Annotated in this window: 56 protein-coding genes (2 of these 56 running past the window's edge); 41 read left to right on the top strand and 15 right to left on the bottom strand. The window is 54.7% G+C overall.

Going from position 1 to position 57,354, the window contains the following annotated elements; all coding sequences use genetic code 11:
- A protein-coding gene (gene queG / locus CTZ24_RS18025; RefSeq protein ID WP_208724268.1) for a tRNA epoxyqueuosine(34) reductase QueG crosses the window boundary here: on the bottom strand, positions 1–989 show its 5' portion. The gene continues 151 nt to the left of window position 1, outside the view; 989 of the gene's 1,140 nt are visible here — the first part of the coding sequence; its start codon is at positions 987–989; the stop codon falls past the left edge of the window.
- Between queG and nnr the strand changes: the two genes are divergently transcribed.
- The 15 genes from nnr (at position 988) to CTZ24_RS17950 (ending at position 18,937) form a co-directional block, all read left to right on the top strand.
- On the top strand, positions 988–2,505 hold the full coding sequence (gene nnr / locus CTZ24_RS18020; protein WP_208724267.1) for a bifunctional ADP-dependent NAD(P)H-hydrate dehydratase/NAD(P)H-hydrate epimerase: 1,518 nt from the start codon (positions 988–990) through the stop codon (positions 2,503–2,505). The genes queG and nnr overlap by 2 nt on opposite strands.
- Positions 2,506–2,508: 3 nt before the next feature.
- Positions 2,509–2,985 carry a tRNA (adenosine(37)-N6)-threonylcarbamoyltransferase complex ATPase subunit type 1 TsaE gene (tsaE, locus tag CTZ24_RS18015; RefSeq protein ID WP_208724266.1) on the top strand — a complete coding sequence of 159 codons (477 nt, stop codon included), beginning with the start codon at positions 2,509–2,511 and terminating at the stop codon, positions 2,983–2,985.
- Entirely contained in the window at positions 2,982–4,631 is a 1,650-nt protein-coding gene (gene amiB / locus CTZ24_RS18010) for an N-acetylmuramoyl-L-alanine amidase AmiB (RefSeq protein WP_208724265.1), read from the top strand. Before tsaE ends, amiB begins: the two co-directional genes overlap by 4 nt.
- Before the next feature lie 43 nt (positions 4,632–4,674).
- The gene (mutL, locus tag CTZ24_RS18005) at positions 4,675–6,516 is read left to right on the top strand and encodes a DNA mismatch repair endonuclease MutL (RefSeq protein WP_208724264.1); all 1,842 of its coding nucleotides are present in this window, start codon (positions 4,675–4,677) and stop codon (positions 6,514–6,516) included.
- Complete coding sequence (gene miaA / locus CTZ24_RS18000; RefSeq protein WP_208724263.1) at positions 6,509–7,459, top strand: tRNA (adenosine(37)-N6)-dimethylallyltransferase MiaA; 951 nt, start codon at positions 6,509–6,511, stop codon at positions 7,457–7,459. Before mutL ends, miaA begins: the two co-directional genes overlap by 8 nt.
- Before the next feature lie 102 nt (positions 7,460–7,561).
- Positions 7,562–7,873: an RNA chaperone Hfq gene (hfq, locus tag CTZ24_RS17995; RefSeq protein WP_021183576.1), complete on the top strand. Its 312-nt coding sequence runs from the start codon at positions 7,562–7,564 to the stop codon at positions 7,871–7,873.
- Positions 7,874–7,953: 80 nt separating this feature from the next.
- Complete coding sequence (hflX, locus tag CTZ24_RS17990) at positions 7,954–9,234, top strand: ribosome rescue GTPase HflX (protein WP_021183575.1); 1,281 nt, start codon at positions 7,954–7,956, stop codon at positions 9,232–9,234.
- Between the two features lie 80 nt (positions 9,235–9,314).
- Positions 9,315–10,556: an FtsH protease activity modulator HflK gene (gene hflK / locus CTZ24_RS17985; RefSeq protein WP_021183574.1), complete on the top strand. Its 1,242-nt coding sequence runs from the start codon at positions 9,315–9,317 to the stop codon at positions 10,554–10,556.
- 3 nt (positions 10,557–10,559) lie between these two features.
- On the top strand, positions 10,560–11,564 hold the full coding sequence (gene hflC, locus CTZ24_RS17980; RefSeq protein WP_021183573.1) for a protease modulator HflC: 1,005 nt from the start codon (positions 10,560–10,562) through the stop codon (positions 11,562–11,564).
- 58 nt (positions 11,565–11,622) lie between these two features.
- Positions 11,623–11,820, top strand: coding sequence for a DUF2065 domain-containing protein (locus CTZ24_RS17975; RefSeq protein ID WP_013510694.1), 198 nt, complete (start codon positions 11,623–11,625; stop codon positions 11,818–11,820).
- Between the two features lie 169 nt (positions 11,821–11,989).
- Positions 11,990–13,288, top strand: coding sequence for an adenylosuccinate synthase (locus tag CTZ24_RS17970; protein ID WP_208724262.1), 1,299 nt, complete (start codon positions 11,990–11,992; stop codon positions 13,286–13,288).
- 191 nt (positions 13,289–13,479) lie between these two features.
- On the top strand, positions 13,480–13,923 hold the full coding sequence (gene nsrR / locus CTZ24_RS17965; protein WP_021183570.1) for a nitric oxide-sensing transcriptional repressor NsrR: 444 nt from the start codon (positions 13,480–13,482) through the stop codon (positions 13,921–13,923).
- Positions 13,924–13,939: 16 nt separating this feature from the next.
- The gene (gene rnr, locus CTZ24_RS17960; RefSeq protein ID WP_021183569.1) at positions 13,940–16,378 is read left to right on the top strand and encodes a ribonuclease R; all 2,439 of its coding nucleotides are present in this window, start codon (positions 13,940–13,942) and stop codon (positions 16,376–16,378) included.
- Between the two features lie 110 nt (positions 16,379–16,488).
- Positions 16,489–17,223, top strand: coding sequence for a 23S rRNA (guanosine(2251)-2'-O)-methyltransferase RlmB (rlmB, locus tag CTZ24_RS17955; RefSeq protein WP_208724261.1), 735 nt, complete (start codon positions 16,489–16,491; stop codon positions 17,221–17,223).
- 85 nt (positions 17,224–17,308) lie between these two features.
- Entirely contained in the window at positions 17,309–18,937 is a 1,629-nt protein-coding gene (locus CTZ24_RS17950; protein WP_208724260.1) for an isovaleryl-CoA dehydrogenase, read from the top strand.
- Here CTZ24_RS17950 and bsmA read toward each other — a convergent pair.
- Both bsmA and CTZ24_RS17940 read right to left on the bottom strand, forming a co-directional pair.
- The gene (bsmA, locus tag CTZ24_RS17945; RefSeq protein ID WP_021183566.1) at positions 18,911–19,237 is read right to left on the bottom strand and encodes a biofilm peroxide resistance protein BsmA; all 327 of its coding nucleotides are present in this window, start codon (positions 19,235–19,237) and stop codon (positions 18,911–18,913) included. The genes CTZ24_RS17950 and bsmA overlap by 27 nt on opposite strands.
- A 55-nt stretch (positions 19,238–19,292) precedes the next feature.
- Positions 19,293–21,224 carry a methyl-accepting chemotaxis protein gene (locus CTZ24_RS17940; RefSeq protein ID WP_208724259.1) on the bottom strand — a complete coding sequence of 644 codons (1,932 nt, stop codon included), beginning with the start codon at positions 21,222–21,224 and terminating at the stop codon, positions 19,293–19,295.
- A 161-nt stretch (positions 21,225–21,385) separates the two neighbouring features.
- Between CTZ24_RS17940 and yjfP the strand changes: the two genes are divergently transcribed.
- Positions 21,386–22,135, top strand: coding sequence for an esterase (gene yjfP / locus CTZ24_RS17935; protein WP_208724258.1), 750 nt, complete (start codon positions 21,386–21,388; stop codon positions 22,133–22,135).
- A gap of 49 nt (positions 22,136–22,184) precedes the next feature.
- Here the strand turns inward: yjfP and CTZ24_RS17930 are convergent, their stop codons facing one another.
- Entirely contained in the window at positions 22,185–22,391 is a 207-nt protein-coding gene (locus CTZ24_RS17930; protein WP_021183563.1) for a hypothetical protein, read from the bottom strand.
- 388 nt (positions 22,392–22,779) lie between these two features.
- On the opposite strand from CTZ24_RS17930, the gene rpsF reads away from it, so the two are divergent.
- Genes rpsF through rplI form a run of 4 tightly spaced genes read left to right on the top strand, consistent with a single transcriptional unit; the run spans position 22,780 to position 24,219 of the window.
- Positions 22,780–23,175: a 30S ribosomal protein S6 gene (gene rpsF / locus CTZ24_RS17925; protein ID WP_013510684.1), complete on the top strand. Its 396-nt coding sequence runs from the start codon at positions 22,780–22,782 to the stop codon at positions 23,173–23,175.
- 48 nt (positions 23,176–23,223) lie between these two features.
- Complete coding sequence (gene priB, locus CTZ24_RS17920; protein WP_051337944.1) at positions 23,224–23,499, top strand: primosomal replication protein N; 276 nt, start codon at positions 23,224–23,226, stop codon at positions 23,497–23,499.
- Positions 23,500–23,503: 4 nt separating this feature from the next.
- Complete coding sequence (rpsR, locus tag CTZ24_RS17915; RefSeq protein WP_000135199.1) at positions 23,504–23,731, top strand: 30S ribosomal protein S18; 228 nt, start codon at positions 23,504–23,506, stop codon at positions 23,729–23,731.
- Positions 23,732–23,769: 38 nt separating this feature from the next.
- Positions 23,770–24,219: a 50S ribosomal protein L9 gene (rplI, locus tag CTZ24_RS17910; RefSeq protein WP_021183561.1), complete on the top strand. Its 450-nt coding sequence runs from the start codon at positions 23,770–23,772 to the stop codon at positions 24,217–24,219.
- A 46-nt stretch (positions 24,220–24,265) separates the two neighbouring features.
- On the opposite strand, the gene CTZ24_RS17905 is transcribed toward rplI, so the two are convergent.
- A complete protein-coding gene (locus tag CTZ24_RS17905; protein ID WP_302474898.1) occupies positions 24,266–24,910 on the bottom strand; it encodes an OapA family protein in 645 nt (214 codons plus the stop codon).
- A gap of 216 nt (positions 24,911–25,126) precedes the next feature.
- Here CTZ24_RS17905 and bamJ point away from each other — a divergent pair, with 216 nt between their 5' ends.
- A complete protein-coding gene (gene bamJ, locus CTZ24_RS17900; protein ID WP_021183558.1) occupies positions 25,127–25,747 on the top strand; it encodes a BamJ family beta-barrel-assembly machinery protein in 621 nt (206 codons plus the stop codon).
- Positions 25,748–25,784: 37 nt separating this feature from the next.
- Here the strand turns inward: bamJ and CTZ24_RS17895 are convergent, their stop codons facing one another.
- Positions 25,785–27,731, bottom strand: a complete 1,947-nt coding sequence (locus CTZ24_RS17895; protein WP_437180262.1) for a bifunctional 2',3'-cyclic-nucleotide 2'-phosphodiesterase/3'-nucleotidase — start codon at positions 27,729–27,731, stop codon at positions 25,785–25,787.
- Positions 27,732–28,015: 284 nt separating this feature from the next.
- Between CTZ24_RS17895 and cysQ the strand changes: the two genes are divergently transcribed.
- Positions 28,016–28,762: a 3'(2'),5'-bisphosphate nucleotidase CysQ gene (cysQ, locus tag CTZ24_RS17890; RefSeq protein ID WP_021183556.1), complete on the top strand. Its 747-nt coding sequence runs from the start codon at positions 28,016–28,018 to the stop codon at positions 28,760–28,762.
- A 105-nt stretch (positions 28,763–28,867) separates the two neighbouring features.
- Here the strand turns inward: cysQ and CTZ24_RS17885 are convergent, their stop codons facing one another.
- Positions 28,868–29,422, bottom strand: coding sequence for a YtfJ family protein (locus CTZ24_RS17885; protein ID WP_021183555.1), 555 nt, complete (start codon positions 29,420–29,422; stop codon positions 28,868–28,870).
- Between the two features lie 318 nt (positions 29,423–29,740).
- Here CTZ24_RS17885 and CTZ24_RS17880 point away from each other — a divergent pair, with 318 nt between their 5' ends.
- The gene (locus CTZ24_RS17880; protein ID WP_208724257.1) at positions 29,741–29,947 is read left to right on the top strand and encodes a DUF1107 domain-containing protein; all 207 of its coding nucleotides are present in this window, start codon (positions 29,741–29,743) and stop codon (positions 29,945–29,947) included.
- 46 nt (positions 29,948–29,993) lie between these two features.
- On the opposite strand, the gene paeA is transcribed toward CTZ24_RS17880, so the two are convergent.
- Positions 29,994–31,337: a polyamine export protein PaeA gene (gene paeA, locus CTZ24_RS17875; protein ID WP_021183553.1), complete on the bottom strand. Its 1,344-nt coding sequence runs from the start codon at positions 31,335–31,337 to the stop codon at positions 29,994–29,996.
- Between the two features lie 451 nt (positions 31,338–31,788).
- On the opposite strand from paeA, the gene tamA reads away from it, so the two are divergent.
- The 4 genes from tamA to CTZ24_RS17855 all read left to right on the top strand — a co-directional run bounded on the left by tamA (position 31,789) and on the right by CTZ24_RS17855 (position 39,277).
- The gene (gene tamA, locus CTZ24_RS17870; protein ID WP_437180261.1) at positions 31,789–33,528 is read left to right on the top strand and encodes an autotransporter assembly complex protein TamA; all 1,740 of its coding nucleotides are present in this window, start codon (positions 31,789–31,791) and stop codon (positions 33,526–33,528) included.
- Entirely contained in the window at positions 33,525–37,295 is a 3,771-nt protein-coding gene (gene tamB / locus CTZ24_RS17865) for an autotransporter assembly complex protein TamB (protein ID WP_208724256.1), read from the top strand. Before tamA ends, tamB begins: the two co-directional genes overlap by 4 nt.
- Positions 37,296–37,297: 2 nt before the next feature.
- Positions 37,298–37,654, top strand: coding sequence for a gamma-glutamylcyclotransferase family protein (locus tag CTZ24_RS17860; protein ID WP_036625570.1), 357 nt, complete (start codon positions 37,298–37,300; stop codon positions 37,652–37,654).
- A 141-nt stretch (positions 37,655–37,795) separates the two neighbouring features.
- Positions 37,796–39,277 (top strand): glucosyltransferase domain-containing protein, encoded by a 1,482-nt coding sequence (locus tag CTZ24_RS17855; protein WP_208724255.1) that lies wholly within the window; start codon positions 37,796–37,798, stop codon positions 39,275–39,277.
- A gap of 71 nt (positions 39,278–39,348) precedes the next feature.
- On the opposite strand, the gene ppa is transcribed toward CTZ24_RS17855, so the two are convergent.
- The 3 genes from ppa to CTZ24_RS17840 all read right to left on the bottom strand — a co-directional run bounded on the left by ppa (position 39,349) and on the right by CTZ24_RS17840 (position 40,913).
- Positions 39,349–39,879 (bottom strand): inorganic diphosphatase, encoded by a 531-nt coding sequence (gene ppa, locus CTZ24_RS17850; RefSeq protein WP_021183548.1) that lies wholly within the window; start codon positions 39,877–39,879, stop codon positions 39,349–39,351.
- A gap of 100 nt (positions 39,880–39,979) precedes the next feature.
- The gene (locus CTZ24_RS17845) at positions 39,980–40,429 is read right to left on the bottom strand and encodes a DUF441 domain-containing protein (protein WP_021183547.1); all 450 of its coding nucleotides are present in this window, start codon (positions 40,427–40,429) and stop codon (positions 39,980–39,982) included.
- Positions 40,430–40,499: 70 nt separating this feature from the next.
- On the bottom strand, positions 40,500–40,913 hold the full coding sequence (locus tag CTZ24_RS17840; protein WP_208724254.1) for a lysozyme inhibitor LprI family protein: 414 nt from the start codon (positions 40,911–40,913) through the stop codon (positions 40,500–40,502).
- A 173-nt stretch (positions 40,914–41,086) separates the two neighbouring features.
- Between CTZ24_RS17840 and CTZ24_RS17835 the strand changes: the two genes are divergently transcribed.
- Positions 41,087–42,646 (top strand): methyl-accepting chemotaxis protein, encoded by a 1,560-nt coding sequence (locus CTZ24_RS17835; RefSeq protein WP_208725587.1) that lies wholly within the window; start codon positions 41,087–41,089, stop codon positions 42,644–42,646.
- 45 nt (positions 42,647–42,691) lie between these two features.
- Here CTZ24_RS17835 and fbp read toward each other — a convergent pair whose 3' ends face one another.
- A complete protein-coding gene (gene fbp / locus CTZ24_RS17830) occupies positions 42,692–43,699 on the bottom strand; it encodes a class 1 fructose-bisphosphatase (protein ID WP_021183544.1) in 1,008 nt (335 codons plus the stop codon).
- A 169-nt stretch (positions 43,700–43,868) separates the two neighbouring features.
- On the opposite strand from fbp, the gene mpl reads away from it, so the two are divergent.
- A complete protein-coding gene (gene mpl / locus CTZ24_RS17825) occupies positions 43,869–45,224 on the top strand; it encodes a UDP-N-acetylmuramate:L-alanyl-gamma-D-glutamyl-meso-diaminopimelate ligase (protein WP_208724253.1) in 1,356 nt (451 codons plus the stop codon).
- Between the two features lie 49 nt (positions 45,225–45,273).
- Here mpl and yjgA read toward each other — a convergent pair whose 3' ends face one another.
- A complete protein-coding gene (gene yjgA / locus CTZ24_RS17820) occupies positions 45,274–45,819 on the bottom strand; it encodes a ribosome biogenesis factor YjgA (protein ID WP_021183542.1) in 546 nt (181 codons plus the stop codon).
- A 116-nt stretch (positions 45,820–45,935) separates the two neighbouring features.
- Here yjgA and pmbA point away from each other — a divergent pair, with 116 nt between their 5' ends.
- The 11 genes from pmbA to CTZ24_RS17765 all read left to right on the top strand — a co-directional run bounded on the left by pmbA (position 45,936) and on the right by CTZ24_RS17765 (position 55,377).
- Positions 45,936–47,276 carry a metalloprotease PmbA gene (gene pmbA / locus CTZ24_RS17815; protein ID WP_021183541.1) on the top strand — a complete coding sequence of 447 codons (1,341 nt, stop codon included), beginning with the start codon at positions 45,936–45,938 and terminating at the stop codon, positions 47,274–47,276.
- Positions 47,277–47,345: 69 nt separating this feature from the next.
- Positions 47,346–47,732, top strand: a complete 387-nt coding sequence (gene cybC / locus CTZ24_RS17810; RefSeq protein ID WP_021183540.1) for a cytochrome b562 — start codon at positions 47,346–47,348, stop codon at positions 47,730–47,732.
- A gap of 254 nt (positions 47,733–47,986) precedes the next feature.
- The gene (locus tag CTZ24_RS17805) at positions 47,987–48,319 is read left to right on the top strand and encodes a hypothetical protein (protein WP_021183539.1); all 333 of its coding nucleotides are present in this window, start codon (positions 47,987–47,989) and stop codon (positions 48,317–48,319) included.
- A 19-nt stretch (positions 48,320–48,338) separates the two neighbouring features.
- Complete coding sequence (locus CTZ24_RS17800; RefSeq protein WP_152521872.1) at positions 48,339–48,701, top strand: SFCGS family glycine-rich protein; 363 nt, start codon at positions 48,339–48,341, stop codon at positions 48,699–48,701.
- Positions 48,702–48,703: 2 nt separating this feature from the next.
- Entirely contained in the window at positions 48,704–49,003 is a 300-nt protein-coding gene (locus tag CTZ24_RS17795; RefSeq protein ID WP_013510658.1) for a DUF4312 family protein, read from the top strand.
- A gap of 27 nt (positions 49,004–49,030) precedes the next feature.
- Positions 49,031–49,807 (top strand): DUF4311 domain-containing protein, encoded by a 777-nt coding sequence (locus CTZ24_RS17790; protein WP_021183537.1) that lies wholly within the window; start codon positions 49,031–49,033, stop codon positions 49,805–49,807.
- 12 nt (positions 49,808–49,819) lie between these two features.
- The gene (locus CTZ24_RS17785) at positions 49,820–50,461 is read left to right on the top strand and encodes a DUF4310 family protein (protein ID WP_021183536.1); all 642 of its coding nucleotides are present in this window, start codon (positions 49,820–49,822) and stop codon (positions 50,459–50,461) included.
- A gap of 9 nt (positions 50,462–50,470) precedes the next feature.
- Positions 50,471–51,604, top strand: coding sequence for an amidohydrolase/deacetylase family metallohydrolase (locus CTZ24_RS17780; protein WP_208724252.1), 1,134 nt, complete (start codon positions 50,471–50,473; stop codon positions 51,602–51,604).
- Positions 51,588–52,709 carry a DgaE family pyridoxal phosphate-dependent ammonia lyase gene (locus CTZ24_RS17775; protein WP_208724251.1) on the top strand — a complete coding sequence of 374 codons (1,122 nt, stop codon included), beginning with the start codon at positions 51,588–51,590 and terminating at the stop codon, positions 52,707–52,709. Before CTZ24_RS17780 ends, CTZ24_RS17775 begins: the two co-directional genes overlap by 17 nt.
- Positions 52,706–53,443, top strand: a complete 738-nt coding sequence (gene dagF, locus CTZ24_RS17770) for a 2-dehydro-3-deoxy-phosphogluconate aldolase (RefSeq protein WP_021183533.1) — start codon at positions 52,706–52,708, stop codon at positions 53,441–53,443. Before CTZ24_RS17775 ends, dagF begins: the two co-directional genes overlap by 4 nt.
- A gap of 23 nt (positions 53,444–53,466) precedes the next feature.
- Positions 53,467–55,377 carry a BglG family transcription antiterminator gene (locus CTZ24_RS17765; protein ID WP_208724250.1) on the top strand — a complete coding sequence of 637 codons (1,911 nt, stop codon included), beginning with the start codon at positions 53,467–53,469 and terminating at the stop codon, positions 55,375–55,377.
- 125 nt (positions 55,378–55,502) lie between these two features.
- Here CTZ24_RS17765 and CTZ24_RS17760 read toward each other — a convergent pair whose 3' ends face one another.
- Positions 55,503–56,402 carry a LysR family transcriptional regulator gene (locus tag CTZ24_RS17760; protein WP_013510651.1) on the bottom strand — a complete coding sequence of 300 codons (900 nt, stop codon included), beginning with the start codon at positions 56,400–56,402 and terminating at the stop codon, positions 55,503–55,505.
- A gap of 128 nt (positions 56,403–56,530) precedes the next feature.
- Between CTZ24_RS17760 and CTZ24_RS17755 the strand changes: the two genes are divergently transcribed.
- Positions 56,531–57,232, top strand: a complete 702-nt coding sequence (locus CTZ24_RS17755; RefSeq protein WP_208724249.1) for a pirin family protein — start codon at positions 56,531–56,533, stop codon at positions 57,230–57,232.
- A 29-nt stretch (positions 57,233–57,261) separates the two neighbouring features.
- On the opposite strand, the gene dolP is transcribed toward CTZ24_RS17755, so the two are convergent.
- A protein-coding gene (dolP, locus tag CTZ24_RS17750) for a division/outer membrane stress-associated lipid-binding lipoprotein (protein ID WP_021183530.1) crosses the window boundary here: on the bottom strand, positions 57,262–57,354 show its 3' portion. 480 nt of this gene lie beyond the right edge of the window; only the last 93 of its 573 coding nucleotides appear in the window; its start codon lies off the right edge, out of view; its stop codon occupies positions 57,262–57,264.

The following is a 57,354-nucleotide window of genomic DNA, read 5'->3' as shown; positions in this document are numbered from 1 at the left end:
CGCTGTTGCAACACGGCGATATTTTCTTCTGACCAGGGCGCATTGCCCAATGCCACCGCTACGTTACGCAACCAACGCAGATGTCCAATACGGCGAATGGCCGACCCTTCAGTCACGCGCAAAAATTTTGCTTCATCCCACATAAACAGCGTGGTGAGCGGTGGTGCATGCAGCACGGCACGCGGTGAAAAATCGTCTTCGTCGGTGAGTTGCCCATAGCGGTTCCACGGACAAATCAACTGGCAATCGTCGCAACCATAGATACGGTTGCCAATCAGCGGGCGAAACTCTTCCGGGATGGCACCTTCCAGTTCAATGGTCAGGTAAGAGATACAACGTCGCGCATCTACGGTGTACGGCTCGACAATCGCTGATGTCGGGCAGATGGTCATACAGGCGACACAACGGCCACACTGTTCTTCCTGCGGGGTATCTACTGGCAACGGCAAGTCGATCAGCAACTCGCCGAGGAAAAACCACGAACCCGCTTCACGGTTGAGAATCAGTGAATGTTTGCCGGTCCAGCCCAGGCCTGCTTTGGCTGCCAGTGGACGTTCCAGCAGCGGGGCGGAATCAACAAATGGGCGGAAATTCAGTTCGCCACACTGCTCCTGAATCTTTTCCCCGAGCTTTTTCAGTCGATTGCGTAATACTTTGTGATAATCGCGGCCCAGCGCATAGCGGCTGACATAACCCAGTTGCGGATTTTTCAGCGTGCTGGCGAAGGCCGCTTTGGCCGGCAGGTAATTCATACGAACGCTGATCACCCGCAATGTGCCGGGTAGTAACTCATGGGGACGCGCGCGCATCATGCCATGACGCGCCATCCACTCCATCTCACCGTGGTATTGTTTATCCAGCCACGCCTGCAACCTGGGTTCTTCAAGGCTGAGATCGGTATCGCAAATACCGACTTGCTGGAAGCCGAGTTCGCGCCCCCAGAGTTTAATCTGTTGAGCAAGCTGTTGAAGATCGAGAGGGTATGACATGAGAAACCAGGAATTGAACGCTAACACGCGCAGTTTATCACACTCTGTCTGGCCTGCGCAGGCGATAGGAAAACTGGAGCGCGATGCCGCCGACAGCCTGGGACTGACCCTGTATGAACTGATGCAGCGCGCCGGGCAGGCCAGCTATGAACTGGCACGTCGCTTATGGCCTGAAGCCAGTCACTGGTTGGTTCTCTGCGGGCACGGCAACAACGGCGGCGATGGATATGTGGTGGCGCGACTGGCGCAAGCGGCAGGCATCACGGTCACGCTGCTGGCGTGTGAAGGCAGCAAACCGCTACCGGAAGAAGCGCAGCAAGCGCGTGAAGCATGGCTGGCGGCAGGCGGAGTGATTCATGCAGCCGATGCCTGCTGGCCGGAACAGGTTGAGGTGATCATTGATGCTCTGCTCGGCACCGGGCTGAACCGTGCGCCTGCTGCACCTTATGACCATCTGATTACGCTCGCCAATGCTCATGCGGCACCGGTGCTGGCAATCGACATGCCTTCAGGGCTGGCGGCAGCCAACGGTACGGCGCCGGGGGCGACTATGCTGGCCGCGCATACCTTAAGCATGATTGTGTTGAAACCCGGACAACTTACCGGCAAAGCGCGTGATTATATCGGGCAATTGCATGTCGATGAGCTGGGGCTGTCGGTCTTTCTTGCGGGTAACCCGGCACCGATGCAGCGTGTTGATGCTCAGGACCTCTCTCGTTGGCTGAAGCCGCGTAAAGCCACCTCGCATAAGGGCGATCATGGTCGTTTACTGGTGGTTGGCGGGGATCGGGGAACGGCGGGCGCGATTCGCATGACGGCAGAAGCAGCATTGCGTGCCGGGGCAGGGCTTGTGCGCGTGCTGACGCATGAAGATAATATCGCGCCAATCCTGACCGCCCGACCGGAACTGATGGTGGATGCGCTGGTCGAAGAACGGCTACAGCAGGCGTTGGAATGGGCGGATGTGATTGCCATTGGCCCAGGCTTGGGCCAGCGCGATTGGGGTAAACAGGCGCTGAAAACGGTTGTAGCCTGCGAAAAGCCGATGCTTTGGGATGCGGATGCGCTCAACCTGCTGGCAATCAATGCGGATTACCGTCAGAATCGCATCATTACGCCACATCCCGGCGAAGCGGCGCGTCTGCTGGGCGTCAAGACCAGCGAAATTGAGAGCGACCGCATCCATGCCGCCCAGACATTGGTCAAACGCTACGGTGGCGTCGTGGTGTTGAAAGGGGCGGGTACGGTGATCGCTGATGACCAGGGAAACCTGGTCATCAGCGATGTTGGCAATGCCGGTATGGCCTCTGGCGGTATGGGCGATATATTAAGCGGCATTATTGCCGCGCTGATGGGCCAAAAACTGGCCCTGTTTGATGCGGCCTGTGCAGGCTGCGTGGCGCATGGTGCAGCAGCGGACGCCGTTGCCCGCCAGCGCGGTACACGCGGTATGCTGGCCACTGATTTGTTCGAGCTGCTGTGGCAGTTTGTTAATCCAGAGATGATCCAACAATAAAGAATGAAGACCTGTGTTATTTCTTTGCCTGATGAAGCGGCAACTCTTGAACTTGGCGCGCAGCTGGCTCGCGTATGCAACAGCGCGCTGGTGATTTATTTATATGGCGATTTGGGCGCGGGTAAAACGACATTCAGTCGTGGTTTTTTGCAGGCGCTGGGCCATCAGGGCAATGTTAAAAGCCCGACTTATACGCTGGTCGAACCCTATACGCTGGATAGCCGTACGTTATACCACTTCGACCTGTATCGTTTAGCCGATCCGGAAGAACTGGAGTTTATGGGAATTCGCGACTATTTCAGCGGCGATGCCATTTGCCTGGTTGAATGGCCACAGCAGGGTGCGTGTGTCTTACCTGAACCGGACCTGGCGCTGACATTGCGTTACGTTGACAATGCGCGTGAAGCAGAACTCCAGGCGGTTTCAGCGCAGGGCGAAACCCTGCTACAACAGTTCCAGCAGTGCAGGGATCAGGCATGATGTCACGGATGAAAATGGCGTTGCTGGCGCTGCTCTGCCTGTTCTCCACCTCGGCGCTGGCCGCCACATTAGCAGATATCAAAGTCGATAATGGTGACAGTCAGGCGACGGTCACCCTGAGCTTTAACGGTCAGCCTGTGTACGGTTTTTTTCCGTTGCACAACCCCGATCGCGTGGTACTGGATATCCGCCAGAGCGGCAATATTCAGGGATTGCCGTTGACGTTCAGCGGCGAAAATATCGTTAAGCGTATCCGCAACAGTAAGCCACAAGATAAGCAGAGTATTCGTCTGGTATTTGAATTAACCCAGGCTGCGCGTACCCGCGCAACGACTCAGCGTGATGGCAATCAGTATCGCGTGGTGTTCACCATTCGCGGTACGCAAACGGCGAAGCGCAATGCGGCACCGGTCAGCTCGGTGCGCGAAACCACGAGCAGCAATCAGGGAAATCCGTTTAACGCTAACCCGGTAACCACGGTCAGCAGGAGTAATACCACCATCCGTCCCGGTGGCGCGGTGAGTCGTAACGAACCGGTGATTGTCGCGATTGATGCCGGTCACGGCGGCCAGGACCCCGGTGCGACCGGGCAGCGTGGTTTGCATGAGAAAAATGTCACCATCGCCATCGCACGTAAATTGAAAGCATTGATGGATCAGGACCCGATGTTTAAACCGGTCCTGACGCGTACCGGAGACTACTTTATCTCGGTGATGGGCCGCTCTGACGTTGCGCGCAAAGAAAACGCCAACCTGCTGGTATCCATTCACGCCGATGCGGCACCCAGCCACTCAGCAACCGGCGCCTCGGTGTGGGTGCTATCCAACCGTCGCGCGAACAGCGAAATGGCAAACTGGCTGGAACAGAAAGAGAAACAATCAGAACTGCTGGGCGGCGCAGGTGATCTGCTGGCGAATACCCAGGCCGATCCCTATCTGAGCCAGGCGGTATTGGATCTGCAATTCGGCCATTCGCAGCGTGTTGGCTATGATGTGGCGGTGAAGGTGTTGCAGCAGTTGCGTGGCATTACGCCGTTGCATAAACGTCTGCCTGAGCATGCCAGCCTCGGTGTATTACGTTCACCGGATATCCCCTCTTTATTGGTCGAAACCGGCTTTATCAGTAATTTGACTGAGGAGCGGCTGCTGGGCAGCAGCGCTTATCAGCAGAAGATTGCACAGTCGATTTATAAAGGGTTACGTAATTACTTCCTGGCGCACCCGTTGCAATCGGTCCCAAGGGAAGAAAACCGCCCGCTGGATAACGCACCAGTGGTAAGCGTCGCCAGTAATCCGGCGACAGGCACGGTGCAATATACGGGTGCGACACAACGCCATACCGTGACGCGTGGTGAAACCTTGTCAGGTATCGCCGCAAAATACGGTGTCAGTATGGCAACGCTGCGCGAGATGAACAGCCTGAAACGTGATGTGGTTTGGGTTGGGCAACGCCTGAAGGTGCCGGCGAAATCGACCGTCACCGCAAGTACCTCGCGTGGTCCGGTTCGCCATAAGGTAGTGCGCGGTGACTCATTAACCGCAATTGCCGCCCATTATGGCGTCAGCCCCAATGCCATCATGCAGGCCAATAATATGAAGTCCTCTAACGTGATGTTGGGGCAAACTCTGAAAATCCCGCAATCCTGATTGCTGGCCCCTGGTGGGCCAGCCAGCTACAAGGATCACCACCATGCCTATACAGATTTTACCGCCACAGCTGGCAAACCAGATCGCCGCAGGCGAAGTGGTGGAGCGTCCGGCATCGGTGGTGAAAGAGCTGGTGGAAAACAGCCTCGATGCCGGGGCCACGCGTATCGATGTGGACATCGAAAAGGGCGGCGCAAAGTTAATCCGCATTCGTGATAACGGTTGTGGGATAGCTAAAGATGAACTGGCGATGGCACTGGCGCGACATGCAACCAGCAAAATTGCCTCGCTGGACGATCTCGAAGCCATTGTCAGCCTGGGCTTCCGTGGCGAAGCGCTCGCCAGTATCAGTTCGGTGTCCCGCCTGACGCTCACTTCACGTACTGAAGATCAAACCGAAGCCTGGCAGGCCTACGCCGAAGGGCGGGAAATGGCGGTCACGGTTAAACCGGCGGCACATCCGGTTGGCACCACGCTGGAAGTCCTCGACCTGTTTTACAACACCCCGGCCCGCCGTAAATTCATGCGTACGGAGAAAACCGAGTTTACCCACATTGATGAAGTGATTCGTCGCATTGCGCTGGCGCGTTTCGATGTGGCGATCTCGCTCAGCCATAACGGTAAGTTGATGCGCCAGTATCGTGGCGTGACTCAGGATGCACAGCGTGAGCGTCGACTTGGGGCGATTTGCGGCACCACCTTTATGCAGCATGCGCTGAGGATTGACTGGCAGCATGATGATTTGGCCCTGCGCGGCTGGGTGGCTGATCCGGCCGGTTCACGTCAGGTGACGGACCTGCAATATTGCTACGTCAATGGCCGTATGATGCGCGATAAACTGATCAATCACGCCATTCGCCAGGCCTATCAAACCCAGTTAGGTGATGAGCAGCAACCGGCTTACGTGCTTTATCTGGAAATTGATCCGCACCAGGTGGATGTTAACGTTCATCCGGCCAAGCACGAAGTCCGTTTTCACCAGTCACGTCTGGTCCATGATTTTATCTGGCAAGGGGTGATGAGCGCCTTACAGGCCAGCCGTGCTGCTGAATTGCCGATTGCACACGCAGAAGAACCTGCGCCACAGTGGCAGCCGGAGAACCGGCAGGCGGCGGGCGGAAATCATTTTTCCCAGCCAGCGGCAACGCCACGTCGCTCAGGCGCTGCGGGCGGTGGCTGGCAGTCGCAAGAGCCAGGCTATAACACGCGTGAAGGGGCGGCCTATCAGAAACTGATACAAACGCCGGTCAGCGTGCCGACGCCGGCAAAAGCGCCATCCGTCCCGGCCCCCGTGCCTAAACCCGCAAGCGAAACACCGCTTGCGGCTCATGTGCAAAGCTTTGGGCGGGTACTGAGCGTGGTTCGTCAATGTTATGCCTTGCTGGAGCGTGGCGATACGCTGCAATTACTCTCTTTACCGGTGGCCGCACGTTGGCTAAAACAGGCCCAGTTGCAACCTGGAGAAGAAGGGCTGAAACCACAGCCGTTACTGATCCCTGTCAGGCTGAAAGTCGCGGCAGAGGAGATGGCGGTAATTGGCCGACAAGCGGCATTGTTAACGGCGATGGGCATTGATTTACAACGGGAAGGGCAGCATGTGACGCTCCGCGCGGTGCCTTTACCGTTACGCACACAAAATTTACAAATCTTGATTCCAGAACTGTTAGGCTATCTCGCCCGGCAGCAAGAGGTTTCTGCGTTCGCACTGGCCCAGTGGCTGGCCCGTCGTGACAATGCAGAAGCCCCGCACTGGAATCACTCGCAGGCGATTACGTTGCTGGCGGAGCTGGAACGGCTATGCCCGCAACTGTTAAAGTCGCCGCCTTCTGGCCTGTTACAGGCCGTTGAGATTGAGAGCGCGATTAACGCGTTGAAGCATGAGTGAACTGAACCAGGCTAGCCGGCCTAAGGCAATTTTTTTGATGGGCCCGACTGCCTCCGGTAAGACGGCGCTGGCAATTTCGTTGCGTCAGCATCTTCCGGTGGAACTTATTAGCGTTGACTCTGCCTTAATCTATCGCGGGATGGATATTGGCACGGCGAAGCCGTCCGAAGAGGAGTTAGCGCAAGCACCCCATCGCTTGCTGGACATTCGCGACCCGGCGGAGGCGTATTCCGCTGCCGAATTTCGTCGTGATGCGTTGGCAGAAATGGCGGAAATCACCCAAAGGGGTAAGATTCCGTTGCTTGTTGGTGGAACCATGCTCTACTTCAAGGCGTTGCTTGAAGGATTGTCGCCGCTGCCCTCGGCCGATCCGGACGTGCGTCAGCGGATAGAGCAAATGGCGGCGGAGAAAGGTTGGGATGCCTTGCACCGTCAGCTGTGTGAAATCGATCCGGTCGCCGGTGGTCGTATTCATCCGAATGATCCGCAGAGACTTTCGCGAGCACTGGAAGTTTTTTTTATTTCGGGTAAAACTTTAACGGAACTGACAAAAACATCCGGTGAAGCGTTACCCTACGACGTGTATCAGTTCGCAATCGCTCCGGCGAATCGCGAATTGCTACATCAACGCATTGCGTTGCGTTACAACCAGATGCTGGCGTCAGGGTTTGAAGCGGAGGCTCGCGCTCTGTTTGCACGAGGTGATTTGCATACGGATATGCCTTCCATTCGCTGTGTTGGTTATCGTCAAATGTGGTCTTATCTCACTGGCGAAATCGATTACAACGAAATGGTTTATCGGGGAATTTGCGCAACCCGGCAGCTCGCGAAACGCCAGATGACCTGGTTACGTGGCTGGCCTGACGTGCACTGGTTAGACAGTGACGAGCCAGATTTAGCGCGTAATGCGGTGCTTCAGGTTGTTAGTGCGAAGCAGGGATGATTGTGTACAATTGATCCGTTATCGTGCGCAAATTTTTTACGCAGTTTTTCTGAACCACGGTTCAAAAAGTAACAAACAACAAGCATATAAGGAAAAGATAGAATGGCTAAGGGGCAATCATTACAAGACCCGTTTTTGAACGCACTGCGTCGTGAACGTGTACCGGTTTCGATCTATTTGGTGAATGGTATTAAGCTGCAAGGGCAGATTGAATCCTTCGATCAGTTCGTTATTTTGTTGAAAAACACAGTTAGCCAGATGGTGTATAAGCACGCCATCTCTACAGTGGTTCCTTCTCGTCCGGTATCGCACCATAGCAACAATGCGGGCGGCGGAAGCAGTAACTACCACCACGGCGGAAGCAACCAGGCCGCTCAGTCGCAGCCACAACAAGACGGCGATAACGCAGAATAATTTTTGTGTTGCCGTGAAGCCAGGGCTGGAGAGCGCGAACGTTTTCCCGTCCTGGTTATTTATTTTAGCGAGGTTATAGCTTGTTTGACCGTTATGATGCCGGTGAGCAGGCCGTACTGGTACACATCTGGTTCTCCCAAGACAAAGAGCTGGAAGATTTGCAGGAGTTTGAAACTCTTGTCTCTTCTGCGGGCGTCGAAGCGCTGCAGGTTATTACTGGCAGCCGTAAAGCGCCACATCCCAAATATTTTGTCGGTGAAGGAAAGGCAGTTGAAATTGCCGATGCGGTGAAAGCGAGTGGAGCATCGGTCGTTTTATTCGATCATGCCTTATCCCCTGCTCAGGAACGAAATCTTGAGCGGCTGTGCGAATGTCGCGTTGTCGATCGCACCGGCTTAATTCTCGATATTTTTGCTCAGCGCGCCCGTACCCATGAGGGTAAATTGCAGGTCGAGCTGGCACAGCTACGCCATCTGGCAACGCGTCTGGTTCGTGGCTGGACGCACCTTGAGCGCCAGAAGGGCGGTATCGGTTTGCGTGGTCCGGGTGAAACCCAGCTGGAAACGGACCGTCGTTTGCTGCGCAACCGTATCAGTCTGATCCTTTCCCGTCTTGAGCGCGTGGAAAAACAGCGTGAACAGGGACGACAGGCGCGCGCTAAAGCCGATGTGCCAACCGTTTCGTTGGTGGGATACACCAACGCCGGTAAATCCACCCTGTTCAACGCCATCACGTCAGCGGATGTTTATGCTGCGGATCAGCTGTTTGCGACGCTGGACCCGACCTTACGCCGTCTGAATGTGGCGGATGTGGGGGAAGTGGTGCTGGCAGATACGGTAGGTTTTATTCGTCACCTGCCTCACGATTTGGTGGCGGCGTTTAAGGCAACATTGCAGGAAACGCGTCAGGCCACCTTACTGATGCATGTGATTGATGCGGCTGATTTACGCGTCAATGACAACATCGAGGCAGTTAATGAAGTGTTGGCAGAGATTGAGGCCGACGAAATTCCTTCCCTGCTGATCATGAACAAAATCGATATGCTGGATGGTTTCGAACCGCGTATCGACCGTGATGAAGAGAATAAACCGATTCGCGTCTGGCTTTCCGCGCAGACCGGTGTCGGTCTGCCATTATTATGGCAGGCACTATCAGAACGTCTGGCGGGTGAAATTGCGCAGTATGATCTGCGTTTACCACCGGAAGCCGGACGTCTGCGCAGTCGTTTTTACCAGTTACAGGCGATTGAGAAAGAGTGGAATGAAGATGATGGCAGTGTAGGTTTACACGTACGAATGCCGATTGTGGACTGGCGTCGTTTATGTAAACAAGAGCCGTCGCTAGCCAGTTATATTGTTTGACCGTTGCCCAACTCATTTACCGGAACAGCCTGTACATCGGCTGTAAGGTAAAACGTAAATACAATAAATGGAGTAGAGACATGGCGTGGAATCAGCCCGGTAATAACGGACAGGACCGCGACCCGTGGGGAAGCAGCAATAATCAAGGCGGCAACTCTGGGGGAAACAAAGGAGGTCGCGATCAGGGACCACCTGATCTGGATGATATCTTCCGTAAACTGAGTAAAAAACTCGGTGGACTGGGCGGTGGCAAACAGAGTGACAACAACGGCCAGCGCAGCGGTGGTAGCGGTGGCAAATTGGTTGGCATCGTTGCCGCTGCGGCAGTGATCATCTGGGCGGCCAGCGGGTTCTACACCATTAAAGAAGCGGAGCGCGGCGTCGTCACCCGTTTCGGCAAATTCAGCCATCTGGTTGAGCCTGGTCTCAACTGGAAACCTACTTTTATCGACCATGTCCAAGCCGTCAACGTGGAGGCGGTGCGTGAACTCGCCGCTTCTGGCGTGATGCTGACGTCGGATGAAAACGTGGTGCGCGTGGAAATGAACGTGCAGTATCGCGTGACCGATCCGGAGCGTTATCTGTTTGCCGTGACCAGTGCTGACGATAGCCTGCGCCAGGCAACTGACAGCGCGCTGCGTGGCGTGATTGGTCGTTCCACTATGGATCGTATCCTGACGGAAGGCCGTACCGTGGTGCGTAGCGATACCCAGCGTGAAATAGACGAAACCATCCGTCCATACAATATGGGTATCACGCTGCTCGATGTGAACTTCCAGGCGGCACGTCCACCGGAAGAGGTGAAAGCCTCATTTGATGATGCGATTGCCGCGCGTGAAAACCGCGAGCAGTACGTACGTGAAGCAGAAGCTTATGCTAACGAAGTACAGCCGCGCGCGAATGGTCAGGCACAGCGTATCCTTGAAGAGGCGCGCGCTTACAAAGAGCGTACCGTGCTGGAAGCGCAGGGTGAAGTGGCGCGTTTTGCTCGCATGTTGCCGGAATATAAAGCCGCTCCGCAAATCACCAGAGAGCGTCTCTACATCGAAAGCATGGAACGCGTGCTCAGCCATACCCGCAAAGTGCTGGTTAACGATCGAGGCAACAACCTGATGGTCCTGCCGCTGGATCAGCTGATGCGTGGCGCTCAGGCAGCCCCAGGCCAGCCTGGCCAGAAAAATACCGATTTGATGAAGCTGCCGCCGGTTTCAGATAGCAGCGCCAGCAATAGCGACACTTCATCGTACAGTCCGAGCAGCATCATGGATCAGCGTCGCGCTAATGCGCTGCGTAACGATACCCAGCGTATGGGGAGGGAATAATCGATGCGTAAGCCAATTATCGCCGTAATTATCGTAGTGCTGGTGGTGCTTTACGCGTCACTGTTCGTGGTACAGGAAGGCCAGCGCGGTATCGTGTTGCGTTTCGGCAAGGTTCTGCGTGACAGCGAAAACAAACCGCTGGTGTACGCGCCGGGTCTGCATTTCAAGATCCCGTTTATTGAAACTGTGAAATCGCTGGACGCACGTATTCAGACGATGGACAACCAGGCAGATCGTTTTGTCACCAAAGAGAAAAAAGATCTGATTGTTGATTCCTACATCAAATGGCGTATCAGCGATTTCAGCCGTTACTACCTGGCAACGGGTGGTGGTGACGTTTCGCAGGCTGAAGTGCTGCTGAAACGTAAATTCAGCGACCGTCTGCGTTCTGAAATGGGACGTCTGGACGTGAAAGACATCGTGACTGACTCCCGTGGTCGTTTGACCACTGATGTTCGCGATGCGCTGAACACCGGTAGCGCGGGCAACGATGACGAAGTTCAGACGCCAGCGGCCGACGACGCGATTGCCAACGCGGCAGCACGCGTGGAGCGTGAAACCAACAGCAATGAACCGGCACCGAACCCGAACAGTATGGCGGCGCTGGGTATTGAGGTGGTCGACGTACGCATTAAGCAGATCAACCTGCCGACAGAAGTGTCTGACGCTATTTACAACCGTATGCGCGCTGAGCGTGAAGCGGTTGCGCGTAGTCAGCGTTCACAAGGCCAGGAAGAGGCGGAAAAATTGCGTGCTCAGGCGGATTATCAGGTAACCCGTACGCTGGCTGAAGCGCAGCGTCAGGCGTTGATCACCCGCGGTGAAGGGGATGCTGAAGCGGCGAAACTGTTTGCTGATGCATTCAGTCAGGATCCGGATTTCTACGCCTTTATCCGCAGTCTGCGTGCTTACGAGAACAGCTTTGCGGATAATCAGGATATTCTGGTTTTAAGCCCGGATAGCGATTTCTTCCGTTATATGAAGGCCCCCTCTAACGCCACGCGTTAATAACTGATATAAATTTAAGGCCGACAATGATGTCGGCCTTTTTTTTGGGGAAAGAATGATGAACACAACCATCTGGATGGCACTGGCTTTGGTGCTGGTTCTGGAAGGGCTGGGACCGATGTTTTTACCGCGTATCTGGCGGCGTATGATTCTGGCAATGGCACAGATGCCGGATCGTTTGTTACATCGGTTTGGTGGCGGCCTGGTGGTTGCTGGTGTGGTGATTTATTACATGGTTAGCGTCCATGCGAGCTAAAAATGCGCGTTCTGACTGAGCGGCATTGTGTCTCGCAGTCAATTTTCCCCCAAGATGTTGTATCGATCAAAACTCAGGCAAAAAACCACGCAATCGTATGCTAAAAGAGCTGAAAGTGAGAAAATCAGGTGGTAGAATCCATTTTTAAGCAATCGGTGATTTTGAAAAAATGGGTAAGAACGTCGTCGTACTGGGCACCCAATGGGGTGACGAAGGTAAAGGTAAGATCGTAGACCTTCTCACAGAGCGCGCGAAATACGTCGTGCGCTATCAAGGTGGTCACAATGCGGGCCACACGCTTGTCATCAACGGTGAAAAAACCGTCCTCCACTTAATTCCATCTGGCATTCTGCGTGATAACGTAACCAGCATCATTGGTAACGGCGTTGTTCTGTCGCCTGAAGCGCTGATGAAAGAGATGAAAGGCCTTGAGGAGCGCGGTGTACCGGTACGTGAACGTCTGCTGCTGTCTGAAGCTTGCCCGTTAATTCTGCAATACCATGTTGCAATGGATAAAGCGCGTGAAACTGCGCGCGGTGCCAAAGCTATCGGTACTACCGGTCGTGGTATCGGCCCGGCGTATGAAGATAAAGTTGCACGCCGTGGTCTGCGCGTTGGCGACCTTTTCAACAAAGAAACCTTCGCCGCCAAGCTGAAAGAAGTGGTTGATTACTATAACTTCCAGTTGGTGCACTACTACAAAGAAGAAGCCGTTGATTACGACAAAGTGCTGAATGATGTGATGGCAGTTGCCGACATCCTGACCAGCATGGTGGTTGACGTGTCTGAACTGCTGGATACTGCGCGTCAGCGTGGCGATCTGATCATGTTCGAAGGTGCCCAGGGCACGCTGCTGGACATCGACCACGGTACTTATCCCTACGTGACTTCATCGAACACCACCGCAGGTGGTGTGGCAACCGGCTCAGGTATTGGTCCGCGTTATGTGGATTATGTGCTGGGTATCGTGAAAGCTTACTCAACGCGTGTGGGTGCAGGTCCGTTCCCGACTGAGCTGTTTGAGGAAACGGGTGAATTCCTGTGCCAGAAAGGTCACGAGTACGGTGCCACTACCGGTCGCCGTCGTCGTACCGGCTGGCTCGATGCGGTTGCTGTACGTCGTGCTGTACAGATCAACTCATTGTCAGGTTTCTGCATGACCAAACTGGACGTGCTGGATGGCCTGAAAGAAGTGAAAATTTGTGTGGCTTATCGCATGCCAGATGGTCGCGAAGTCACCACTACGCCGCTGGCTGCTGAAGGCTGGGAAGGTATTGAGCCGATTTACGAATCAATGCCGGGCTGGAGTGAAAACACCTTTGGCGTGAAAACGCTGGAAGGTCTGCCGCAAGCCGCGCGTGATTACATTAAACGTGTGGAAGAGGTAACCGGTGTGCCGATAGATATTATTTCTACTGGCCCTGACCGTGAAGAAACGATGATTTTGCGCCATCCATTCGACGCATAATCCCCTCAGGCCGGACTCTGTCCGGCCTCTGCTTATCTGCTCTTTGACTCCGCTCACACCATTTTTTCTTGCAAATATCGATAGTTGCCTGAAAAAAACGCACCGGCCTTCACACACTGGTTTATCATCATAATTAAACACCACGCCCGCTGGCGCATAACAATAACATCCGATGATTTACTGAGGTAAATGTGCAGCTTACAAGTTTTACTGATTATGGTCTGCGCGCTCTGATTTACATGGCGACGTTGCCGGAAGGCAGACAGACCAACATTACCGAAGTGACCGATACCTACGGGGTGTCGCGTAATCACATGGTCAAAATCATCAACCAACTCAGTCGGGCCGGGTTTGTGGCCGCAACGCGCGGTAAAAACGGCGGAATTCGTTTAGGCATGGACCCGGAAAAAATTGTCATTGGCGACGTTGTAAGAAAAATGGAGCCATTACAATTGGTTAATTGTAGTGAATGTTCGATTACGCCAGCCTGTCGCTTGCGTAAAGCCTTGAACGATGCGGTCCAGTTATTTCTGAAAGAACTGGATAACTACACCCTGGCCGATCTCGTCAAAGGTAACGACCCTTTGTACCAAATTTTATTGTCCGAACCGCCGGTGGCAATCCATCAAAAATGACATCGGAGGAACCGTAATGTCAAAAGACCCTTTTCAGGACAGAGAAGCTGAAAAATATGAAAACCCGATTCCAAGTCGGGAATTTATCCTCGCGCTACTAGAAAAGCGTGAAAAACCTGCCAACCGCGAGGACATCGCGCAGGAACTTAACATCACCAGCGAGGAGCAGCTGGAAGCGTTGCGTCGTCGTCTGCGTGCGATGGAACGCGATGGTCAACTGGTATTTACCCGTCGTCAATGTTACGCCCTGCCAGAACGTCTCGATCTGCTACGCGGTAAAGTCATTGGCCACCGTGATGGCTATGGTTTCCTGCGTGTGGAAGGACAGAAAGATGATTTCTATCTCTCCGCAGAGCAGTTGAAATTGTGTCTGCACGGCGACGTGATTCTGGCACAACCTGGCGGTGCGGATCGTAAAGGCCGCCGCGAGGCACGCGTGGTGCGGGTACTGGAACCGCGCAACAGCCAGATTGTTGGTCGTTACTTTACCGATGCCGGCACGGGGTTTGTGGTGCCGGACGACAGCCGTCTGAGCTTTGATATCCTGATCCCGCAGGACCAGACGCTGAATGCGCGTATGGGATCCGTGGTGGTGGTGGAGATCACCCAGCGCCCAACACGTCGTACCAAGGCATTGGGTAAAGTCACCGAAGTGCTTGGTGACAACATGGGAACCGGTCTGGCCGTTGATATGGCGCTGCGCACCCATGAAATCCCCCATGTTTGGCCGGAAGCGGTAGAAAAGCAGATCGCTCAACTGAAAGAAGAAGTACCAGAAGCGGCGAAGAAAGGCCGTGTCGATTTGCGCCAACTGCCGTTAGTCACCATTGATGGTGAAGATGCACGCGATTTCGACGATGCGGTCTACTGCGAGAAAAAACGCGGTGGCGGCTGGCGCTTATGGGTAGCGATTGCCGATGTCAGCTATTACGTGCGTCCGGGCACGGCGCTGGACAACGAAGCGCACCAGCGCGGCACGTCGGTCTATTTCCCGTCCCAGGTTGTCCCGATGCTGCCGGAAGTGCTGTCGAATGGTCTGTGCTCACTGAATCCGCAGGTCGATCGCCTGTGTATGGTGTGTGAAATGACCATCTCCGCCAGCGGTAAACTCACCGGTTACAAACACTATGAAGCGGTGATGAATTCACACGCACGTCTGACCTACACCAAAGTGTGGAACATTCTGCAAGGTAACCCGGAGCTGCGTGAGCAATATGCTCCGCTGGTGAAGCATCTTGAAGAGTTGCATCGGATGTACCAGGTGCTGGAAAAGGCGCGTGAACAGCGTGGCGGCATCTCGTTTGAAACCGAAGAAGCCAAATTTATCTTCAACGCCGATCGCCGCATTGAACGTGTCGAGCGCACGGTCCGTAACGATGCGCACAAGCTGATTGAAGAGTGCATGATCCTCGCTAACATCGCTTCAGCGCGCTTTGTTGAGAAGAACGAAGAACCCGCGTTGTTCCGCGATCACGATCGTCCCAGTGATGACAGCATCACCAGTTTCCGCACCGTGCTCAACGAACTGGGTCTGAGCCTGCCGGGTGGCAGCAAACCGCAGCCGATCGATTATGCCGAGTTGCTGACGCAAATAGCCGATCGACCGGACGCGGAAATGCTGCAAACCATGCTGCTGCGTTCGATGAAACAAGCGGTGTACGACCCGGAAAACCGCGGCCACTTTGGCCTCGCGCTGGCGTCGTATGCACACTTTACTTCGCCGATTCGCCGCTACCCGGATCTGCTGCTGCATCGCGCTATCAAGTATCTGCTGGCGAAAGAGCAGGGTGAAGAGAAGGGCAACACCACGGCTACCGGCGGTTATCACTACGACATGCAGCAGATGCTGCAACTCGGTCAGCACTGCTCGATGACTGAGCGCCGTGCTGACGAAGCCACCCGTGACGTCGCCGACTGGCTGAAATGCGACTTTATGCAGGATCAGGTGGGTAACGTCTTTAACGGTGTGATCTCCAGCGTGACCGGTTTTGGTTTCTTCGTGCGTCTCAACGATTTGTTTATCGATGGTCTGGTGCATGTGTCATCGCTGGATAATGATTACTATCGTTTCGATCCGGTGGGCCAACGCCTGATCGGCGAGTCCGGCGGACGTACTTATCGTCTCGGTGACGCGGTAGAAGTACGGGTTGAAGCGGTGCATATGGATGAACGCAAAATCGACTTCGCGCTGATTTCCAGCAAGCGTGTGCCGCGTGGTGAGGGCAAAACCGTCCGTGAGCGCGAGAAGCGTGGCGGCAAGCCTCCGGCGAAGCGTCGCCGTGACGCCGGTAAAAGCGTGAATTTCGAGCCGGATGAGGCTTTCCGCAGTGGCAAGAAAAAACCGGCCAAAGCGAAAAGCGAGAAAAAAAGCAAAAAAGTCTCCGAAAAAACCCGTAAAATCGCCGCCGCCACAAAAGCGAAGCGTGCGGCGAAGAAGAAAACCAGCGAAGCCTGATGCCATAAAGTTCCGGCACATTTCGTAGCGGTGCGATTTAGCGCGCAGATTTTACAAAGCGCGCAATGAATTGCGCCGCTACTGTTCGACATCCAACCTTGAGCTAAGTAATGAGTGAAATAATTTTTGGTATCCATGCCGTGCAGGCGTTGCTGGAGCGTGACCCCCAGCGTTTTCAGGAAGTCTTTATCCTCAAAGGCCGTGACGATCGTCGCCTGCAACCGCTGATCGCTGCATTGGAAGCTCAGGGAATTGCCGTGCAAGTCGCGAACCGCCAGTGGCTCGATAGTCAGGCAGAAGGCGGGGTACATCAGGGTATCGTGGCGCGCGTGAAGCCGGGTAAAAATTATCAGGAAGGGGATCTCCCGGATCTGCTGGAATCCATTGAGAATCCGTTCCTGTTGATCCTTGATGGTGTTACCGATCCGCATAACCTCGGTGCCTGCCTGCGCAGTGCCGATGCGGCTGGTGTGCACGCGGTGATCGTGCCAAAAGATCGCTCGGCGCAACTGAATGCGACGGCGAAGAAAGTGGCTTGTGGCGCCGCAGAAAACGTCCCGTTGATTCGTGTCACCAACCTGGCGCGCACCATGCGTCTGCTCCAGGAATATCAGGTCTGGATCGTCGGTACCGCCGGTGAAGCCGATCATACGTTGTATCAGAGCAAGCTGCCGGCGTCCCTGGCGCTGGTGATGGGGGCGGAAGGTGAGGGCATGCGCCGTCTGACCCGTGAACATTGCGATGAACTGATCAGCATTCCGATGGCGGGCAGCGTCTCCTCCCTCAACGTCTCGGTAGCCACCGGCATTTGCCTGTTTGAGGCCGTACGCCAACGTCAGGCGTGATCCCCACCGCAAATTAGTTTCTGTGCCAGGCATAACTGCGCGTCGTCCTCATACTTAGTGTGACGGGTAAGCGCGAGGAGCCGTTATGACCTGGACCACTCACAACGTTTTCAATCAACCTCAGCCACTGAGCAACAGCAACCTGTTCACCCGCGATCTGCCGTTATGCGAAGCTGTCGCGCGTGAAGGTGCCAGCTGGGATCGAGAGTGGCTGGCCTCTGTGGGCCTGCAACTCGGCAGTGCCGAATCACTGGAACTGGGGCGACTGGCCAATGCTCAGCCACCGGAATTGGTGCGCTATGACGCGCGCGGCGAACGACTGGATGAGGTGCGTTTTCATCCCGCCTGGCATCTGTTGATGCAGGGATTATGCGCCAGCCGCCTGCATAATCTGAGCTGGCAACCCGATGTACAACCCAATGCGATGGTCGCGCGCGCCGCGCGTTTTATTTTGCACGCGCAGGTAGAAGCGGGCTCTCTTTGTCCGGTGACCATGACCCATGCCGCCATCCCGCTGCTGCAAAACCATCTACCTGAGCCCTACGCCGACTGGCGCGATGCGTTACTGAGCGACCGTTATGATGCACATCATCAACCCGGTAATAAAAAGCGCGGTTTGCTGATTGGCATGGGGATGACCGAGAAGCAAGGCGGCACTGATGTGCTCAGCAACAGCACACGCGCGGAACCGCTGGGAGGGCGTGGGCCAGGTGAGACTTATCGTATCGTCGGGCATAAATGGTTTTTCTCGGTGCCGCAAAGCGATGCGCACCTGATCCTGGCACAGACCGCGGGTGGCCTGAGCTGCTTTTTCCTGCCGCGCCTGTTACCGGATGGCGAGCGTAACGCCATTCGGCTTGAACGTCTGAAAGACAAACTCGGCAACCGTTCCAATGCCAGCTGCGAAGTGGAATTCCAGGACGCCATCGGCTGGTTAATGGGCGAAGAGGGCGAAGGCATCCGTCTGATTCTGAAGATGGGAGGAATGACGCGTTTCGATTGCGCGCTTGGCAGTCACGGGCTGATGCGTCGCGCCTTCTCCATCGCCCTGCATCATGCGCAACAACGCCAGGTGATGGGCAAAAATCTCAGCGATCAGCCCCTGATGCGCACGGTGCTGGCACAGCAGGCGCTCCAGCTAGAGGGACAAACAGCCCTGCTGCTGCGTCTGGCTCGTGCCTGGTCAACCCCGGTCAGCGAGCATGAGCGCCTCTATGCGCGGCTGTTCACTCCCGCAGCCAAGTATGTTATTTGCCAGGCCGGGATACCCTTTGTGGCCGAAGCTATGGAGGTGCTCGGCGGCATTGGTTATTGCGAAGAAAGCGAACTGCCACGCCTGTATCGTGAGATGCCGGTCAACAGCATCTGGGAAGGCTCCGGCAATGTGATGTGCCTGGATGTGCTACGGGTTCTGAACCGGCAATCCGATATGCTGGCGATGATCAGTGATGAACTGGAGACAGTCAAAGGCTGCAACCGTCATTTCGACCGTCGCTGGCGGCAACTGCGTTTGCGTCTCGGCAATGTGCAGGAGGGGCAAGCGCGCGCGGTCACGACGGAACTGTTGCAACTGGCCACGGCGGCCATCCTGCTCAAAGTGGCTGAACCGCCACTGGCCGATGGCTGGTGTCAGCAGTTTCTCGATACGCGCGGGCAGCGGCCATTAAGCCACGATCTTAACTCGCGGTTACTGCTGCGAGCCTGTTCCGGTTGAGGGGCCATAAAGGATGGCGGTGGCGTACCAGAAACCGGGCAAAACCGTCTCATCCAGCATCAAAACCTGATAATACGTCGCACCCAACTGATTCGCTCTGGCGGCGATAGCGCGCTGGGCATCATCCGGCGAGCCGCGCACCTGAGCGCTGATGGTACCGAGTTTGGGCAGGCCGTAGCTCTGCGCTCGATTAATTTCCTGAGCATGTGTGGTGGGTGGCGGTGGCGCTTTGGGAGTTGGCGTCAGTGCCGAGCAGCCGCTCAACAGCAGGCTGAAGGCCAGAAATAACGAAACGCGCATGGTAGCTCCGGTTCAGGGAAGATGGCTCAAGTGTATGCCATCTTCCCCTGCCGCATTATGACTTGAGATGAAAAATACTCACCAGCTGGGTCAGATGATGGCCCTGCTGACTCAGGCTTTGGGCGGTGGCCTCAGATTCAGTCACCAGATCGCTGTTCTGATGGGTAGCCTGGCTGATGTGGTTCATCGCCAGATTCACCTGACCAATGCCTGCGGCCTGTTCCTGTGCGGCAACATTGATCTCACCCATCAGGGCTTTTACCTGCGTGATATGTTCCACAATGTGTTGCATGGCATCACGCGTCTGCTCAGACAGGGCATGACCTTCCGCTACCTTACTGATGGAGCGGGTGATCAGTCCGTCAATCTCTTTGGCTGCCTGGGCGCTGCGCTGCGCCAGTGCGCGAACTTCCGCCGCCACCACGGCAAAGCCTTTACCATGCTCACCGGCTCGTGCCGCTTCTACCGCCGCATTCAGTGCCAGGATATTGGTCTGGAACGCGATAGATTCAATCACATGGGTGATATCGGCGATGCTTTGCGAGGCGACGCGTATTTCGGTCATGGTGCTGACCGAACGTGATACGGTTTTGCCACCCAGGGACACGGTCTGGTCAGTCTCACCCACCAATACCAGCGCCTGGCGCACGTTGGCCGCAGTTTGCGCTACGGTTGCGCCAAACTGTTCCATGCTGGCGGAGGTTTGTTCCACGCTGCTGGCCTGGCGACCAATCTGTTCGCTGATGTTCTGGCTGCTGGCGGCAATATTGTCGGTGCCCTGGCTGATCTGCTGTGCAGTCTGGCGCACCTGACCGACGATCTGCTCCAGGCCATCACCAATGCCGTTAATCGCCGCCACTAACTGGCCAATTTCATCATGGCGAGTCGAGTCGAGATGCGCCTGGAGATTCCCTGCCGCATACTCCTCGGCTAAATGGATCACCTGATGAAGCGGGCGGGTGATGGCCCGGCGGCTGTACCACATAAAGCCGATGGCAAAGGCAATCACCAACGCCAGACCTATAGCGATAAACAGGTTACGGCTTTGGGTAATCGGAGCCAGCAGGCTGGCCTGGCTGACTTCCCCGGCAATAATCCAGTTCCAGCCCGGCAACTGCTGCCAGGCCAGAAGTTTGGTTTCACCGTCCAGCGGAATGGCGACCAGACCTTTTGGCTCGTTCAGCAATTGTTGCTGTGTCGCCGCACTCCACAGCGGCAATTTGCCTTCGCGCTGGCTATCAAACAGATATTGTCCCTGAGTGGCACCGGCTGCACCGTTCAGCACAAAGAAGCGCCCGCTGTCGCCGAGATGGCGGGCCAGCACTTTTTCGCGCATCAGCGCGTACTGTTTATCGATTTGTACCCCGACGAACAGGATGCCGATCACCGCACCGCTGTCATCGGTGACGGGCTGATATTGCGTGATGTAACGGTGACCAAATAAGGTAGCCAGGCCACGATAAACGTTGCCCTGATTGACGTTACGCCAGGCGGCGCTGCTGCGGTCCAGTCGGGTGCCGATCGCACGGTTGCCGTCTTCCTTCTTCAGCGACGTTGCGATACGGACATAATCATCACCGTCACGCACGAAAACAGTCGACACGGCACCGGTACGATCGAGGAAATCATCCACCGCAATCTGGTCAAGGTTGAGGGTTTTCAGCCCGGCACGCAGGGTCGGCGTGTTGATGTCGCCCACCTGGATGCGGGCGCTTTCATCGCGACTAAAGCGCTTCGGCAGAAAACTCTGAAACAATCGGGTGTAATTCGCCACCTCGGCAGAGAGGGTGGTATTAAACATGGTGGCCATCTCGCTGATGCCCTGCACCTGATTTTGCATATCGTCAGTCGCCAGTTGCTCCAGCTGGCGAGCGGCGTTGTGGCTCAGGGTCAGGGTGAGGGTCAGCAGTACCACGGCTACGCTTAAAGACGTCAGTACAGACAGCTTGATGCCGAGACCCATTGCGCTGAGAGAGAGACGCTTCATAAATTACCTATGTTGATGTGGATGAAGGGATACAAGATCAACGGCAAACTGGGCAAAAGGTTTAGGGTGGAAATTATTCGCACAAAAATGTGAAGTGACTCGCGTTTTGAAGTGCAGGGTTTACACTTGAGCAGGTGATAATCATTCTCAACGGAGGCGACATGATTGAACTGGCGACGGAAACACTGGCAGGAATCCAGTGTATCCATGCGGCACCCGCGGGACAGCGGCAGGCGCGTTTACCGACCGTGCTGTTTTATCATGGCTTCACCTCGTCGAAAGAGGTGTACAGCTACTTTGCGGTTGCCCTGGCACAGGCGGGGTTTCGTGTGGTGATGCCGGATGCGGATATGCATGGTGCGCGTTATAACGGCGATACCGAAACCCGCATGACGCATTTTTGGGAGATTCTCAGACAAAACATCGACGAAGTGCCGCTATTGGAAGCGGCACTGCGGGAAAAAGACTGGATTGCGGAAGAACGCTTTGCTGTGGCGGGGGCGTCGATGGGCGGGATGACGGCGCTGGGGGCAATGGCACGTTATCCGCAGATCCACAGCGTCGCCTGTATGATGGGGTCGTGCTACTTTATGCAACTGAGCCATATGCTGTTTCCACCGCTGGTGGCGCGCACGCCGGAGCAAAAAGAAACTTTTGCCGCACGTCTGGCACCGCTGGCCCCTTATGATCCCAGCCAGCACCTCGAAAAACTGGCGAACCGACCTCTGTTGTTATGGCATGGCGAAGCTGATGAAGTGGTGCCGTTTGCCGAAACGGTGCGGCTGGAGAAGGCATTACGTGAAGCGCAACTCGACGGCAAGTTAACCTTTCTGTCGGAGAAGCAGATTGGGCACAAAATCACCCCTTCAGCGTTGTGCGCGCTGGTGAGTTTTTTCAAACATCATCTGTGAAATGAATTCGGGCTGGCAATCCACCGCCAGCCCGTTACGACACACCGGACTACAATTGAGACGATAACCGTTCAGCCGCGCTGCTATTGGCGCCGGTGTGGTTATCACTGGGTGCGCCCAGCCGGTTGACGTAGACAGGGCCTGATGCCGCTTGGCTGCTGTTGCTTCGCATCTGCTGCGCATAATCAGTAGTGCTGGCAACCGCGGGAGTAGACAGGAAGAGACCCAGTAAAGCAGCGATAACGAAAGTTTTCATAATCGACTCCTCACTACAGGGAATTCACTCTCAGACGCCGACGACAAGCCGAACCGTTGCGCCCATAAATAGTTTAGTTCTTCACCAAATTGCTGCCAGCCAGGCCTGTTGAACCTGTTGTTCAGCCTTTTTGTCGTCACACCGCTTAACCCACTGAATTGTCATCGTTAGCACAAAATGACGCCTTACCTGGCACGTAGCACGCCATTTGATGAATTGTCCGCTTGAGTTTAGCGGGCAACGTCAGTATGATTACGCGTCAATTTTTCAGCTGCATTCAGAGGTGTGTTTCATTTATCGGATGAATCACAACCTATAACGTTCCTTGCTTCCGTGGGCCGCAGCTGACCCTGACAGGAGGCTGAATAATCCGTAAGGAGCAATTTCGATGCGTCATTACGAAATCGTATTTATGGTCCATCCTGACCAGAGCGAACAGGTTCCGGGCATGATCGAGCGTTACACTGGTGCTATCACTGGTGCTCAGGGCACGATCCACCGTCTGGAAGACTGGGGCCGCCGTCAGCTGGCTTACCCGATCAACAAACTGCACAAAGCACACTACGTTCTGCTGAACGTAGAAGCGCCGCAGGAAGTGATTGACGAGCTGGAAACTAACTTCCGCTTCAACGACGCCGTTATCCGCAGCATGGTTATGCGCGTTAAGCACGCGGTAACTGAAGCATCTCCGATGGTTAAAGCGAAAGACGAGCGTCGTGAACGCCGTGAAGATTTCGCTAACGAAGCGGCAGATGACTCAGATGCTGGGGATTCTGAAGAGTAATCCAACGTGACGACCAATCGACTGCGCCTCTCTGGCACTGTGTGCAAGATGCCGGTTCGAAAAGTCAGTCCGTCAGGAATTCCTCACTGCCAGTTCGTGCTTGAGCACCGTTCCATGCAGGAGGAAGCCGGGTTTCACCGGCAAGCCTGGTGTCAGATGCCGGTGATTATCAGCGGCAGCGCCCATCAGGCGATTACTCAACATATAACGGTCGGCACGCAACTCATTCTCGAAGGTTTTATTAGCTGCCATCAGGCACGCAACGGCCAGAGTAGAATTGTGTTACATGCCGAGCAGATTGAATTGATAGATTCTGGAGACTAGCCAAATGGCACGTTATTTCCGTCGTCGCAAATTCTGCCGCTTTACTGCGGAAGGCGTTCAAGAGATCGATTACAAAGATATCGCTACGCTGAAAAACTACATCACCGAAAGCGGTAAGATCGTACCGAGCCGTATCACCGGTACTCGCGCTAAATACCAGCGTCAGCTGGCTCGTGCTATCAAGCGCGCGCGTTACCTGTCCCTGCTGCCGTACACTGATCGTCATCAGTAATCGGCCGCCGTCAACCACGACTTTAAGAGGATAAGGTAATGCAAGTTATTCTGCTTGATAAAGTAGTAAACCTGGGTAACCTGGGTGACCTGGTAAACGTTGCAGCGGGTTACGCACGTAACTTCCTGTTCCCGCAGCAGAAAGCGGTACCAGCTACCAAGAAAAATCTGGAGCAATTCGAAGCTCGTCGCGCTGAACTGGAAGCCAAACTGGCTGAAGTTCTGGCAGCTGCTAACGCGCGCGCTGAGAAAATCAATGCTCTGGGCAGCGTTACCGTTGCGTCTAAAGCAGGCGACGAAGGTAAACTGTTCGGTTCCATCGGTACTCGCGACATCGCTGACGCTGTAACTGCAGCTGGCGTTGAAGTGTCTAAGAGCGAAGTTCGTCTGCCGAACGGCGTTCTGCGCACCGTTGGTGAGCACGAAGTTGACTTCCAGGTTCACGGCGATGTGTTCGCGAAACTGGTTGTGAATGTAGTTGCTGAGTAATTTTACTCGGTAATGCGGAAAAGCCGGCCTTGTGCCGGCTTTTTTGTTATTGCGCGCGGATAAAGCTGCCGTCTGGCTGACGGGTAAACAGCACCGGTCCGTTGCCGCTGTCCACGGTTAATCCTGTCACCACACCCTGGGCATTCTGACGAATTTTCACCTGCTGACCACTTTGCAACGCACTTAGCGGTTGATCGTTGCCTTCCACTCGTGCCATCGCAAACACATCATTCACCGGTAAATTGTTATCGCGAAACAGCTGCGCCAGCGTCTGGCCAGAGGCAACGGTATAGGTGTGCCACTCACCCTGTGAATCAGCGGCTGGTGTGCTCTTGTTGTCATAAATCTCCGCCTGCATCGGTACCTCTTTGGGTGCGCTTTCGCTGACCGGGCGTTCCACCGGATACTGCGGCGTGCTGCTGGGCCACAGAAAGGCTAACAGGATAACCAGCAGCGCAATCACGATACCGCGCCGGTGCAGCGCGGGCAGGGGATCCATCCAGCGAACATTGTCCAGCAGATGCCAGACGCGGTGCAGACCGCCAACAAAGCGGGAAGGGGTAGCTGAAGCCATTCGTGAAACCTCCTCACTGGCGGCCTGGCGTTTACCTTGCGGCAGCCAACGTTGCAACCAGGGTAAAAAAGTACGCGATGCGCGCGTCCTGCGACGTCGTGGGGCGATCTGGCCCATGTATTCTCTCTTATCTCGACGGAGGAAAGGCTCATCCTCTCCTCTAGTGTAGTATGGGCAATGTGGGCACGAAGTGCCTGCCAGCATTGAAAAATTTGACGTCTGTATTGTTTCTCTTTCCCTGAGAAATGTCATCTGTGATGCGCGAGATTTTACGCCAGCGGCCTGCGCTGTTATGCTGCCGTTTCTATTTTTCTCCGGGATTAAGGAAACAAGATGACAACCCCTTCATTCGACAGCGTCGAAGCACAAGCAAGTTACGGTATCGGTTTACAGGTAGGCCAGCAGCTGCTGGAGTCCGGACTGCAAGGTTTGCAGCCGGAAGCGCTGCTCGCGGGCCTGCGCGACGCGCTGGAAGGGAATTCACCGGCAGTTCCGGTTGATGTGGTTCACCGCGCCCTGCGCGAAGTACACGAGCGTGCTGAAGGCGTGCGTCGTGAGCGCGTACAGGCGATGGCGGCAGAAGGTCAGAAGTTCCTTGAGCAGAACGCACAGCGTGAAGGCGTAAGCAGCACCGAATCAGGTCTGCAATTCAGCGTGATCAAACAGGGTGATGGGGCTATCCCGTCTCGTCAGGACCGCGTGCGTGTGCACTACACCGGTAAACTGATTGACGGCACCGTGTTTGATAGCTCTGTGGCGCGTGGCGAACCGGCAGAATTCCCGGTAAGCGGCGTGATTGCCGGCTGGATTGAGGCTCTGACCCTGATGCCGGTTGGTTCCAAATGGGAACTGGTTATCCCTCATAACATTGCCTACGGTGAGCGTGGCGCGGGTGCCTCCATCCCGCCGTTCAGCACCCTGATCTTTGAAGTAGAGCTGCTGGAAATCCTGTAAGGCTCAGGCAGGGCGGCGATTTGCCGCCCGCCATCCCTCACTGCTGTTGTAAATTTACCTGCCAAATCGCAAAACCAATCTCGTCACTTCCTACCGCTTTCATCGGATAATCCGCGTGTTGCTGGATAAAGCCAGTAGCTTTCGCGCCAGGTGCGGTTTCGAAACGGATATCTAACGGCGTAGAGGTATGAATCGCTGCCAGACGCCAGTTATGATCCGCCTGCGGTTTAACCTCGCCATGCGCTTTGGTTTCGCTGCTGATATAAGCCGCTACCACCGAGCGGTTCTCATCGGGCGAAGCAAACGCCACAAACTTATCTCCTGTCCCCGCAAATTTGCCGCCGTAAGCGCGATAGTTATTGGTTGCCACCAGGAATGTCATGCCGGGATCAATGGGTTTGCCCTGCCAGGTGAGATCCTTAATACGTGAGGCATCTTTATTGATCAGCTGACATTCGTTGTCGTAGCGCGCCGGTTGGGTGACATCAATCTGATACTGCACGCCGTCAATGACATCAAAGTTATAGGTGCGGAAGTCCCAGTTGATCAGCGATTGTGGTTGAGTGCTGTGTGGATCGATCTGGTTAAACTGCCCGGCAGAACACTCCAGCCACTCCTTCACCTGCTCCCCGCTGACCTTCATTACCACCAGGGTGTTGGGATAGAGATAGAGGTCTGCGGCATTGCGGAAGGTTAGATTGCCTTTCTCCACTTCCACGTAGCTGGTCGGATCGTTTTTGCGACCACCCGCTTTGAATGGGGCCGCCGCACTCAGTACCGGCAAGCGGCTGAGATCGGGATCGCCCTGAACAAAATGTTCAACATAGGCACGCTGGGCGTTATTGACGATCTGCACTGTAGGATCGTCCTGTACCAGCGAGAGATAGCTGTACATCACATCAGCGGATTTGCCGATCGGTTTGGCGACAAAGGCGCGCGTAGCACGATGATCCTGTGCCAGTACTTTCACCAACCCGACGTCTTCAGCAGCCAGTGATTTTTTGGTCACACTATCATAAATCGGACGCGCCTCGGCTTTGCCCTGCTTCACCTGCCAGTGACCGCCGGCGTTATCCAACACCAGATCGACTACACCGAGGTGATCGCCCCACATGCCAGGCATCACGGCGGGCACGCCATTCAGCGTCCCCTGTGCAATGTCTGCGCCTTTAATAGCGGCAAAATCTTTACTCGGGAACACCGCATGCGCATGCCCAAACATGATGGCATCAATGCCTGGAACCTGGCTGAGGTAGTAAACCGAGTTTTCCGCCAGGGCGTGATACGGCTCACTGCTTAAACCGGAATGTGGGATAGCGATGATTATTTCAGCACCTTTTGTACGCATTTCCGGCACATAACGCTTCGCTGTTTCCGTGATGTCATCAACGCGAACTTTTCCCTGTAGATTGTTGCGATCCCAGATCATAATCTGCGGCGGAACGAAGCCGATGTAACCGATTTTTAACTTTTGTGGCTTCCCGTCGCGGTCAGTGACGGTCGTTTCTTTAATAAGATAAGGGGTAAACAGCGGTTTTCCGCTTTTCAGGTCAATAATGTTGGCGTTCACATAAGGAAAACGCGCGCCCGCCAGCGCTTTTTTCAAATAAGGCAGGCCATAATTAAATTCGTGGTTGCCGAGATTACCAACGCTGTAATCCAGCGTATTAAGCGCTTTGTACACCGGATGGACTTCGCCGGGTTTCAACCCTTTCGCTGCCATGTAATCACCGAGCGGGCTGCCCTGAATGATGTCGCCATTGTCCACCAGCACGCTATTTTTGACTTGCGAACGCGCCTGATGAATCAGCGTGGCGGTAAGTACCAGGCCAAACTTTTCTGTTGGGGTGTCTTTGTAATAGTCAAAGTCCATCATATTGCTGTGCAGATCGGTGGTTTCCAGAATGCGCAAATCCACCGTTGCGGCCTGTGCCAGAGCGGCTGAAAGGCCGAATGTCAGTAACGCCATGCTCACTTTGAACATGTTGCCTCCTTGTTGCTGTCCAATTGGCCTCTCAAAATAATGTAAAAAGGTGACAAATTGTCAGATGAAAACGTGATGTGCTTCAGGGTTTTGCCATGTGGCTGTACCGATGCCACAGAGCATCAGGTCACAGATGACGGCATGCGTTGAACTATGATATTGATATTAAAATAGATTGCGCTCGCCCCGGCGTGTGCCTCGGGTAACACGGGTCGCCTGCTAAAATGGATACAGGTTTACCGTTGGCAGCGAGTAAGCAGAATCAGCAGAAAAAGAGGTGAAGTATGTTAGAGCAAATTTGCCAGCTGGCTCGTGAGGCGGGCGATGCGATTATGCAGGTTTACAACGGCGTACAGCCGATGGATATCGAACGCAAGGCTGACGACTCTCCGGTCACGGCAGCTGATCTCGCCGCGCATAAAGTCATTGTGAGCGGGCTGAATAGCCTGACGCCTGACGTACCGGTGTTGTCAGAGGAAGATCCACCAGGCTGGGAAATCCGTCAGCACTGGCAGCGTTACTGGCTGGTCGATCCGCTGGACGGTACCAAAGAGTTTATCAAGCGTAATGGTGAGTTCACGGTAAATATCGCCCTGATTGAAAAAGGAAAACCCGTGCTGGGTGTGGTGTATGCGCCCGCCATCGGCGTGCTTTATTCCGCTGCGGAAGGCAAAGCCTGGAAAGAAGAAGGGGGCAACAAAACCCAGGTGCATGTGCGCGATGCACGCCCGCCGCTGGTGGTGATCAGCCGTTCCCATTTTGATAAGGATGAGGAACTGAAAGAGTATTTGCAGCAGTTGGGTGAACATCAGACGACGGCCATCGGCTCATCACTAAAATTCTGCCTGGTAGCAGAGGGGAAGGCCCAACTCTACCCGCGCTTTGGACCAACTAACATTTGGGATACCGGTGCCGGACACGCCGTCGCGATCGCCGCAGGCGCGCATGTGCATGACTGGACCGGCAAAACCCTTGACTATGCTCCGCGTGAATCGTTCCTCAATCCTGGCTTTCGCGTGTCGCTGTTTTGATCCGCAAACCGTAACGTAACGGCGCGATAAATCGCGCCGTTGAAGGGCCAGGGCGCGCGATAAATCGCGCCGTTGAAAGGCCAGGGCACGCGATAAATCGCGCCGCTACTTCAGCAGTTGATGTAACAGCGTCATCACCTGCTGTACTTCTTGTTGCGTCAGTGCACCATCTTTGGCGAACTGCACATGCCCGCTCTTATCCAGCACCACCACCGCTGAACCGCCACTTTCCAGTTGCCAGGCTTTACGCGCGTTGCCGTTGCTATCGACGATAAATTGCGACCACGGATATTGCTGCTTATTACTTTCGATGCTGCTACGTACAAACATACCGGTGCCTGGAATGGCATCGTCAGTATTGACCACGGTGGTGGTCTGGTAGCGGTCATGTGGCAGACCGGCGGCTTTAATGGCTTCAACCAATGCCGCATTTTGTTCTTTAGCTGACGATCGCCCGGCAATATGCTGGATGACCCGCACTTTGCCGATGAGCTGCGCGCTATTCCACGGGCGATAACTAAATTTATCCTGCTGCCAGAGCAATTCTCCTTTGTCATTGATACCGACCGCAGGTACGCGCTCCCCCTGTTTGAACAGGTGTGCCGCAGCGAGATTAGGTAAAAGTAGCGCCAGTGCAAACACCAGATGTGGCAATCGCATGAAAGTTGCTCCTGAGTGATCAGACCAGTTGGTCATGTTCCTGCAATAATAAGCGTGGATGATGCGCCCTGTCGCGGCGAGTTCACAGCTTTGTAACCAACGCCACAATTCCTTAATGTCCGAAGGTTTATACTGGATTGTGTGACCGTGATAACAGAGTGTTCTGTAATGATGTGTCAATTCAGTAAAAAAATCATTTTTTCGGAACATCCGCAACGCAGGATGTTCTATAGTTTAGGCCTCATTTGCGCTTCATGGGCTCGTACCGATTTTGGCAACGGCGAAGCGTTTTACATCTGTACAGGAGTTAAGAACAGCATGAAGATCTTCCAGCGTTATAATCCGCTGCAAATTGCGAAATACGTAAAAACGCTATTTAAAGGAAGGTTGTACATCAAGGACGTTGGCGCATTCGAGTTCGATAAAGGGAAGGTGCTTATCCCGCGCGTCAAAGACGTGCAGCACTTAAGCGTGATGTCCGAAATCAATCGCCAGGTGCTGCGGCTACAAGCCGAGTACAATTAAGCAGAAGAAAGGGCGCCGATGGCGCCCTGAATTTTTTATCGCGTGGTTACGATGAGGGATTTTCAGCATCAGCGGCGGCGTTTTTCGCCACATTCAGCACCGGCGGGCGTTCATCAATACGCGTTACCAGCAACTGGTCGATGCGATAGCTGTCGATATCCACCACTTCAAACTTATAACCCGCAAACTTCACAAAATCAGTACGTTTCGGGATCTTGCGCAGCATATACATCATAAAGCCGCCGATGGTTTCATAGTTGCCCGACTGTGGGAACTCATCGATATGCAGCACGCGCATCACGTCATCAATCGGCGTACCGCCTTCCACCAGCCACGAATTCTCATCACGCGCCACAATCTGTTCTTCGAGCCCCTGACCGACCAGATCGCCCATCAGGGTGGTCATCACATCATTGAGCGTGATAATACCGACCACCAGCGCGTATTCGTTCATAATCACCGCAAAATCTTCACCGGCGGTTTTAAAACTTTCCAGTGCTTCGGATAACGTCAGCGTATCCGGCACAATCAACGCAGAGCGAATTTGCACGCCGCTGTTTAGCGTCATGCTTTGATTACCCAGTACGCGCAGCAGTAACTCTTTGGAATCGACATAACCGACAATATGGTCAATATCGCCATCGCAGACGAGGAATTTGGAGTGCGGGTGCTCGGCGATTTTCGCTTTCAGGCTGCTTTCGTCTTCGTGCAGATCAAACCAGACGATATTTTCACGCGACGTCATGGAAGAAGGCACGGTGCGGGACTCCAGCTCGAACACGTTCTCAATCAGCTCATGTTCCTGCTTACGCAACACCCCGGCCAGTGCACCGGCTTCCACCACGGCGTAGATGTCATCGGAGGTGATGTCGTCCTTACGCACCATCGGCAGGTTAAAAATACGGAAGAAGACGTTCGCGAGTCCGTTAAACAGCCATACCAACGGGCGGAACACCAGCAGGCAAAAGCGCATCGGATTGATGATACGCAGCGCAATGGCTTCCGGGGCGATCATGCCAACCCGTTTCGGGGTTAAATCGGCAAACAGAATGAACATGCTGGTGACGATGGTGAAGGAGCAAATAAAGCTCAGTTGATCGGCCAGCTCTGGCGAGACAAAACGGGTGAACAGCGAGTTAAAAGCGGGGGAGAAGGCCGCATCGCCGACGATACCACCGAGGATCGCCACCGCGTTCAGGCCAATCTGCACCACGGTAAAGAACATACCCGGCGTCTCCTGCATCTTCAGGACACGCTGAGCATTAATATTTCCTTCATCAGCCAGCAGTTTAAGCTTGATCTTGCGGGCAGCCGCCAGCGAGATTTCCGACAGAGAAAAAAAGGCACTGATAATAATCAGTAAAAGAATGACAAGTAAGCTATCGAGCATAAATGGTCCGTTGGGTTAATCACTTGTCATTTTTGGCCTGGGCAGCTCAGAAAGGGCGTACATCCGGTACTTACCAGTCAAACAGGGCTATCCGTGCCAAAAATGTCTGCGCCAATTCGACAAGTCAGTAAACGTCGGGGCAGAAATGAAAGCAGGCGATGCCTGCCGGACGGTGATTATAGCAGCAGCGCTCATCATGCCGCCAGCGGAGACGTAACAGCGCTTAAGATTAGTCTGAGTGCTTGTCAAGAACCCGCAGAAGCGCCGCTTCGTTGTTGTATCGCTCCGGTCATTTGCCGACAATAGACACGATTTGGCTTAATTGCCGTTTTTACGCAGCTGTTCGGGGAAAAGAGCGGCTATGCTGATGGGTATGCCTGCACGGGTTTTACCCGCGAAACAAAAAAATGCCCCTGCGGAATAGGGGCAGGCATTATTAACAGGAGTAAGCGTGCCACGATTTCATATTTATTGCATGGCCAGCCTGTTGCTGGTCGCACCTGCCCTTCATGCGGCCAAGGTGCGATTGCAGCTGGAAGGCTTATCCGGGGATTTAGAGAAAAACGTCAGGGCGCGCCTCTCCACCATTGGTAGCGACGAGGTTTCCAACGACGGTCGTTTCCGCGCGCGTGTTGCCGTAGCGGTTAAAGAGGGGCTACGCGCCCTGGGTTACTATGAGCCTCAGATTGATTTCGAATCGCGTCCGGCACCGCCGCAGGGGGGACGCCCGGTATTAATCGCGCGCGTCACGGCCGGAGAGCCTGTCAAGATTGGCGGCAGTACCATCGTGGTGGAAGGCGCCGCGAAAAACGATCCCGACTACAAAGCTTGGGTTAAGCAGGGCACCCCGAAGGTGGGTACTCAGCTCAATCATGGTGATTACGACAAATTTAAAAGCGGGTTCTCCAGCCTGGCGCTGCGTAATGGTTATTTCGACGGTGACTTTAAGCAGAGCCAGCTTGGCGTGTCAGTGGAGCGTCGTGAGGCGTTTTGGAACATCGACTATGACAGCGGCCCACGTTATCGCTTTGGTGATGTAACTTTTCAGGGATCGCAGATTAATGAAGCCTATCTGCGCAATCTGGTGCCGTTTAAAGAGGGCGATCCCTACAGCTCGCGCGATTTGGCAGAACTAAACCGCCGTCTCTCCGCCACGGGGTGGTTCAACTCGGTCGTGGTGGCACCCGAATTTGATAAAGGGCGACAAACCAAAGTGTTGCCGCTCAATGCCGTGGTTTCTCCGCGCACGGAAAACACCATCGAAACCGGTATCGGTTACTCCACCGATGTCGGGCCGCGTCTGAAAGGCACCTGGAAAAAGCCGTGGATTAATGACAGCGGTCATAGCCTGACCACCAGCGCCTATATTTCCGCGCCGGAACAGCAGCTCGATCTCAGCTATAAAGTCCCGCTGCTGAAAAGCCCGCTGGAACAATATTATACCTTCTCCGGTGGGGTAAAACGCACCGACCTGAACGATACCAAAGCTGACACCACCACGCTTGGCGTGTCACGTAACTGGGACAGCAGCAGCGGCTGGCAAAGAGCCGTCAACCTGCGCTGGAGTCTCGACCACTTTACCCAGGGTAGCGTCACCAACACCACCATGCTGCTGTATCCCGGCGTCAGCCTTAGCCGTACCCGTTCGCGTGGTGGCTTGATGCCAAACTGGGGCGATTCCCAGCGCTATTCAGCAGATGTGTCGGATACCACCTGGGGTTCAGATGTCGACTTCCTGATCTTACAGGCGCAAAACGTCTGGATCCGCACGCTGGGTGAGAAGAATCGCTTTGTGCTACGCGGCAATCTTGGCTGGATTGAGACCAACGATTTTGAAAAAGTCCCGCCCGACTTACGCTTCTTCGCCGGGGGTGACCGCAGCATTCGCGGTTACAAATATCAGGGAATTTCACCGCGCGATGACAACGGTAAGCTGACCGGCGCCTCGAAACTGGCGACCGGTTCTCTCGAATATCAATACAACGTGACCGGAAAATGGTGGGGAGCGGTGTTCATCGACTCCGGCGAAGCGGTGAACGACATCAAACAAAGCAACTTTAAAACTGGCGCGGGCTTTGGCGTGCGCTGGGCTTCTCCGGTCGGGCCAATCAAACTCGATATCGCTCGTCCGATTGGTGATGATGAGGAGCATGGATTGCAATTTTATATCGGACTGGGGCCTGAACTATGAAGCTGTGGAAAAAGGTCCTGATAGGTTTTGGTATTTTTCTGCTGCTGATTCTCGGCAGCGTGGCGTTTCTGATTGGCACCACACCGGGTTTGCATCTGTTGTTGAAAGGGGCCGATCGCTGGGTGCCGGGATTATCCATCAACAAAGTCGAAGGTGGCTGGCGCGATCTGACGCTCAGTGGCGTGAAGTATGAAATGCCGGGCGTCAGCGTGGATGCCGGACGCTTCCATCTGGCGCTCAACCTGAATTGTCTGCTGCACTCCTCGGTGTGTGTCGATGACATCGGATTGCAGGATGTCAGCGTGGTGGTGGATAGTAAGAAAATGGCACCGGCTAGTGCGCCTGCGCCGGAGCCGGAGAGCGGGACGACCAATCTCAGCACCCCCTATCCGATCACCCTCAGCAAAGTCGGCCTGCATAACATCAATGTCAAAGTGGATGACACGGCGATTTCGCTGCTGGATTTCACTACCGGCCTGCACTGGCAGGAGCGTGCGCTGACACTGACACCAACCCATATTGAAAGCCTGCTGATTGCGCTGCCTAAAGTAGCCAAAGTCGTCGATGAGCAGGTGGTGCAGCCGAAAGTTCAGCAACCGCAGCCGGAAGAGAAACCGCTGGGCGAGACGCTACAGGCGATGTTTGCTCAACCGCTACTGCCTGCGTTACCGGACTTTACACTGCCGCTGGATATCACCGTGCAGGAGCTGAGCGGTAAACAACTGCGACTGACCGGCGATACCGATGTCACCATCAACAGCCTGCTGCTGAAAGCCCAGACGAACGATCGCCATCTGCAACTGGAAACCTTCGATGTGGATTCCACCCAGGGGCAGGTCAACGCCAGCGGTGAGGCCACTCTGGCCGATAACTGGCCGGTCAATTTTGCGCTCAGCGGTGCGGTGAATCTTGACCCGATTAAAGGGGAGAAGATCAAACTGAACCTGAGCGGCGCGCTGCGTGATGAGTTAAAGCTGGCGCTTAATCTCTCTGGCCCGGTGCAGGCGCAGTTAGATGCTGCCGCCCAGCCTGCGGTGGTGGGGCTGCCGTTGTCACTGAAACTTACCAGCCCGCAACTGCGTTGGCCGCTGACCGGCCCGGTGCAGTATCAGGCGGATAAGCTGGATTATCAGTTTAAAGGCAAAGCCACCGATTACGTGATGTCATTGCGTACGGCGGTGAAAGGAGAAGGTGTCCCACCTGCTGACATCTCACTCGACGGCAAAGGCAATGTGCAGCAGTTCAACCTCGACAAGCTGCGGGTGGCGGCGTTGCAGGGCAATATCGACCTGACCGCGCTGGTGGACTGGAGCAAAGCGATCAGCTGGCACGGTGAACTGACGCTATCCGGCATCAACACCGCCAAACAATACCCGGAGTGGCCAGCGAAGCTGGATGGCAAAATCGCCACACGCGGTAGCCTGTACGGCGGCAGTTGGCAGCTGAGCGTGCCGCAGCTACAGCTGAAAGGGAATGTGAAAAATAATGCGGTCAGCGCCGATGGTTCTCTCACCGGCAACAGCTACAACCAGTGGAAAATCCCCGGAATCAATCTGGTGCTGGGGCGTAACCATGTTGATGTCAAAGGCGAGCTGGGTGATGCACTGAATCTGGACGCCGTCATTGATGCGCCGCACCTCGACAATGCGCTGCCAGGGTTGGGCGGTGTGGTGAAAGGCAACATCAAGGCACGAGGAACGCTACAGGCACCGCAAGTGCTGGCTGACCTTACCGCTACCGGCTTGCGCTGGCAGGCGCTGAGCATTGCGCGTGTTGCGTTGCAGGGGGACGTGAAATCCAGCGACCAGGTGGCGGGTAAACTGCAACTGCGCGTTGAGCAACTGAAGCAGGATACGCTGGCGATCAATCTGCTCACGCTCAATGCTGACGGCAACGAAAAGCAGCATCAGTTGAAACTGAACGTGCAGGGTGAGCCGGTTTCCGGTCAGCTGGCGCTCAACGGCAGCTTTGACCGCAAAACGCAGCACTGGCAGGGGACGTTGAACAATACCCGCTTCGACACCCCGGTAGGCGAGTGGCGTCTGACGCGGGCGATGGCGATTGATTATCTCAACAGCAAACAAACCGCGACTATCGGGCCACACTGCTGGCAAAACCCGAATGCGCAGGTATGCGTGCCGGAGCCGATTGAAGCGGGTGCCAGTGGTCACGCCCATGTGGTGCTGAGTCGTTTTGATTTAGCGATGATCAAACCTTTCCTGACCGATGAAACTAAGCTGACCGGCGTATTCAGCGGTGATGCACGCGTGAACTGGACGGCCGACGGCGCACTGCCGACCGGCACCGTTGCACTGAAGGGCAATGGCGTGAAAGTCGAACAGGATGTGCAGGGTAATACGTTGCCGATTGCTTTCGACACCCTGAACCTCAATGCCGCCATGCACAACGGTCGTGCCCAGCTCGACTGGCTAATTCGCATTGTGAATAACGGGCAGTTAAGTGGCGATGTGCAAATCGCTGACCCCGAGAAACGTCGTCAGCTATCGGGTAACGTCAACATCAGCAATATTTCGCTGGCAATGTTCAACCCGGCATTGATGCAGGGCGAGAAGATCAAGGGCAATCTCAACAGCGCCCTTCGGCTCGGCGGCAATCTGCAACAGCCGCAGGTGTTCGGCCAGTTGGCGTTGAGTGGCGTGGACGTTGAAGCCAGCTTTATGCCGGTTGACCTCACCGAAGCTAACCTCAACATGGTATTTAACGGGATGAGTTCGACCCTCAATGGCTTGATCCAGACCGCCCAAGGCAATATCAACCTTAACGGCAATGCTGACTGGAGCCAGCTCGATAACTGGCGTGCGCGCATTGCCGCGCAGGGCAGCCGGGTACGCGTCACCGTACCGCCAATGGTGCGTATGGATGTGTCGCCAGACCTGGTGTTTGAAGCGACGCCAGCGGCTTTCAATCTTGATGGCCGGGTGGATATTCCCTGGGCGCGCATCACCGTGCAGGAAGTGCCGGAAAGTGCAACTGGCGTGTCGTCGGACGAAGTGATGCTGGACCAGAATCTGAAACCGATTCAGCCGAAAACCAACGCCATCCCGATCAACAGCAATCTGGTTATCCACGTCGGAAACGATGTGCGTTTGTCAGCCTTCGGCCTGAAAGCGAAGCTGAATGGCGACCTGAAGCTGGTGCAGGATAAAACCGGTCTTGGACTGAACGGCCAGATTAATATCCCGGACGGTCGTTTTCGTGCTTACGGTCAGGATCTGATTGTACGCAAAGGCGAGTTGCAATTCGCCGGACCGCCTGATCAGCCCTATCTGAACCTCGAAGCTATCCGCAACCCGGAATCGACTGAGGATGATGTCACCGCCGGGATTCGCGTAACCGGGTTAGCCGATGAACCTAAAGTTGAAATCTTCTCCGACCCGGCGATGTCGCAGCAGGAGGCGCTTTCTTATCTGTTGCGTGGTCAGGGACTCGATGCCAACGGCGACAGCAATGCACTAACTTCTGCGTTAATTGGCCTGGGGGTTGCACAAAGTGGGCAGGTTATGGGTAAAATCGGGGAGACATTTGGCGTCAGTAACCTTGCGCTTGATACCACCGGTGTTGGCGACAGCCAGCAGGTGCAGGTAAGTGGTTATGTGTTGCCGGGTCTGCAAGTAAAATACGGTGTTGGCATATTTGATTCACTGGCGACCTTAACCTTGCGTTATCGCCTGATGCCCAAACTCTATTTGGAAGCCGTGTCTGGCGTTGATCAGGCACTGGATTTGCTCTATCAGTTTGAGTTTTAGCAATGCGAATAATTGTCTACGGCAGTTTACGGCGCAAACAAGGAAACAGTCACTGGATGACGAATGCGCAATGGCTTGGTGACCATCAGATTGAAGGGTTTGAACTCTACAATCTGGGTCACTACCCGGGCGTGGTTGAAGGGGAGGGAAGCGTCTATTGCGAAGTCTATCGCATCGACGCCAGCACCCTGGGCGAGCTGGATGCTTTGCGCACCAGGAATGGCGAATATAAACGCCAATTGATCCAGACGCCTTATGGCAGCGCCTGGCTTTACGTTTATCAGCGCTCAATCAAAGGACTTACTCGTATCCCGAGCGGTGACTGGTTGCAGCGCGAGGATCTGCCAAAGGATGAGTAACCTGAAGGGTTAACAGTTATTAAAAAGGGTCATGTCGTACATGGCCCTTTTTTACAGTTCAGACCGGGGAGATAGACAAGCGATTGGTGTGGTGAGTCATCCCGTTCACAGGTTGGGACAAAAATATAAACGAGAAGGGAAATGAAAAAGTATTATAATAGTTATCTTGTTGCTGCTTTTCTTTATTGTCTGCCATTGCTTATCGCTAATATTTATTATATTGATGATAACGGGAGAGCGACGCTCGGGTATACTAATTGGGGAGGAGATGGCAGGCCACTGGCTGACATCATTATGAAAATGATGTTTCTGAGTAGTCATGTGGCGGATATATTCCCACTTCCATTAATCATTTCAATTGCGCTGCTGGCCTTCGTTTTCTCTCTTTATCATAAACAAAACTTCAGTTCTTTGCCGGGCTGGATTGGTGCATTAGCGACCCTGAGCTTTTTTGCAAACCCTTATCTTGCGGAAGTTTTCTCCTACCGTTTTGATGTATTGACACTAAGTTGTGCCCTGGCGCTAAGTTTAGCGTGGGTGCTTTTGCCACCTCTAAACAGAATCGTTCGTTTTGTTATTGGTATTGCAATCATTATCGCAATTTATAGCCTTTATCAGATTGCCGTCAATGTTGCGGTGATGATGGCCCTGGTGGTGACGTTCAGGCAAATAATAAATAATGATCGTCCTGCGGTTATCTTTATGTCTTTGCTGCAACGTGGTGTGGAAGTGCTGGTGGCATCGATAATTTATTTGAAGATTGTACTGCCATCGACATTCTCAGGCGATCACCCGGCTAATCACCCGAATATCGCAGGTAATCAGTTATGGCTGACCATCAATCATAACGTACAGGCTTACTGGGATTTCATTAATCAGACCTTCTATAAAGACGGTAAAGGAATGGCGGTGCTGGTTGCCATTCTTATTCTGGCCGTTATCTCCGCCGCAGTTATTGCACTGCGTTATATCAGAGCCGGGATGAAGCATTCACGCATAGCAATCGGTTTATTAGCACTGCTATTACCCCTGGTCGCGTTTGTGATGATTGCCGGTAACTTGTTGTTTCTGGAAAATGCGCTGCTCGTCCCGCGCGCTTTGCTTTCAATCAGTGGGTTTATGTTGTTTAGCGCCACGTTGATGGCATGGGCATTCCGAGGGAAAATGTGTTTTGTTTTCGCTGTTATGGCCGTGCCGTTGCTTTACGCCGTGACCAGTATTTATGTTTACGGTAACGCGATCAAACAGCAGGATAATATTAATCAGGGTGTCGTTTATCAGTTGAAAAATGATACCGCGACGCTCGCTGATCAAAACTTTTATATGCAGTTTGTTGGGACATCACCTCGTGCCCAGGTGTATAAAAATGCATTGAGAAACTATCCGGTTTTGGGTGTGCTGATTCCAGAGTATTTTGCCAACTGGTGGTTCCCTTTCCCGTATATGGCGCTGAAAGGTTATCAGGTGCTTAACCCGTTGAAAGACGACCTTACCGTGACGAATGAGAATCTGCACGAGGGATTGTGTCAGGGAGAACGCATTGCCCACCATCAGGATTATGATCTGTATAAGTATCAAAATCGCCTGACGGTCGACTTTACGTTGCAGGGTTGCCAGCGTTAGGCAGGACAGACGAAAAAAACAGGCCCGAAAATCGGGCCTGTTTACAGGATGTCTTCCGCTCGCTTTACAGATTATTTCTTCTGAGCGCGCTCGAAAGAGGAAATGATCTCAGCTTTGGCGGCTTCTGCGTTGTCCCAGCCGTCAACTTTCACCCATTTGCCTTTTTCCAGATCTTTGTAGTGCTCGAAGAAGTGGGTGATCTGCGCACGCAGCAGTTCCGGCAGGTCGTTCACATCTTTGATGTGATCGTACTCTTTGCTCAGTTTGGTGTGCGGAACCGCAACCAGTTTGGCATCTTCACCGGATTCGTCGGTCATTTTCAACACGCCAACCGGACGGCAACGGATAACGGAGCCCGGCTCCAGCGGATACGGGGTCGGCACCAGTACGTCAACCGGGTCACCATCCAGAGACAGGGTGTTGTTGATGTAACCGTAGTTGCACGGATAGAACATGGCGGTAGACATAAAACGGTCTACAAACAGGGCGCCAGACTCTTTGTCTACTTCATATTTGATCGGATCGGCATTGGCCGGGATCTCGATGATGACATAGATATCTTCTGGCAGATCTTTACCTGCGGGCACCTGGTTCAAACTCATCTGGCTTTCCTTCATTAGTCGTAAGTTGAGTGTCGGCTATTATAGCCAACTGACTCCGAAAGTATGCCCTCTTTTTGGCGTTTCGGAATGGTCCAGCCGGTTACTTCGCTGCGACAAACAGCGAGACAATGCCCGCAGCAATCAATGGTCCGACCGGAACGCCCCGGAAGAACGCCACACCAATCACCGTCCCAATCAATAAGCCGCCAATCACCGAGGGTTGCGCGCTCATAAAGTGCACGCCGCGCCCCCCCAACCATGCCACAAACACCCCGACCAGAATCGCCACAATCGATTGCCAGTTGGCAAAAGATTTAATCAACGAAGACGCTGGCAGCGATCCACTGGCCAGCGGTGCCATGACCGCCACGGTCAAAATAATAATCCCGAGTTGAATTCCCTGTTTTTCGACATAAGGGAAGAACTGCGCCAGCGGGGTGATTTTAATCGCCAACAGAATCAGAATGGAGATGGTGACGGCGTTGTTGTGGACGAAATAGCTCAGAACGGCGAGGCAAATCAGAATGATGGTCGAGGCATAAGCAGCCATGATTTCTCCCTGAGAATTGATGGGGCGTTGACAATTGCCAACGCGAAGCGGTTTTTACCGCCCCCATTTATCAACAATCATCGGGATTCGCGCAACTGCCTTTGTTAATAGATTGCAGCATCAGTGCCTGATTGCGTACCAAATCGACCCCTTGTGCACCAAGCGAAAGCATGGCCATAGTGCCCTGATTGGCGGAAAAGTAGCTCTTGCTGGCATCAAGCCAGCTATCACGATAAGCCAGCCAGGCACGCTGGGCGCTTTTTAATTTGGCTTTAGGTGCACCAGTTAATTTTTTCATCATTTGGTTGTACTGGTTGTTCATCTCCTGATCCCACGCCTTATTAGCTGCGTCATAACATTGAGACATCCCGACAGTACTGGATTCACGGTTCAGGCAACGCTGCAATTTCTGATCGATGAGATTGTCCTGTGCGCCCGCATAACCACTCAGCAACAGACAGGCAACCGGGAGCCATTTTTTCATTCTGGAATTCCTCAATCGGGGTTGGAGTAACGTTAGCATTATTGAAGAACAGGTGATCATCATTAGATTGACCATCAACAATGGTTAAAGTTTAGCGAGGTGACTGCCGATAACTTATCCGTTTTAGGGCTGCTGGATTTCTGCCTTTTTCTACACACACGGGTACTAACATGATCAAAAATTTATCAGTACGGACCGGTCTACTCACACTACTCGCCTTTATGACATTGCTGCTGTTGGCGGTCAGCACCCTGGGAATTTACGCCATCAATGCCGGCAATCAGTCGCTGGATGTGATCAATCGTATTCAGGGCATTGAACTCAATAGCCTGTATCAAAGCAACGCTGATCTGATGCGTGCTCGCGCCAGTGGTGCGCTGGCGGTGCGCAAAATCGAAATTGGCCTGCTGGATGAGGGGGCCGCAGTGACCAAACAGGCCCAGGCTGATGTTGTCACCTCGCAAAAGCATCTGAAGGATTTTGTCGATGCTGGCACCGTGACGGCCCAGGGCAAAATCCTGGCTGATGCGGTGGCAGCCAGCTTTGGCGCTTATCTGCAACAAGGTATTGCGCCGATGATGGATGCGCTGCAAAAGCAGTACACCGATGAATATTACACGGTACTGGAAGGCAACCTCTCCACTCTGGCGGCCAACTACGCCAAAGCGGTGAACGATTTCAGCTTGTACGCCGATCAAGTCTCTGCTGATCGCCTGGCGAAGGCGGCGCGTAATGAAACGCAGATGAAAATCCTGATTGGCATTGCCGTGGTGCTGACGGTGGTGTTGATCGTACTGGCGTGGCAGATCCTGCGTCGACTGTTGCTGACACCGCTGGAAAGTGCGATTGGCCATCTGCAACGGGTAGCTGAAGGGGATCTGTCACAAACCTTGCCCGAAACCACCCACAATGAGCTGGGACGCCTGAATCAGGCGCTGGCGGTGATGCAGTTGGCCCTGCGCGATTCCGTCAGCCAGGTGCGCGAAGCCAGCCTGCAAATTGATGTCGGCAGCCGTGAGCTGGCGGCCGGGACGGTGCACCTTTCCCAGCGTACTGAGGAGTCGGCAGCGTCGCTGGAGCAAACTGCTGCCAGCATGGAGCAGCTCACCGCCACGGTACGACTCAACGCCAGCAATGCTCAGCAGGCGCATCAATTGGCGAACAGCGTTTCTGACACCGCCGATCGTGGCGCAGAAGTGGTGTGCTATGTAATTGAGAAGATGCAGGAAATCACCCACAGCTCCGATCGCATCGCCGATATTCTCAGCGTGATTGATGGCATCGCATTCCAGACCAACATTCTGGCCCTGAACGCGTCAGTGGAAGCGGCCCGCGCGGGTGAACAGGGGCGTGGTTTCGCCGTGGTGGCAAATGAGGTGCGTACCCTGGCGGGACGCAGTGCCACCGCCGCGAAGGAGATTCGTGAGCTGATCAGCGACTCGCAAACCCGTGTCAAAGAGGGCAGCGTCATGGCGACGCAGGCGGGTGAAACGATGGATGAAATCTCCAGTGAGGTGATGCGCGTGACCACGCTGATGAAGGAGATTTCGGTTTCCTCTGAAGAGCAGAGTCGCGGTATTGAGCAGGTCAATCAGGCGGTGACGCAAATGGACGAGGTGGCGCAGCAGAATGCGGCGTTGGTGGAGGAAGCCAGTGCGGCAACCCAATCGCTCGAAGCGCAATCGCAGCAGCTACAGGCATCAATGGCGCAGTTTCGTATCGCCACTGCTTAAAACCATCGCGGCGCGATAAATCGCGCCGCGACTTTATGCTAGCAATCAGCCCTGGTGATCATCCGGGAACTCGCGCAGGAAGCGCTCGACGTCATCCACCATCGCGTCATTACCGCAGAAGAACGGGCAGCGCTGGTGCAGGGTTTCTGGTTGAATATCGAGAATACGTTGTTTACCGTCGCTGGCTTTACCGCCTGCCTGCTCGGCAAGGAACGCCATTGGGTTGCATTCGTACAGCAAACGCAGCTTACCTTTCGGGTGGCTGGCGGTGCTTGGGTAGAGATAAATTCCGCCTTTCAACAGGTTACGGTGGAAATCTGCCACCAGAGAACCGATGTAGCGTGAGGTATAAGGACGTTTAGTCGCAATATCCTCTTCCTGGCAGAACTTCAGATATTTTTTCACGCCCTGCGGGAAGCGAATGTAGTTTCCTTCGTTGATGGAGTAGGTATAGCCCTTCTCCGGGAAGGTCATACGTTCGTGGCTCAGGCAGAATACCCCAAGTGACGGATCGTAAGTAAAGGCGTGAACGCCAACCCCGGTGGTGTAAACCATCATGGTAGACGAACCGTAGACCACGTAACCTGCGGCAACCTGCTTGTGACCCGGCTGCATAAAGTCAGCTTCGGTAACCGGTGTTCCCGGCGGTGAAACACGGTGGTAGATCGAGAAGATTGTGCCAACGGAAACGTTAACGTCGATGTTGGAAGAACCGTCGAGTGGGTCCATCAGCACCACGTATTTACCGTGCTCAACGCCTTCAAAGATGACGAACTCATCTTCTTCTTCAGAGGCGATACCAGCCACAATGCCGCGCGCTTTCAGTGCCGCTTTCAGCTTTTCGTTCGCGAACAGGTCCAGCTTCATCTGCTGTTCACCCTGGACGTTTTCCACGCCACTGGCGCCAAGAATATCCACCAGACCCGCTTTGTTGATGTCGCGGTGGATAATTTTAGCTCCCAGCTTGATGGCTGAAATCAGCGCCGTCAGTTCACCTGTGGCGTGAGGAAAGTCGTGTTGCTTCTCGACGATAAATTCGCCTAACGTTTTCATAACACATTCCCTGAATCTACGATGGAGTGGCAGCCACTGTAACAAACTGCCAACGTATGCGTACGCAGTTTAGCCGATTGAACTTCAAAAACCATAGGCCAAATCCGTTTCTTCCACTTGCACTCGGGGTTAAACTGAGCGCCGGACTTATGAGTAATGGAACAAATTTATGCGTATTCACATCCTTGGGATTTGTGGCACTTTCATGGGCGGCCTGGCGATGCTGGCCCGCTCGCTGGGCCACCAGGTGACCGGCTCTGACGCCAATGTCTATCCGCCAATGAGCACCTTGCTGGAGCAGCAAGGCATTGAATTAACGGAAGGTTATGATGCCAGCCAGCTCGATCCTGCACCCGATATGGTGATCATTGGTAACGCCATGACACGCGGAAATCCCTGTGTGGAAGCTGTGCTGGAACGCAACATTCCCTACCTCTCTGGTCCACAGTGGCTGCACGATTATGTGCTGCGTGACCGCTGGGTGCTGGCAGTGGCCGGTACTCACGGCAAAACCACGACAGCCGGCATGGCGGCGTGGATTCTGGAGGCTTGTGGCCTTGAACCTGGCTTCATTATTGGTGGTGTGCCAGGAAATTTCGATGTATCAGCAAAATTAGGAAAAAGCCCGTTCTTCGTTATCGAAGCGGATGAGTACGACAGCGCCTTTTTCGACAAACGCTCCAAGTTTGTTCATTACTGCCCGCGCACACTGATTCTTAACAATCTGGAGTTCGATCATGCGGATATCTTTGACGATCTGCGGGCGATCCAGAAACAGTTCCATCATCTGATCCGTATCGTGCCGGGCCAGGGGAAGATCCTGCTGCCGGAACACGATCACAACCTGAAGCAGGTGATGGCGATGGGGTGCTGGAGCGAGCAGGAAACGGTGGGCGACAACGGCCACTGGCAGGCGAAAAAACTGACGCCGGATGCCTCACGCTGGGAAGTCTGGCTCGATGGCGCCAAAGTGGCGGAAGTGAGCTGGGGCCTGGTGGGCGAACACAACATGCATAACGGTCTGATGGCGATAGCCGCCGCGCGTCATGTCGGTGTGAAACCCGAAGATGCGGGCGAAGCGCTGGGGCGCTTTATCAACGCGCGCCGTCGTCTGGAATTGCGTGGTGAAGTGAATGCCATCAAGGTCTATGACGATTTTGCTCATCACCCCACGGCAATTCTGGCTACCCTGGCTGCGCTGCGTAGCAAAGTCGGCGGCACGGCACGTATTCTGGCGGTGCTGGAGCCGCGTTCCAATACCATGAAGATGGGCGTCAGTAAGAATGAACTGGCTCCGTCACTGGGACGTGCGGATGAGGTGTTCTTGTTCCAGCCACACCATATTCCGTGGCAGGTGTCGGACGTGGCTGATGCCTGTATCCAGCCTGCGCACTGGAGCGCGGATATCGATACGCTGGTGGAGATGGTGGCGAAGGTGGCACAGCCGGGCGATAACATCCTGGTGATGAGCAACGGCGGGTTTGGTGGGATCCATCAGAAACTGCTGGAGAGGCTGGGTCGTTAATCCGTAACGGCGCGATTTATCGCGCCGTTACGGTTCAGCAGTTTGAAGCTTATTGTGCTTCAGCCAGCTCACGCAAATACTGGAAAATCTGACGCGCGGATTTCGGTGGCTTGTTACCGGCTTTCTCTTTCTGCGCATTACGGATCATACTGCGCAGTTGCTGGCGATCCGCCTGCGGATAGAGGTTGATCACCTCGGCCATCACATCATCACCTTGCTCAATCAGACGATCGCGTAAGTTTTCCAGTTTATGGAACAGCGCAACCTGCTGGTTGTGGCGGTTTTTCAGCTTATCCAGTGCCTGGCGGATCGGATCTTCATCGCGCGCGCGCAGCATTTTGCCGATCAGCTGCAACTGGCGGCGGCGACCTTCTTTCTTAATACGCTGCGCCAGTTCAATCGCGGCACGTAAATCTTCGTCGAGTGGAATTTTATCGAGGGAGTTTTTCCCCAGATCAACTAACTCGGCACCCAGGCGCTTCAGCTCCTCGGCATCGCGTTTAATTTCGCTTTTACTGACCCAGATAATCTCTTCGTCTTCTTCTTCCTGATTATCCGGCACATCATCGAGCCAGTCTTCGGGCTGCTTGGTCATCTCTTGGCTCCCTAAAAAAAAGAGGCTAATCCTACCAGTTTATCGGGTGACTGCGAAATTGTTCTCTGAGTCTGATAGACTCAAAACATTCATACATAAGATTAGACGGCAGGTCGATGAACGTATCTACTCAGGTTGCAGAACAACGTAAAGTGTTGGAACAGGCTGTCGCACAGGCGCTGGAACTGGCGAAAGCCAGCACCGATGGCGCAGAAGTGGCGGTGACCAAAACCACCGGTATCGGTGTCAGTACCCGCTACGGCGAAGTGGAAAACGTCGAATTTAACAGCGATGGCGCACTCGGCATCACCGTTTATCATCAGAATCGCAAAGGCAGTGCTTCCTCGACCGACCTCAGCCCGGATGCCATCAAACGCACCGTGCAGGCGGCGATCGATATTGCCCGCTACACCTCAAGCGATCCCAATGCTGGCCCGGCGGATCGCGATTTGCTGGCGTTCGAGGCACCGGATCTCGATCTCTACCATCCGTGGGAGATCGATGCCGATCGCGCCATTGAGCTGGCCGCGCAGGCGGAACAGGCTGCGCTACAGGCTGACAAGCGTATCACCAACACCGAAGGCGGCAGCTTCAACAGCCACGTCGGTATCAAAGTTTTTGGCAACAGTCATGGCATGTTGCAAAGCTACTGCTCCAGCCGCCACTCGCTCTCCAGTTGCGTGATTGCCGAGCAGAACGGCGAGATGGAACGTGATTACGCCTACACCATTGGCCGTGATATCAACGATCTGCAAAGCGCGGATTGGGTTGGTGCTGAATGCGCGCGTCGCGTGCTGTCACGCCTGGCGCCACGCAAACTCTCCACCATGCAAGCGCCAGTGATTTTCGCCCCGGAAGTGGCAACCGGATTGTTTGGCCATTTGGTGGGGGCCATCAGCGGCAGCAGCGTCTATCGTAAATCCACCTTCCTGCTGGATGCGTTGGGCACGCAGATCCTGCCGGAATGGCTGACCATCGAAGAGAAACCGCATTTGCTGAAAGGGCTGGCCTCAACGCCGTTTGACAGCGAAGGGGTACGCACTCAGGCGCGTGACATTATCAAAAATGGCGTGCTGCAAAACTGGCTGTTGACCAGCTACTCCGCGCGCAAACTCGGTCTGCAAAGCACCGGCCATGCGGGCGGTATCCACAACTGGCGCATTGCCGGTCAGGGCCACAGCTTCGCAGATTTGCTGAAGCAGATGGGGCGTGGCCTGGTGGTGACCGAGCTGATGGGGCAGGGTGTGAGCGCCATTACCGGTGACTATTCACGCGGTGCTGCCGGTTACTGGGTGGAGAACGGTGAGATCCAGTACCCGGTGAGCGAAATCACCATCGCCGGCAACCTGAAGGATATGTGGCGCAATATGGTCACTGTCGGCAACGATATTGAAACCCGCAGCAACATCCAGTGTGGATCGGTGCTGCTACCGGAGATGAAGATCGCCGGTCAATAATGACATCGCTTCCTGAAGGCAGCCCGCAAGGCTGCCTTTTTTGTCAGTAAAATAAAAAAGGAATAAACGATGCGTAAGCATGTGATTGCAATGTTGTCTCTGTCGTTGTTGTTCTCCAGTGCCAGCTTATATGCGGCTGACCTGGAAAAAGATATGGATACCCTCAAAGATGGCCTGAGCACGGTTAAAAAAACTGATGATGCGCAGGAGATGCAAACCGCACTGGGCAAGATGCGCCAGGCGGCGGAGGATGCCAAAAAATCCACGCCGGAAAAGCTGGAAGGTCAGCCTGCTGATAGCGCCCAGATCAAGGATTTCCATGCCGGACTTGATTCATTGATCGCCCAGATTGATGTGGTCGACCAACTGGCGAAAGCCAACAAACTGGACGAAGCCAAAACCGAAGCGAAGAAACTGGAAGATATTCGCAACGCCAACCATAAGAAATTCCGCTGATAGTCAGGCCAGCTAATTGGCTGGCCTTATTTCCCTGGTCATATCTGACTGCCTGAATGCGTTAAATCCATCATTCTGTGTAAAACGTGATGCGTTTTGCATTATTCGTGCATCCTGCGATCTGGCGCACAGTTGCTCGCATGATTTCCACTTTGAGGTGGAAAAGATGCGTCTCCACAGCCAACAGCGAACAGCGTAATTTCTTCTCAACGCGAATTAACTGTCATTGTCCGCTGTAAACAGGAGTGAGCCAGGTGAGTAGTGAAGCTGTTCCGCTGAAACAAAGCACGCCGGAAGCGATTCAGGCGCTGGCGGATAACGTGATGATGCAGATTGCCGCGCTGTATGCCGCGCACCACATTGAACCCAATGCGGTGCAGCAGCAGATGCTGGCCTCACATGTGCGAGCAATGGCCTCGCGCTCCCTGACCGGTGAAGCGTTACCGGAAGTGGAAGCGGAGCTGTTTGAGGACATCTCGCCCGAGACCATGGCGCTGGCGCAGCAGGTGGTGGATCTGTTTGGCAACCTGCCACGCGAAGAGGCGTGGTTGCTGTCCGTCCACATTGAAGTAGCAAGATCGAATTAAGTCAGCAATCAAAGAGGAATTGAACATGGTAACGGTAGTCATTGGTGATCGTTTGGGTAAAGGGCAAAAAGTCGCGGCTGGCGTAGAGAAAGCCGGTGGGCGTGCCGTGGTGGTGCCGGGGGTAGCGGCAGATATGAAGCTGGGTGACGTCATGAAGGCAGAAAATGCGGATTTCGGCATCTCCTTCTGCGGCAGCGGCGGTGCGGGGGCAATTACCGCGCAGAACAAATATGGCTACAAATCAAAGCACGGTATGCGTTCGATTGATGAAGGCGTCACGGCGATTAACGAAGGTGCCAATGTCCTCGGTTTTGGTTTTATGGATAAAGAAGAGCTGGGTGAACGGCTGGTACAGGCCTGGAACAAAAAATACGGCAGCTAAGTATGAAACAACAATACGTGACTCAGGTAACGGTACAGGGCAAAGGTGACAGCAAAGCCAAAGCCTTTGCCGATGCCCTGAGTAAGGTGCAGCAGCAGGTGCTGCGCACCACACAAAAAATTCTGCTGCGCATCGAACCCCAGGATGTCCGGGTGCTGCGCGCGCAGGAGCGCGTTAAGACAGAGAAGTTTTTGTTCTTTTTCCTCGCGCGTGAGCGACGGAACTACAGCGTGGAGCTGGAGATTACCGTCAGCGTCACCGTGATCGATACCGAACAGGTGGAATTCACGGCGGCACCTTAACAACAGACGAAAAACAAAGGTAAACGCATGTTTTTAATTATTTTGTTTAAGTCGTTAATCATTGGCGGGTTGGTAGGGGTTGGCGTTGGAGCAGGTGCGGCGCGCATGTTCCATGCTCCTACCACGCAGGGCATGGGCGCGTTCCGTACGCTGGGCGAGCTTAACTCCTGTGAGGGCGATCCGGCATCGCACTTCTCCTTTGGTCTCGGCTTTTTCTTTAACGCCTGGGCTTCATCCGTTGCAGCGGGTTCCTTCACTCAGGATGTTGACCATCGCATCCTGCCGAACTGGGGCGCGGCGGCCCTGATGGTGAAAAACCGCAACGTAGCAGAAACACTACACAACCCGAAGAAGATGGCGATTGCCTGCGGCATCATCGGCATGATCGTCGTCGCCTTCCTGAACAGCACCGCTTCTGCCGTTCCGGCAGCGTTGCAGGTTACGGCGGTAAAAGTATTGGTACCGGCGGCCAACCTGCTGGTGAACACCGTGATGCCAGTGATTTTCTGGCTGGCAGCGATTGATGCCGGTAAGAAATCGGGCTTCTGGGCCACCATTTTCGGCGGCCTGGCGCAGCTGATTATGGGCAACGCCGTACCGGGCCTGGTTCTGGGTATCCTGATCGGTAAGGGTGTCGAGGAGAGCGGCTGGAACAAAGTCACCAAGGTGATGATGACCGCCATTGTGCTGCTGTTCGTGCTGAGCGGTTTCTTCCGCGGCTTTGACATGAAACTGCTGCAATCCTTCCAACTGGGTATTCCCGGCTGGCTGGACATGATTCACAACAGCCTCAGCGGCAAATAAGGAGCCATCAGCATGAACGAAAACAAAGGGTTCTGGTACGCCGACTGGTCTTTCCCGATTTTTGTCGGCCTGCTCTCCGCCGGGGTGTTTGCCGGTACGCATATGTACTACCTGTACGGCATTGGTGCTTTTAACGAAGTGGCGTTTGTCTCCATGCTGCGTTCCGGCATGGAAACCGGGGTCTACGGCGCGGTAGCGGCGTTCGGTGCCAGCTTCCTGTTCGCCCGTATAATCGAAGGTTCGCTGGTGGGGATTCTCGATATCGGCGGGGCGATTCAGACCGGCGTGGGTCTGGGGGTTCCGGCGTTGTTACTGGGCGCGGGCATTGTCTTCCCAGTCGCGAACTTCGCCGCCTCGCTGGCAACCGGTCTGGTGATTGGCGTGGCGATTGGCTACATCATCATCCTGGCGCGTAAGTTCACCATCAATCAGAGCGACTCCACCTACGGTGCCGACGTGATGATGGGGGCGGGTAACGCCTCTGGCCGCTTCCTCGGTCCGTTGATCATCCTGTCGGCAATGACCGCGTCAATTCCTATTGGTCTTGGTTCGTTGGCGGGTTCGCTGCTGTTTTACCTGTGGAACAAGCCGATTACCGGTGGTGCGATTCTCGGTGCCATGGTGCTGGGCGCGATCTTCCCGGTTTCTCTCTAAGGAGGGGGTATGTTTGATGTCATTCTCCGTCGTGCGCGTCTGTGCGACGGACAGCTGGTGGATATTGCGTGGCAGGACGGCAAAATCGCCGCACTGGGTAGCGTAAGCGGTCAGGCGGCACAAGAACGCGACCTGGCCGGGCGCTACTACCTCAGCGCAGGCTGGATCGACAGCCACGTTCACTGTTATCCCAAATCGCCGATTTATCACGACGATGCGGATGCCATCGGTGTGGCACAGGGGGTCACCACGGTGGTGGATGCCGGCAGCACCGGCGCTGATGATATTGACGATTTTTATCAGCTTACGCGACAGGTCACGACCGACGTTCGTGCGCTGATCAACATAGCCCGCACCGGCATTGTCACGCAAAACGAGCTGGCCGATATGGCGCAAATCGACGGTGAGGCGGTGGTGCAGGCTATTCAGCGTCGTCCCGATTTTATCGTCGGCCTCAAAGCGCGTATGAGCAGCAGCGTAGTGGGCGAAAACGGTATCCAGCCGTTAATCCGGGCCAAAGCCATCCAGCAGGCGGCGGGTGATCTGCCGCTGATGGTGCATATCGGCAACAACCCGCCGGTGCTGGAGGACATTGCCGATCTGCTGACTTCCGGCGACATCATCACCCATTGCTACAACGGCAAACCCAACCGCATTCTTACGCCGCAGGGCGAGCTGAAAGCCGCGGTGAAGAATGCGTTAGCGCGTGGTGTGCGGCTGGATATCGGCCACGGCAGCGCCAGCTTCAGCTTTGAGGTGGCGCGTCAGGCGATTGCGCAGGGCATTCTGCCTGACACCATCAGCTCCGATATCTACTGCCGCAACCGTATCAATGGCCCGGTGCACAGCCTGGCGCATGTGATGTCGAAATTCTTCAGCATTGGCATGACATTGCCGCAGGTGATCGACTGCGTGACACGCAAAGCCGCTGAAGGTCTGCGACTGAAAAACAAAGGTTGCCTGGCGGTCGGTTACGACGCCGACCTGACCATTTTTACCGTCAAAGAGGAAGCCCGCCCGTTCGTCGATGCTGAAGGCGAACAGGTGCTGGGTGAGCAACATCTGGTGCCGCTGGCCGCCGTGGTGGCGGGGCAATGGCATCTGACAGATGAAGGGAAAGCCAATCATGTCTTCGATTTATGAAAAATATGACCTGAAGCAGGTCATCAATGCCTCTGGTCGCATGACCATTCTTGGCGTATCGACCCCGGCAGCAGACGTGGTCGATACCGTGAAATACGGCCTTAACCACTACTTTGAGATGAAAGATCTGGTGGATAAAACCGGGGCGTATATCGCGCAACTGCTTGAGGTGGAAAGCGCAGTGGTGGTTTCCTGTGCGTCGGCGGGCATTGCGCAAAGTGTGGCGGCGGTGATCGTGAAAGATAACGCCTGGCTGCTGGAAAACCTGCATGCCGCACCACTCAGCGTGCCGCACGATATCGTGATGCCGAAAGGTCATAACGTCAATTTTGGCGCGCCGGTTGGCACCATGGTGGCATTGGGTGGTGGACGCCTGGTGGAGGCAGGCTACAGCAACGAATGTTCGCCAGAACAGCTGGCAGCGGCGATTACGCCGACGACCGCCGCGTTGCTGTATATCAAATCACACCATTGCGTGCAGAAAAGCCATCTCAGTGTCGAACAGGCGGCAGTGGTGGCGCGTAAGCATGGCATTCCGTTGATTGTCGATGCGGCAGCGGAAGAAGATTTGCAGTGCTACTACCAGATGGGCGCTGACCTGGTGATCTACAGCGGGGCGAAAGCGATTGAAGGACCAACCAGCGGTCTGGTGATTGGCCGCACCCAATATGTTGAGTGGGTGAAGCGCCAGAGTAACGGCATCGGTCGTGCGATGAAAGTCGGCAAAGAGGGCATCCTCGGCCTGACGCAGGCGATTGAAAACTATCTGTCGCAGGAGAAAACCACCGGCGCAGAGATGGTGGAAAAAATGACGCCGTTTATCGCCAACCTCAACACCCTGAATGGCGTCAGCGCGCGTGTGGTATGGGATGCTGCCGGACGTGACATCGCCCGTGCCGAAATCAAGTTCGACGAAGCGCAAACCGGCTGGGCCACTGGCGAGCTGGTGCAGGCACTGAAAAACGGCGTTATCGCCATCTATTTCCGTGGCTATAAAGCCAATGAAGGCATTATCGAGGCCGATGTGCGTAGCGTCAGCGACGATCAGCTGCATACCATTTTTACCGCCATCGAGGCGCTGCTCAGCGGGGAGAAACACGCATGACTCTGACTCCAAAATTTTATCAGGGCCGTCTGTGCCTCAATGTGCTGGCGGGTTCTAAACAGAATGCGCGCGATATCTGGGAAGCGGCGGATGGTTATGTGTTGGTGGGCGTGTTGTCGAAAAACTACGCCAGCACTGAGGCGGCAATTGCCGATATGCGCGAATATGCTGCGCTGATTGATAACGCGATTTCGGTTGGACTGGGTGCCGGGGATCCCAATCAATCGGCGATGGTGAGTGAGATTGCAGCTGAGCTGCAACCGCAACACGTTAACCAGGTGTTCACCGGCGTCGCGACCAGTCGCGCGCTGCTCGGCCAGCATGACACCGTGGTCAACGGCCTGATTTCCCCCACCGGCACGCCGGGTCTGGTCAAAATCTCCACCGGACCGCTGAGTGCGCAAGGGCCGGATGCCATCGTGCCAATCGACAGCGCGATTCGCTTGTTGCAGGACATGGGCGGCAGCTCGGTGAAATACTTCCCGATGGGGGGATTGAAAGCGGTAGCGGAGTACCGCGCGGTGGCGGAAGCCTGTGCGCGTAACAACTTCTGGCTGGAACCCACCGGCGGTATTGATCTCGACAATTTTGAAGAGATTGTTCGCATTGCGCTGGAGGCGGGCGTCAGTAAAGTGATTCCGCACGTCTACAGTTCGATTATCGATAGCGCGACTGGCGACACACGCATTGACGATGTGCGTCAGCTTCTGGCAACGTGCAAAAAGTTGTTGTAACAATTAAGTAACAGGTGAAGCCCGTGAGATTTCCCAACCAGCGTCTGGCCCAACTTTTCGCTGCGCTGCAAACCGAAACGCTGCCGCAGGATGAGCTGGCGCGACGTTTTTCCGTGTCCACTCGCACGGTGCGCACCGATATCACGGCGCTTAACGCGCTGTTGGCGCAGCATGGTGCGCAGTTCGTGCTGGCGCGTGGCGAGGGTTATCAACTGAAGGTGGAGGACGCGCTGCGTTTTGGTCAGCTCCAGGCACAAACCGCGGCACCGCTGCGCGTGCCGCGTACCTCACAGGAACGGGTGCGTTATCTGCTCAGTCGTTTTCTCACCGCTGCATATTCGCTGAAGCTGGAAGATTTGTCGGAAGAGTGGTTTGTCAGCCGCGCGACCCTGCAAAGCGACATGGCTGAGGTGCGTGAATGGTTCGGGCGTTATCATCTGAATATCGAAACCAAACCGCGTTACGGAATGAAGCTGTTCGGCAGCGAAGCGGCGATTCGCACCTGCCTGACTGATTTGCTGTGGCAAATCGACCAGGATACGCCGGACAGCCCGCTGTTAACGGTGGAAACGCTACACAGCGGCATGCTGGAGCAGTTGCAACCGCTGCTTCAGCATTGTTTCTCGCAGCACGCCATTCGCCTCAGCGATGAAGGTGAACGCTATCTGCAAATCTATTGCGCGGTGGCAGTACGGCGCATCAGCGAAGGTTTTCCGCTGAACGATCCGGGTGCGGAGGATGTCGGCGAGGAGGTGCGTGAAGCCGCGCAGCAACTGATTAACCTGATGCGGCCGCTGGTGGGAAAACCGATCTCTCAGGCGGAAGAGAACTGGCTGCGCGTCAACATCGCTGCCCGCCAGATTCAGGCACTGGCCCCCAGCACCATCAATGCCGATGATGCGGATGCGCTGGTCGATTACCTGCTGAATTACATCAACACGCACTACAACTATCGTCTGCAACAGGATGAACAGTTGCGTGCCGATCTGCTCACCCATATCAAAACCATGATCACCCGGGTGCGTTACCAGATCCATATCCCCAATCCGCTGCTGAGTAATATCAAGCAGCATTACCCGATGGCCTACGACATGACGCTGGCGGCGGTCACCAGTTGGGGGAAATATACCCCTTACAGCATCAGCGAAAACGAAATCGGTTTTCTGGTGCTGCATATCGGCGTCGGGCTGGAGCGTCACTATGATGTGGGCTATCAGCGTCACCCCCAGGTGCTGCTGGTGTGTGACAGCGGTAACTCTACCTTGCGCATGATTGAAGCGATGCTGCTACGTAAGTATCCCCAGTTGCAGGTGACGGGCCGCCTGTCGCTACGTGAATACGAGGCGCTTGCGGCTATTGATGAAGATTTTGTTATCTCCACCACCCGCTTGCGTGAGAAAAACAGCCCGGTGGTGGTGATGTCGCCGTTCCCAACGGAATTCCAGCTTGAGCAGCTCGGCAAACTGGTGCTGGTGGATCGTACCCGGCCTTATATGCTGGAAAAATACTTCGATGCACAGCATTTTCTGGTGGTGGACCAGCCGATGACGCAATCGGCGCTGTTCCATCAACTGTGCAACCAGCTTCAGCGTGAAGGCTATGTGGAAGACGATTTTTATCCCTCGGTTGAGGAACGTGAAGCGATTGTTAGCACCATGCTGGGGGAGGGGATTGCGCTGCCGCACTCGCTGGGTCTGCTGGCGAAGAAAACCGTGGTGTACACCGTGCTGGCACCGCAGGGCATCAGTTGGGGCGATGAAACCGCCTCGGTGATTTTCCTGCTGGCCATCAGCAAAAGTGAATATGAAGAGGCGATGGCGATTTATGACCTGTTCGTCACTTTCCTGCGCGAACGCGCAACCGCCCGGTTGCGTGACTGCGGCGATTTTGTCAGCTTCAAGGCCGTGGCGATGGATTGTTTGAGTCGCCTGTAACGGCGCGATTATTGCGTAATGCATTGTTCGTAGCGGCGCGATTCATCGCGCGGATTTTTCCTGCATCGCGCACGGAATTGCGCGATAAATCGCGCCGCCACGGAAAGGTTAGTCAGCGTTGCTGATTAACCTTTCTTCGCCAGCAAACGCGGGATCTCGCGCAGGCACCATGCTTTCGCTTCACCCATGCTGTCGCGGCGCCACGCCATAATGATATCCACCTCGCGGGTATATTCCGCACTCACCACGCGCAGACGTCCTTCGGCGATATCCTGCTCCACCAGCGAATAGGGCATGGTCGCCACACCCAGTCCGGCCAGCAGCGCTTTGCGTTTGTCTTCCATGCTGCTTACCGTCAGGCGCTGTTGCTTGTCCAGCAACTGCACGGTCAACACCGGGCGCTCGCGCGCGGTATCGGCCACTGCAATGCCGCGATACTTCACACGCGTCACCTCAGATTGTGGCTCGGCTTCCTGATGAATGGGATGATCCGGACTGGCGACATACACGCTCATCATGCTGTACAACTTGCGGGTGTTGATTTCCGTTGAGGCGCGGAAATGCATATCCGGCGCAATGACGATATCGGCACGCCCCTGCTCCAGCCGCTCCCAGGCACCGGCCAGCACTTCGGTCACCAGGGATATCTGGGTATTGGCTTTGTCCGCCAGTTTGGTCACCAGCGGGAACAGGTGTTCGGTGGGCACCAGCGCCTCGGTGACGATGGTGAGATGGGTTTCCCAACCGCGCGCCAGCGCTTCAGCGTCGGTGGTGAGTTTGTCGGCGGCTTCCAACAGCACGCGGCCACGTTCCAGCAGCATGCGTCCTACGTTGGTGAATTTAGTGCGGTGACCGGAGCGGTCAAACAGCACGACATCCAGCTCCTCTTCCAGCTTCTGCATGGTGTAGCTCAATGCGGAAGGTACACGTCCCAGCTCGTCGGCCGCAGCCGCAAAGCTGCCGCGCCGGTCAATAGCATCCATCACACGTAAAGCTTCCAGGGTTAACGCGCGCTCTTTTGCCATGCCGATTCTCTGTCAGGAAATTTGAACATGCCAGGCAGATTAACTGGCTAACAATCCGGCGTCCAGCCTTTTACCATAATCCTATAAACCTGCGGTCGTATCATCCCGCAGAGCGTCGGAGGTAAATCATGATGACAACCCGCTGCGCGTCAGCATGTGGCCAGGCCGATTTCGGTTGGTTGCAGGCGCGTTACAGCTTCTCATTTGGCCACTATTTTGATCCGAAACTGATGGGCTATGCCTCACTGCGCGTGCTCAATCAAGAAGTGCTGGCACCCGGTGCTGCCTTCCAGCCCCGCACCTATCCTCAGGTTGATGTACTCAACCTGGTACTACAGGGCGAGGCGGAGTACCGCGACAGCGAGGGCAACCATATTATCGCCCGTGCCGGTGAAGCGCTGCTGTTGTCGGCGCGCCAGGGCGTGAGCTATAGCGAAATCAATCTCAGCAAAGATCAACCGCTGACACGTATGCAGTTGTGGCTGTCGGCGTGCCCGGAACGCGAGAATCCGTTGTTGCAGAAAATGTCGCTGCCCGAGCAGACCTCTTTCCTGTTGGCTTCGCCAGACGGTGCGGAAGGCAGTTTACAGCTGCGTCAGCAGGTGTGGATTCATCAGGTAACGCTGGCTCCCGGCGAGCAACATAGCGTGAAGCTGAACGGTCCACGCGCCTATCTGCAATCGATCCACGGATCGGTGGATGTGCAGGCGAGCAGTGCGCATCAGGAAAAGCTAAGCTGTGGCGATGGGGCATTTCTGGCAGAAGAACAGCAGATTACGTTGCAGGCGAAAACGCCGTTACGTGCGTTGGTGATTGATATACCGGTGTAAAAAAGGGCGGCTGATGCCGCCCTGAAGGTTTATTTCAGAATGGTAAAGGCGGTGGTGACGTGCTTCACACCGCTTACCCGGCTGGCGATATCCGCCGCCGCTGCCGCTTCCTGTTGTGTCAC

The sequence above is a fragment of the Pantoea phytobeneficialis genome (assembly GCF_009728735.1).
GTDB lineage: Bacteria > Pseudomonadota > Gammaproteobacteria > Enterobacterales > Enterobacteriaceae > Pantoea > Pantoea phytobeneficialis.
The sequence above is the reverse complement of the archived record's forward strand: the minus strand, read 5'-3'. Positions and strand labels throughout refer to the sequence as shown.

Coding starts and splice junctions, on each gene's coding strand:
- nnr (WP_208724267.1), top strand. CDS start 988: ATGAGAAACCAGGAATTGAACGCTAACACGCGCAGTTTATCACACTCT.
- tsaE (WP_208724266.1), top strand. CDS start 2,509: ATGAAGACCTGTGTTATTTCTTTGCCTGATGAAGCGGCAACTCTTGAA.
- amiB (WP_208724265.1), top strand. CDS start 2,982: ATGATGTCACGGATGAAAATGGCGTTGCTGGCGCTGCTCTGCCTGTTC.
- mutL (WP_208724264.1), top strand. CDS start 4,675: ATGCCTATACAGATTTTACCGCCACAGCTGGCAAACCAGATCGCCGCA.
- miaA (WP_208724263.1), top strand. CDS start 6,509: ATGAGTGAACTGAACCAGGCTAGCCGGCCTAAGGCAATTTTTTTGATG.
- hfq (WP_021183576.1), top strand. CDS start 7,562: ATGGCTAAGGGGCAATCATTACAAGACCCGTTTTTGAACGCACTGCGT.
- hflK (WP_021183574.1), top strand. CDS start 9,315: ATGGCGTGGAATCAGCCCGGTAATAACGGACAGGACCGCGACCCGTGG.
- hflC (WP_021183573.1), top strand. CDS start 10,560: ATGCGTAAGCCAATTATCGCCGTAATTATCGTAGTGCTGGTGGTGCTT.
- CTZ24_RS17975 (WP_013510694.1), top strand. CDS start 11,623: ATGAACACAACCATCTGGATGGCACTGGCTTTGGTGCTGGTTCTGGAA.
- CTZ24_RS17970 (WP_208724262.1), top strand. CDS start 11,990: ATGGGTAAGAACGTCGTCGTACTGGGCACCCAATGGGGTGACGAAGGT.
- rnr (WP_021183569.1), top strand. CDS start 13,940: ATGTCAAAAGACCCTTTTCAGGACAGAGAAGCTGAAAAATATGAAAAC.
- rlmB (WP_208724261.1), top strand. CDS start 16,489: ATGAGTGAAATAATTTTTGGTATCCATGCCGTGCAGGCGTTGCTGGAG.
- CTZ24_RS17950 (WP_208724260.1), top strand. CDS start 17,309: ATGACCTGGACCACTCACAACGTTTTCAATCAACCTCAGCCACTGAGC.
- bsmA (WP_021183566.1), bottom strand. CDS start 19,237: ATGCGCGTTTCGTTATTTCTGGCCTTCAGCCTGCTGTTGAGCGGCTGC.
- CTZ24_RS17940 (WP_208724259.1), bottom strand. CDS start 21,224: ATGAAGCGTCTCTCTCTCAGCGCAATGGGTCTCGGCATCAAGCTGTCT.
- yjfP (WP_208724258.1), top strand. CDS start 21,386: ATGATTGAACTGGCGACGGAAACACTGGCAGGAATCCAGTGTATCCAT.
- CTZ24_RS17930 (WP_021183563.1), bottom strand. CDS start 22,391: ATGAAAACTTTCGTTATCGCTGCTTTACTGGGTCTCTTCCTGTCTACT.
- rpsF (WP_013510684.1), top strand. CDS start 22,780: ATGCGTCATTACGAAATCGTATTTATGGTCCATCCTGACCAGAGCGAA.
- priB (WP_051337944.1), top strand. CDS start 23,224: ATGCCGGTTCGAAAAGTCAGTCCGTCAGGAATTCCTCACTGCCAGTTC.
- rpsR (WP_000135199.1), top strand. CDS start 23,504: ATGGCACGTTATTTCCGTCGTCGCAAATTCTGCCGCTTTACTGCGGAA.
- rplI (WP_021183561.1), top strand. CDS start 23,770: ATGCAAGTTATTCTGCTTGATAAAGTAGTAAACCTGGGTAACCTGGGT.
- CTZ24_RS17905 (WP_302474898.1), bottom strand. CDS start 24,910: ATGGGCCAGATCGCCCCACGACGTCGCAGGACGCGCGCATCGCGTACT.
- bamJ (WP_021183558.1), top strand. CDS start 25,127: ATGACAACCCCTTCATTCGACAGCGTCGAAGCACAAGCAAGTTACGGT.
- CTZ24_RS17895 (WP_437180262.1), bottom strand. CDS start 27,731: ATGTTCAAAGTGAGCATGGCGTTACTGACATTCGGCCTTTCAGCCGCT.
- cysQ (WP_021183556.1), top strand. CDS start 28,016: ATGTTAGAGCAAATTTGCCAGCTGGCTCGTGAGGCGGGCGATGCGATT.
- CTZ24_RS17885 (WP_021183555.1), bottom strand. CDS start 29,422: ATGCGATTGCCACATCTGGTGTTTGCACTGGCGCTACTTTTACCTAAT.
- CTZ24_RS17880 (WP_208724257.1), top strand. CDS start 29,741: ATGAAGATCTTCCAGCGTTATAATCCGCTGCAAATTGCGAAATACGTA.
- paeA (WP_021183553.1), bottom strand. CDS start 31,337: ATGCTCGATAGCTTACTTGTCATTCTTTTACTGATTATTATCAGTGCC.
- tamB (WP_208724256.1), top strand. CDS start 33,525: ATGAAGCTGTGGAAAAAGGTCCTGATAGGTTTTGGTATTTTTCTGCTG.
- CTZ24_RS17860 (WP_036625570.1), top strand. CDS start 37,298: ATGCGAATAATTGTCTACGGCAGTTTACGGCGCAAACAAGGAAACAGT.
- CTZ24_RS17855 (WP_208724255.1), top strand. CDS start 37,796: ATGAAAAAGTATTATAATAGTTATCTTGTTGCTGCTTTTCTTTATTGT.
- ppa (WP_021183548.1), bottom strand. CDS start 39,879: ATGAGTTTGAACCAGGTGCCCGCAGGTAAAGATCTGCCAGAAGATATC.
- CTZ24_RS17845 (WP_021183547.1), bottom strand. CDS start 40,429: ATGGCTGCTTATGCCTCGACCATCATTCTGATTTGCCTCGCCGTTCTG.
- CTZ24_RS17840 (WP_208724254.1), bottom strand. CDS start 40,913: ATGAAAAAATGGCTCCCGGTTGCCTGTCTGTTGCTGAGTGGTTATGCG.
- fbp (WP_021183544.1), bottom strand. CDS start 43,699: ATGAAAACGTTAGGCGAATTTATCGTCGAGAAGCAACACGACTTTCCT.
- mpl (WP_208724253.1), top strand. CDS start 43,869: ATGCGTATTCACATCCTTGGGATTTGTGGCACTTTCATGGGCGGCCTG.
- yjgA (WP_021183542.1), bottom strand. CDS start 45,819: ATGACCAAGCAGCCCGAAGACTGGCTCGATGATGTGCCGGATAATCAG.
- pmbA (WP_021183541.1), top strand. CDS start 45,936: ATGAACGTATCTACTCAGGTTGCAGAACAACGTAAAGTGTTGGAACAG.
- cybC (WP_021183540.1), top strand. CDS start 47,346: ATGCGTAAGCATGTGATTGCAATGTTGTCTCTGTCGTTGTTGTTCTCC.
- CTZ24_RS17795 (WP_013510658.1), top strand. CDS start 48,704: ATGAAACAACAATACGTGACTCAGGTAACGGTACAGGGCAAAGGTGAC.
- CTZ24_RS17790 (WP_021183537.1), top strand. CDS start 49,031: ATGTTTTTAATTATTTTGTTTAAGTCGTTAATCATTGGCGGGTTGGTA.
- CTZ24_RS17785 (WP_021183536.1), top strand. CDS start 49,820: ATGAACGAAAACAAAGGGTTCTGGTACGCCGACTGGTCTTTCCCGATT.
- CTZ24_RS17780 (WP_208724252.1), top strand. CDS start 50,471: ATGTTTGATGTCATTCTCCGTCGTGCGCGTCTGTGCGACGGACAGCTG.
- CTZ24_RS17775 (WP_208724251.1), top strand. CDS start 51,588: ATGTCTTCGATTTATGAAAAATATGACCTGAAGCAGGTCATCAATGCC.
- dagF (WP_021183533.1), top strand. CDS start 52,706: ATGACTCTGACTCCAAAATTTTATCAGGGCCGTCTGTGCCTCAATGTG.
- CTZ24_RS17760 (WP_013510651.1), bottom strand. CDS start 56,402: ATGGCAAAAGAGCGCGCGTTAACCCTGGAAGCTTTACGTGTGATGGAT.
- CTZ24_RS17755 (WP_208724249.1), top strand. CDS start 56,531: ATGATGACAACCCGCTGCGCGTCAGCATGTGGCCAGGCCGATTTCGGT.